Below are 57,671 nucleotides of genomic sequence, written 5' to 3'. Positions count from 1 at the left end.
CCCGGGCTGCCGCCGGGTAATCGCCGACGTCGGACGGCACATCGGCAGCGGCGTCGCCAACCTCTGCAACCTGCTCAACCCCAGCCGGGTCGTCCTCGGCGGCGACCTCGCCGAGGCCGGTGAACTGGTGCTCGGCCCGATCCGTGAATCCGTCGGGCGCTACGCCATTCCCAGCGCCGCCCGCCAACTCACCCTGCTCCCGGGCGCGCTCGGCGGCCGGGCGGAGGTGCTCGGCGCGCTCGCCCTCGCGCTCAGCGAGATGGGTGATTCGGCACTTTTGGACGGCACCCTCACGTCCGCCGCACCCGTCTTCACTTAGAGAACGTATGGCACCGTTGCCATCTCGTTAAGGATTTACTTCTTGACGTCGCACGTGTGGCCGAGTTGACTTCCAGCCACCTCGGCCGCAACGACGCGGCCTCGTCAGGGAGGTTTCTGAAGTGAACACGCGTATGCGTCGTGCCGCAGTAGCCGTCGCCGCAGGTGCGATGGCCGTCTCGCTCGCCGCCTGTGGCAGCGCCGAGGAAGCGGGAAGTGACAGCGCCGACACCAGCGGCTCCGCCGCCGCGAAGGGCAATGACATCAAGGTCGGCCTTCTCCTCCCGGAGAACAAGACCGCCCGCTACGAGAAGTTCGACCGCCCCCTGATCGAGAAGAAGATCAAGGAGCTGACGAACAACGAGGCGGAGATCCAGTACAACAACGCCCGCCAGGACGCCAACCTCCAGGCCCAGCAGGTCGACACGATGATCACCAACAAGGTGGACGTGCTGATCCTGGACGCCGTGGACGCGAAGGCGATCAAGAACTCCGTGCAGAAGGCCGTGGACGCCGGCATCGAGGTCGTCGCCTACGACCGGCTCGCCGAGGGCCCGATCAGCGCCTACACCTCCTTCGACAACGTCGAGGTCGGCAAGACCCAGGGCGAGGCACTCCTCGCGGAACTGGGCGACAAGGCCGGTGACGGCGAGATCGTCATGATGAACGGCTCCGTCACCGACCCCAACGCCGCCATGTTCAAGGAGGGCGCGCACTCCGTCCTCGACGGCAAGGTCACCGTCGGCAAGGAGTACGACACCAAGGAGTGGTCGCCGGACAACGCCAACGCCAACATGGAGGCGGCGATCTCGGCGATCGGCAAGGACAACATCGTCGGCGTCTACTCCGCCAACGACGGCATGGCCGGCGGCATCATCACCGCCCTGAAGGCCGCCGGAATCGACGTCCCGGTCACCGGCCAGGACGCGGAGCTGGCCGCGGTGCAGCGGATCGTCGCCGGTGAGCAGTTCATGAGCGTCTACAAGCCGTACGCCCCCGAGGCCGACGCCGCCGCCGAGATGGCCGTCGCGCTCGCCAAGGGTGAGCCGCTGGACGCCGTCGCCAAGGACAAGGTCTCCAGCGACAGCGCCACCGACGTCCCGTCCGTCCTGGTCCCGGTCACCTCGCTGACCCAGGACAACATCAACGACACCGTCATCAAGGACGGCGTCTACACGGCCGCCGAGATCTGCACGGACAAGTACAAGGCCGCGTGCGACGAGCTGGGCATCGGCTGAGCGGCGGCCCGGCAACGGCCGGGCTTCGGCTCGGCACCGGCTGATCACCGGCTCGGCTTCGGCTGAGCCTCGCTCGGCCCGTAGAACTCCTCCGGCGCCCCGTATCCCGCCCCGCTGAGCAGTGCGGGGCGCCGGACGGAATCTTCCTCCCCCCCACCAGTCCCCCCAGTCTTTGCAGAACCCTTCCGCCGGGTCAGGCGGCGAAGGAGATGGTTCACGTGTCCGCTACGCCCGTGCTGGCGTTGCGCGGGGTCTCCAAGCGGTTCGGTGCCGTCCAGGCGCTCACCGACGTAGAGCTTGAGGTCCACGCCGGTGAGGTGGTCGCCCTGGTGGGCGACAACGGCGCCGGAAAGTCCACGCTGGTCAAGACGATCGCCGGCGTGCACCCCATCGATGAGGGTGTCATCGAATGGGACGGCCGGGCCGTCTCGATCAACCGGCCGCACGACGCCCAGTCCCTGGGGGTCGCGACCGTCTACCAGGATCTCGCCCTGTGCGACAACATCGATGTCGTCGGCAACCTGTTCCTCGGCCGTGAGCTGAAGCGCTTCGGGGTGCTGGACGAGGTCGAGATGGAGCGCCGCTCGCGCGAGCTGCTCCAGACGCTGTCGATCCGTATCCCCAGCGTCCGGATCCCGATCGCCTCGCTCTCCGGCGGTCAGCGCCAGACCGTGGCCATCGCCCGCTCGATGCTCGGCGAGCCCAAGCTGGTCATCCTCGACGAGCCCACCGCGGCGCTCGGCGTCGAGCAGACCGCGCAGGTGCTCGACCTCGTGGAGCGGCTGCGCGAACGGGGCCTCGCGGTCCTGCTGATCAGCCACAACATGGCCGATGTCAAGGCCGTCGCCGACCAGGTGGCGGTGCTGCGGCTGGGCCGCAACAACGGCGTCTTCGAGGTCAGGACGACCTCCCAGGAGGAGATCATCTCCGCCATCACCGGCGCCACCGACAATGCCGTGACCCGCCGTGCGGCGCGCACGACCGGGGAGGTATCCCAGTGAGCAGCCTTGACAAGACCTCCCCGGCGGACGCCACGCCCGTGGGGAACCCCGAGGCCGCCGCGGCCGCGGTGACCGCCGTCGACCCGCGGCTGCTGGTCCGCGAGCAGGGCTTCGCCGGATACCTCGGCGAGTTCAAGCGCAAGATCCGCGCCGGTGAGCTGGGCTCGATACCGGTGATCATCGGCCTGATCGTGATCTGTGTCGTCTTCCAGAATATGAACTCGGCGTTCCTGTCCGCCCAGAACATCAGTGACATCACCGTCACCATGGTCGGCACCGGCATGATCTCCGTCGGCATCGTCTTCGTGCTGCTGCTCGGCGAGATCGACCTGTCCGTCGGCTCGGTCAGCGGCGCCGCCAGCGCCATCGCGGCCGTCCTCGCGGTCAATCAGGGCTGGCCCGAGTGGGTGGCGGTGCTCTTCGCGATCGGCGCGGGCGCGCTGATCGGCGCGGCGCACGGCTTCTTCTTCGCGGTGCTCGGCGCCCCCGCCTTCGCGGTCACCCTGGCCGGGCTGCTGTTCTGGCTCGGGTTCATGCTCCAGACGCTGGGCGAGAACGGCACGATCAACCTCGACAGCGACGGTCTGATCGGCAACCTCACGACGTACTTCTTCACGGACGTGGCCGCCGCGTACGGCCTCGCGGCCTTGGTGACCGGTGTGTTCCTCGTGACGTCGTTCCTCGGGAACCGGCGCCGCGAGGCCGCCGGGGTGCCGTCGCGGCCGATGAGCGACACGCTGCTGCGGACCGTGGTGCTCGGTGCCGTCTCCTTCGCCGCCGCCTTTATGTACAACCAGTACAAGGGGCTGCCGCTCGCGACGGTGATCTTCCTGGTGTTCCTGGTCGCGACGGACTTCGTGCTGCGGCGGACGTCGTACGGGCGCAAGGTGTTCGCGCTCGGCGGCAGCGTCGAGGCGTCCCGGCGGGCGGGTATCAATGTCACCGCCGTACGGATCTCCGTGTTCGCGATCTCCGGTGGGTTCGCGGCGATCGGCGGTCTGTTCCTGGCGTCGAAGATCGCGTCCGCGAACCAGAGCGCGGGCGCGGGGGATCTGCTGATGAACGCCATCGCCGCCGCCGTCATCGGGGGGACGTCGTTGTTCGGTGGGCGGGGGCGGACGTGGAACGCGCTGCTGGGTGTGCTGGTGATCGTCTCCATTCAGTACGGGTTGCAGCTTGAGTCGATCGCCGAGCCGGTGAAGTACATGATCACGGCCGGTGTGCTGTTGACCACGGTGGTGATCGACTCCGTCACCCGGCGTACGCAGAAGACTGCGGGGCGGGCTTGATCGGGGGATCGCCGTAGGGGTTCCGGTGGGTTGCCGGGTGCCGGGTGCCGGGTGCCGGTCGGCCGTGGCTGGTCGCGCAGTTCCCCGCGCCCCTTAGGGGGTGGTGGTTGCCCGGCGATCCAAGAAGAGGCCCTCCAGCTGGTTTCAGTGCCCCGGCATCGAACATGGTGTCGGGGTACTGGTATGTCATACGTAAGGGTGCTTGTGGGTAGAGCCGATCGCGTGATGTATGACGCACGGTCCGGGCATCGGGGCCCGGGGCGGAAGATTAGACTCGACGAGCCCGGCAACCGCTCGAACGGCTCTACTGCAAGGAGGCACGGGTGCCGCTGTTGACCCGCATCAGGGGACCGCGTGATCTGGACCGGCTCAGCCAGGAGGAGCTGGAGGAGCTGGCGGGGGAGATCCGCAGCTTCCTGGTCGACGCCGTGTCCAAGACCGGCGGCCACCTCGGCCCCAACCTCGGCGTGGTGGAGCTGACCCTCGCCCTGCACCGGGTGTTCGAATCGCCCAAGGACAAGGTGCTCTGGGACACCGGCCACCAGGCGTATGTGCACAAGCTGATCACCGGCCGGCGCGACTTCGGCCGGCTGCGCGCCAAGGGCGGCCTGTCCGGCTACCCCTCCCGCGCCGAGTCCGAGCACGACGTCATCGAGAACAGCCACGCCTCGACCGTCCTCGGCTGGGCCGACGGACTCGCCAAGGCCAACCAGTTGCTGAAGCGCGACGACCATGTCGTCGCCGTGATCGGCGACGGCGCCCTGACCGGCGGCATGGCCTGGGAGGCGCTCAACAACATCGCCGACGGCGACCGGCCGCTGGTGATCGTCGTCAACGACAACGAGCGGTCCTACGCGCCCACCATCGGCGGCCTCGCCAACCATCTCGCCACCCTGCGCACCACCGACGGCTACGAGCGTTTCCTGGCCCGCGGCAAGGACCTGCTGGAGCGCACGCCCGTCGTCGGACGGCCGCTGTACGGCACGCTGCACGGCGCCAAGAAGGGCCTCAAGGACTTCATCGCCCCGCAGGGCATGTTCGAGGACCTCGGCCTCAAGTACGTCGGCCCGATCGACGGGCATGACATCGAGGCCCTGGAATCCGCCCTGAACCGGGCCAAGCGGTTCAACGGGCCGGTCATCGTGCACTGCCTCACCGAGAAGGGGCGGGGTTACGAGCCCGCCGAGCAGGACGAGGCCGACCGCTTCCACGGCATCGGCCCGATCCACCCCGACACCGGGCTGCCCATCAAGACGTCCGCCGCGAGCTGGACCTCCGTCTTCGGCGACGAGATGGCCAAGCTGGGACGCGAGCGCGCGGACATCGTCGCCATCACCGCCGCGATGCTCCAGCCGGTCGGCCTGAAGAAGTTCGCCGAGGAATTCCCCGAGCGGATCTACGACGTCGGCATCGCCGAGCAGCACGCCGCCGTCTCCGCGGCCGGACTCGCCACCGGCGGGGCGCACCCCGTGTTCGCGGTGTACGCCACCTTCCTCAACCGTGCCTTCGACCAGGTGCTCATGGATGTCGCCCTGCACAAGTGCGGAGTGACGTTTGTGCTGGACCGGGCCGGGGTGACCGGCGACGACGGCGCCTCCCACAATGGCATGTGGGACATGTCGATGCTCCAGGTGGTACCGGGCCTCAGGATCGCCGCCCCCCGGGACGCCGAGCAGTTGCGCGCACAGTTGCGCGAGGCCGTGGTCGTCGAGGACGCGCCGACCGTGCTGCGCTACTCCAAGGGCGTCGTCGGTCCCGCCGTACCCGCCGTGGGACGCGTCGGCGGCATGGACGTACTGCGCCAGCCCGGCACCGACACCCCGGACGTGCTGCTGGTCTCCGTGGGCGCCCTCGCCCCCATGTGCCTGGACATCGCCCGGCTCCTCGACCAGCAGGGCATCTCCACCACCGTCGTGGACCCCCGCTGGGTCAAGCCGGTGGACGAGGCCATGGCCCCGCTCGCCGAACGGCACCGCGTCGTCGTCACCGTCGAGGACAACTCGCGGGTCGGCGGGGTCGGCTCCGCCGTCGCGCAGGCGCTGCGGGACGCGGGAGTCGACGTACCGCTGCGGGACTTCGGGATTCCGCCCCGGTTCCTGGACCATGCCTCGCGCGCCGAGGTGATGGCCGAGATCGGGCTGACCGCGCCGGACATCGCCCGGCAGGTCACCGGGCTGGTCGCCAAGCTGGACGGCAAGTACGGACAGGCCGCCGCCAGCGAGGTCGAGGCCGCGCGCGACTGACACGCACGGCTGTCGCACGGATGCCGAGGCGGCACGCCGCCGGGACACCCGAACGGGCCGGTTCCACCACCGAGACGGGTGATGGAACCGGCCCGTTCGCGTGACAGCGGCCGTGCCGGGGCATGCGCGGGCCACCCCCTCTCGATCATGTCGGGGACGACAAGCGTGGAGGTACCCCCGTGAGCAGCACCCTCTTCCGGACGAAGAAGGTCGAGCAGTCCATCCTCGACACCGAGGAGCCCGAGCACGCGCTCAGGAAATCCCTGTCCGCGCTGGATCTGACGGTCTTCGGCGTCGGTGTGATCATCGGCACCGGCATCTTCGTCCTCACCGGCACGGTCGCCAAGAACAACGCCGGGCCCGCGGTGGCGCTCGCGTTCGTGGTGGCCGGCGTCGTCTGCGCGCTCGCCGCGCTCTGCTACGCCGAGTTCGCCTCCACGGTCCCGGTGGCCGGGTCCGCCTACACCTTCTCCTACGCCTCGCTCGGCGAACTGCCCGCCTGGATCATCGGCTGGGACCTGGTGCTGGAGTTCGCGCTGGGCACGGCGGTGGTGGCCGTCGGCTGGTCCGGCTATGTCGCCTCGCTGCTCGGCAATGCGGGCTGGGAGCTGCCAGCGGTGCTCGGCAGCCGGGACGGGGCCGTGGGCTTCGGCTTCGACATCCTCGCCGCCGCGCTCGTCCTGGTGCTCACCGGGATCCTGGTGCTCGGCATGAAGCTGTCCGCGCGGATCACCTCCATCGTCGTCGCCATCAAGGTGGCGGTCGTGCTCATCGTGATCATCGCCGGGTCGTTCTTCATCACCAGCAGCAACTACGACCCGTTCATCCCCGAGTCCCAGCCGGTGCCGGCGGGCGGCGACCTCCGGGCGCCGCTGATCCAGCTGCTGGTGGGCTGGGCGCCCTCCAACTTCGGCGTCATGGGCATCTTCACCGCCGCGTCCGTCGTGTTCTTCGCGTTCATCGGCTTCGACGTCGTCGCCACCGCCGCCGAGGAGACCCGTAACCCGCAGCGCGACATGCCCCGCGGCATCATCGGCTCGCTGATCATCTGTACGGTCCTGTACGTCGCCGTGTCGATCGTGGTGACCGGCATGCAGCACTACAGCGAACTGTCCGTCACCGCACCGCTCGCCGACGCCTTCAAGGCCACCGGACACCCCTGGTACGCGGGCCTGATCAGCTTCGGCGCCGCCGTCGGTCTGACCACCGTCTGCATGATCCTGCTGCTCGGCCAGACCCGGGTGTTCTTCGCGATGAGCCGCGACGGACTGCTGCCGAGGTTCTTCTCCTACGTCCACCCCCGCTTCCGGACCCCGTACCGGCCGACCATCCTGCTCGGGGTGATCATCGCGATCGTCGCCGGATTCACCCCGCTCAGCGAGCTGGCCGAACTGGTCAACATCGGCACCCTGTTCGCCTTCGTGGTCGTCGCGATCGGTGTGATCGTGCTGCGCCGCACCCGCCCCGACCTGCCCCGCGCCTTCCGCACTCCGTGGGTGCCGGTGCTGCCGATCCTGTCGGTGTGCGCGTCGCTGTGGCTGATGCTGAACCTGCCGGCCGAGACCTGGCTGCGGTTCGCCGGCTGGATGATCCTCGGCGCCCTCGTCTACTTCCTCTACGGCCGTACCCACAGCCGCCTGGCACGCGGCGAGCAGGACGCCGTCCCGGCCTCCGGTGGTGACGTGGAGTAAGGCTCCCCGATCTTTTCGATGCCGTCCGGCCCCGTATGTCCCGCTCCGCCGGGGCGTGCGGGGCCGGATAGCGTACGGAGCGTGTGTGCCGCCTCCGTGATCCCCCGGACCCCGTCACCCGCCGAGTCCACCGCGCGGGCGGGCTACTGGACCCGGCTGCTGCCGCTGCTCACCGTACTGGCCTGCGTCACCCGCGTCCCGTCGTTCCGGCACCCGCTGTGGAGTCCCGACGAGGGCTATCTCGCCGTACAGGCCCGCATGCTGGCCCACGGCGGCACGCTGTACGAGACCGTCGTCGACCGCAAGCCCCCGCTGGTGCCCCTCCTCTACCAGGCGGCGTTCGCGCTGGACGGCTCCGACTCCCTGACCGTCGTCCGGGTGCTGGCCGTCCTCGCCCAGTTGCTCACCGCCGTCCTGCTGGCGTCGCTGGCCCGCCGCCGCTGGGGCGACCGGGCCGGGGGCACCGCCGGGGTGCTGTATCTGCTGGTGTCGATCGGGGTGAACCCCGAGGACGCGCAGGCGGCCGGGTTCGAGGTCTTCATGCTGCCCTGCACGGCCGCCGCCCTGTGGTGCGCCGACCGTCGCCGCTGGACCGCCGCCGGTCTCGCCGTCGCCGCCGCCTTCCTCGTCAAGCAGACCGGGGGAGCGGTGCTGCTGCCGGTGCTGTGGCTGTGGTACCGCGGCACGGGCACCGAGCGGAGGGGGGTGGTCGGGCGTGCTGGCGGTGCCGAGGGGAGGGGGGTGGTCGGGCGGGCTGGCGGTGCTGACGGGCGGCGGGTGGCTGGGCGGGCTGGCGGTGCCGAGGGGAGGAGGGTGGCTGGGAGTGCCGGCGGTGCCGACGGGTGGCGGTCGGGTGGGCCTGCTGTCGGGGTCGGTCGCTGGCGCCTCCTCGGGTTCGCCGCCGGGGTTGACCGCTGGCGGTTGGCCGGGTTCGCCGCCGGGGCCGATCGGCGGCGGTTGGCTGGGCTCGCCGGCGGTGCTGAGCGGCGGCGGTCGGTCGGGCTTGCTGGCGGTGCCGAGGGGCGGCGGTTGGGCGGGTCCGCTGTCGGGGCCGGTCGCCGGGGCCCCCTCGGGTTCGCCGCCCGGGCCGGTCGCAGGGGCCCCCTCGGGGGCGTGGCCGGTGCTGACCGATGGCCGTTGCTCGGGGTCGCCGCCGGCGCCGAGCGGCGGCGGTTGGCCGGGTGCGCCGCCGGCGCCGATCGCCGGAGCCTCCTCGGGCTCGTCGCCGGGGCCGTGCTGCCCGTGCTCGCCGCCGCGCTGCTCACCGACCCGGCCGGATTCCTGTTCTGGACGGTCACCGGATCCGGTGCCTACGCCTCCCTCACCGGCTCCGAACTCCATGTCCTGCTGCGCGGCCTGGGCAACGCGGCGATCCTGGCGGCGGCCTGCGCGGGACTGCTGCCGCTGCTCGCGCGCAAGACGGCCCGCACGCCGCGGCCCGGCGCCGAGCTGTGGCTGTGGCTCGCCGCCTCGGGCGCCGCGGTGTGCGCCGGGTTTCACTTTTTCGGCCACTACTATCTGCAACTCCTGCCCCCGCTGGCCCTGCTGGCCACCGCCGCGCTCCAGCACGCACCCCGCGAGCGCACCACCCGCACCCTGCTCGTCTCCGCCTGCTGCTGCGTCCTCTTCCTCACCTGGGGCCTGCTCGCCCCCCGCCCCGAACTCGCCCACGCCCAGCGCCTCGCCGACGCCACCGCCCGCCGCACCGACCCCGGCGAGAAGGTCCTGATCTGGGGCATGCACCCGGAGACGTACTGGCTCGCCGACCGCGCCCCCGCCAGCCGCTATCTCACCGCCGGCCTGCTCACCAACTACAGCGGCGGCCGGGACGGCCCTCAGGTCGGCGAGCGCTACGCCGTCCCCGGCACCCTCCCCGTCTTCCGCGCCGAACTCGCCGCCCACGCCCCCGCCCTGGTCGTCGACGACTCCCGGGGCCTGCCCTACACCCCCGACCGGATCCCCACCCTGCGCCGCCTGCTCACCGCCCGCTACGAGGAGGTCGAGCGCGTCGACGGAGCGGTCCTGTACGCCCGTACCCCCTGACCGCCACCCTCCACCGACACCTCAACTCCCCTACCGGAATGGGGCGTTACGTATCCCAACCTGGCTCGGAAGGACCGTGTGCGGCCCTTGTCACTCCCCGTCACTCGCCAGGATGATGGACACACAGAACCCGACGTGCTCCACTCATCGCCGACCCGAGGGAGACCCCCGATGTGGAAGACCCGTGAGACGTCCGGCTCGCACGGACCGGTGGCGGCGTCCGCGCCGGCGCTGACCACCCGTGTCCCCGACTCCGCCGCCGCCCCGCTGGACGGCAGCACGGTCGACCGGCAGGCGCTGAACCGGCTGCTGCCGTCCCGCCGGCTCGCCGGACCGAGTTTCAACTCCAGCATCTGAGCGGCCAGGACACCGTCGGCCGATGACCGCCGGGACACGCGCGTTCCGCCAGTTCGTCCTCAAGGTGCACAGCAGATGCGATCTGGCGTGCGACCACTGCTATGTCTACGAGCACGCGGACCAGAGCTGGCGGCGCAGGCCGCGGGTCATCCCGGACGAGGTGATCGAGGCGACGGTGTCCCGGATCGCCGAGCACGCCCGCGCCCACCCCGAACTCGGCCGCGTCCATGTCATCCTGCACGGCGGCGAGCCCCTGCTGGCCGGCCGCGAGCGGATCGCCCGGATCGCGACCGCGCTGCGCACCGCCCTGGACGGCGTGTGCGACCTCGATCTGCGGATGCAGACCAACGGGCTGCGCCTGGACGAGGAGTTCTGCCGCACCCTGGTCCGCGCGGGCATCACGGCCGGCATCTCCCTGGACGGCGACCGCGCCTCCCACGACCGCCACCGGGTCCACGCGAACGGCAAGGGCTCCTACGACGAGGTGGTGCGGGCCGTCCGCCTCATCGGCTCCCCGCCGCACCGCGCGGCCTTCGCCGGACTGCTGTGCACCATCGACGCCGAGAACGACCCGGTCGCCGTGTACGACGCGCTCGCCGCCCTCGGCCCGCCGAGGGTGGACTTCCTGCTGCCGCACGCCACCTGGGACCACCCACCGCCCCGCGACCCCGCCCGGCCCGCCGCCCACGCCCACTGGCTCACCACCGTCTACGACCGCTGGACGGCCGCCGGGCGCCCCTTCCCCGTGCGGGTGTTCGACTCCATCGAGGCCGGCCGCGACGGCGCCGAGTCCTTCACCGAGGCACTCGGCCTCGGCAGCCCCGACCTGGTGGTGATCGAGACCGACGGCGAGATCGAACAGGCCGACTGGCTCAAGACCGCCGCGCAGGACGCCCCCGGCACCGGCTTCCACGTCCTGCGCGACTCCTTCGACACGGCCGCCGCCCACCCCGGCTTCCTGGCCCAGCGCGGCGGCACCGAGACCCTCAGCCGCACCTGCCAGGACTGCGCCCTGGTCCGCGTCTGCGGCGGCGGGCTCTACGGCCACCGGCACCGCTCCGGCACGGGCTTCGACAACCCCTCGGTGTACTGCGCGGACCTGTTCGCCCTCATCGGCCATGTCCTCAGCGCCCCACGTCCCGCGCCGCCCGCCCGGCCGCACACCCTCACCGCCCACGGCTTCGACTCCCTCGCCGCCGGGGACGGCGACGACGAGACGCTCGACGCCCTGCTCGACGCCGAGGCCAGCATCCGCCGTCTGCTCATCGCCGCCGTCTGCGGCGCCCACCCCGGCCCCGAGGCGAGCGCCCTCGCCGAACTCGACCGGCAGTGGCCCGCCGCCACCGCCGACACCCTGCGCCACCCCTACCTCGGCACCTGGGCCGTACGCGCCCTCGAAGGCCGGCTGCCCGCCGACGCCGTACGCCACCGGCTCGCCGAGATCGCCCTCGCCGCCGCCCTGCGCACCGGCGGCGAACTGAGCCTGGGCCCGCCCCGCCGCCACGCCCAGCTGCCCGGCCACGGCGGGCTCACCCTGCCCGTCGGGCACGGCCCGCTCATCGCCCGGGACGGCGCCCTGCTGCGCGCCACCCGCCCCGGCGGACCCGAACTGCCCGTCACCCACGCCTGGCAGCCCGTACGCCGGATCACCACCCCCGAGTTCACGGTCCTCCTGGAGGACGGCGACCCGCACCGCGACGGCTTCGGCACCCCGCCCGCGCCCCGCCTCGGCCCGGCCGGGCTCGCCCGCTGGACCCGGCTGCTGACCGAGGCCGCCGAAGAACTCCGCACCCGGCACCGGCACCGGCTGCCCGGCATCCGCGCCCTGCTGTGGGCATGCACCCCGCTGGAGGGGGCACCCGAGGGACAGGTCGCCGCCGACCCGCAGGCGTTCGGCGCGCTCGGACTGGCCCCGCCGCCGGACGGCAGGACGCTGGCCGGGCTGCTCGTGGAGGGAGTGCAGCAGCTGAAGTTCAACGCGCTCACGGACCTGTTCGACCTCACCGCCACCGACGAGGCGGCCGACGCGCTCCGCGCCGCCTACCTCCACCGCGTGCCGCCGGGCACGGTCCCCGACGGCCACCTCACCGCGCACGGCCGCCGGATGGCCGCGGTCCTGCGAGGCTGACCCTGGTGCCCACCGCCCCGCCCCCACAAACCCACCCCACCCCTGCCCGGACCCTGACACCACCTCACCAACTGTCCTACGGTGAGCACATGAAGCCCTTCAGCGCGGCTTCCCCCACATCCACCGATGTACGCCGCCGACCCGGCCGGCAGTCGCGGGCCGCTCGGGCACGCCGGTGGCCGGACAGCCCCCCACGGCCCCTCACCCGGCCCCGCCCCCGCGCGGAGCGCCCCGGCCCCCCTGGAGGCCGGCCATGACGGAACAGCTCGCGCGGTCCCGGCCCCGGCGGGGCGTCCAGCACCCCTACGGGTTTCTCAGCTACGGGCGCACCCCGCACGTACCGGACAGTGACGGGCCCGCCGACAGCCGGCTGGTGCGGTTCCACGGGAAGCTCACCGAGGACGTCATGGCGCTGACCGACCTGGACGCCCACATCCCCGCCGTCTACCTCGACCGGCGCACCGCCCTCGGTGCCGGGTGGCAGGACGCCCTCAAGGAACACCTCGCCCGCTGCCAGGTGCTGGTGCCGGTGCTGTCGCCGAGGCTGTTCACCAGCGCCTGGTGCGCGGTGGAGTGGCAGTGCTTCCAGCTCCGCCAGCGGCTCCAGCGCGAACGCGGCACCTTCACCCGCAACGCCGTCGTCCCCGTGCTGTGGAACCCGCTGCGGCCCGAGGACGTCCCCAGCCCCTACGCCGACCTCCAGTACACCCACGAGGACCTCGGGGACGACTACGCCCGGGACGGGCTCCTCGGCCTGCTGACCGGCGGCCGGCACACCACCGCCAACCGGGTGGTCTACCAGCTCGCCCGGAAGATCGTCGAGGTGGCCGAGAGCGCCCGCCTCGAACCCTGCGACCCGGCCCTCTTCGACGCCCTCTTCGACGCCGTGCACCGCGCCGAGCCCCAGCCGTCGGGGACGGCACCCAGGGGGGAGCACCGATGACCGCGCCCTACTTCTTCCTCAGCTACGCCCCCGTACAGCCCCCCGGCGACCCCGGCGAACACAGCGACCACGCCAACCCCGGTGGAGCCGACCGCCCCGCCGCAGACAAGCACGTACGCGAGTTCTACTACGACCTGAGCGAGCAGGTCGTCCGGATGGCCGGCACCGGGACCCTCTCCCCGGGCGGCGCGGGCCATCTCGCCGACGACCGGGGCCGCCACCGCACCGCGCACGCCCTGTACGCCGCCCGCGGCTTCGTCCCGCTGATCTCCCGCCGCTACTTCACCGACCCCTCCTGCGGCCGGCAGTGGTACGCCTTCACCCACCGCGAGCCGCCCGGCGCCCTCATCCCGGTGCTGTGGGCGCCCGTCCCCACCACCGCCCGCCCGGTCGTCGTCGACCTCGCCCTGCCCGCGCCGAAGGGCCCCGCGACCCCCGTCCGGGTCGGCGCGCGGGCTATCGAGCGGTACGCCGCCGACGGGCTGTACGGGCTGCGCCGCGACCCCGAACTGCGCGAGGACTACGCCCAGTGCGTGCGCCGGATCGCCCAGTGCGTGGTCAGCGCCGCGAGCGGGGTCGCCGACCCGGCCCCCGGCTTCCGCGCCCCGCCCGACCTGGACGAGCTGCCCGACGCCTTCGCCGCCTCCTCCTGGCACCCCCTGGGCATCGCCGTGCTCGCCCCCGACCTCGACCACCTGCCACCCGACCGCCGCGACACCAAGTACGGCCCCGAACCGAGGGACTGGCAGCCCTTCAGCGACGGCTACGGCACCTCGCTCGCCGAACGCACCGCCGAACTCGCCCGCAACCTCGGCTTCGCCCCCGAGATCCGCACCTACGACGACGCCGAACCGGTGTTCCTCGGCGCGCGCGAGACCCGCAGCCCCTGGGTGCTCATCCTCGACCCGTGGATCCTGCACGACCCGCGCGCGATGGACCGGCTGCGCGCCTTCGACGCCCGCGACCTGCCCTGGGTCACCGTCCTCACCCCGCTCGCCGACGACGCCCAGACCCGCGCCGCCCACCGGGAACTGCGCGCCCTGCTGCACACCGCGCTGCCGCGCCGGCTCAGCCGCGGCCGGGCCATCCAGCGCGCCGCCGTCGAGGGCATCCCGCACTCCGAGGCGTTCAACTCCCGCTTCATGGAGCTGGCCGACAGCGCGGCCCAGCACTACCTCAACCGGGTTCCGCTACGATCCTCGACCAGATCCGCGGGGCAGCTCGTGCTGCGTTCCCGCCCCGCCCGGCTCGCCCGGGACCGGACCGACCCCCCGGGTGACACCCACCCCCCGGGTGACCAGGAGGCCCCCTCGTGACCGGCGTGCCCACCCGCCCCGACGGCGGCAAGATCGTCACGTTCTACAGCTACAAAGGCGGCACCGGCCGCACCATGGCCCTCGCCAATACCGCCTGGATCCTGGCCTCCCAGGGCAAACAGGTGCTGGTCGTCGACTGGGACCTGGAGGCCCCCGGCCTCGACCGCTTCCTGCGGCCCTTCCTGGAACCCGACGCGCTGCGCGACCGCCCCGGCGTCCTCGACCTGATCAACGACTACATGCTGCGCGTCGACGCACTGCTCGGCGGCACCCGCCAGCCCGCCGAGGAGGCCGCCCACCTCACCAGCTGGATCACCGGCCAGGCCGACATCACCAAGGCGCTCTCCCCGCTGCACCGGACCTTCGGCGACGGCCGCCTCGACTACATCTCGGCCGGCCGCCAGGACCGTAACTACTCCTCCATCTTCAGCCAGTTCAACTGGAACCGCTTCTACGACGAGCAGTTCGGCGGCCAGTTCCTGGACGCCCTGTGCGCCCAGTTCCGGCGCGGCTACGACTATGTCCTCATCGACAGCCGCACCGGGCTCAGCGACATCTCCGACATCTGCACGATCCACTTCCCCGATGTCCTGGTGAACTGCTTCACCCACAACGACCAGAGCATCGAGGGCGCCGCCGCCGTCGCCCGCCGCGTCGAGGACACCTACGGCGAGCGCCGGATCCGCATCCTGCCGGTCCCGATGCGGGTCGAGGACTCCGAGGCCGACCGCCTGGAGGCCGCCCGCGCCAAGGTCCGCCTCACCTTCGACCAGCTCCTCGTGCGCACCCCCGGCATCGACATCCGCCGCTACTGGGGCAATGTCGAGGTCCCCTACAAACCGACGTACGCCTACGAGGAGATCCTCGCCACCTTCCGCGACGAACCCGGCACCCCCGCCTCGCTGCTCGCCGCCTGCGAACGGCTCACCGAGGTCATCACCGAGGGCGAGGTCACCGCACTCGCCCCGATGACCGACGAGGACCGGCAGAACTACCTCAAGTCCGTGGTGCGGCGCCGCCCGCCGGACCCCACCCATGTCTTCCTCAGCTATGTGCCCGAGGACCAGATCTGGGCCGACTGGATCATCCGGGTCCTCGGCGACGCCGGGTTCACCGTCGGCGACGCCCGCTCCGAGGACGGCACCGGCGCCGGGATCCCGCTGCGCGACGACACCGACGCCAAGGTGCGCGGCGCCTCGCGCACCATCGCCGTACTCTCCGCCGCCTACCAGAAGTCCCCGCAGGCCAGAGCCGTCTGGGAGGCCGTCGCGGGCGCCGACCCGATGGGCTCGCGGCGCACCCTGGTCCCCGTGCGGGTCAGCGACGTACACCTGGGCCACCCGTTCTCCGACCGCACCCCCATCCACCTCAGCAACAAGACCGAGGCCCAGGCCCGCAGCGCCCTGCTGCGCGCCCTGGACGCCCGGACCGTGCAGGACGCGCACCCCGCCGACGCCTCCGGGACCGGCCCGCGCTTCCCCGGCGCCGAACCGCCCGTGTGGAACGTGCCGATGCGCAACGCGACCTTCACCGGCCGGGGCGAACTCCTCGAACACCTGCGCCACCGGCTCGCCGAGACCGGCACCGCCACCCTGCTGCACGGCATGGGCGGCGTGGGCAAGACCCAGCTCGCCACCGAGTACGGCTACCGCTACCGCGGCTACTACGACATCGTCTGGTGGATCGAGGCCGAGTTCGGCGACCTCGCGCTGCGCCAGTACTCCGAACTCGCCCCGCACCTCGGCCTGGAGGAGCGCGAGAGCATCAGCGCCACCGCCGACACCGTGCGCGACGCGCTGCGCCAGGGCGCCAAGCACCCGCGCTGGCTGCTGATCTTCGACAACGCCACCACCCCCGAATCCATCGAACGCCTGCTGGTCAACACCCCCGGCGGACATGTCCTGATCACCACCCGTAACGAGGGCTGGGCACAGATCGGCGAACGCGTCGAGGTCGATGTCTTCTCCCGCTCCGAGAGCGTCGAACACCTGCTGAACCGGGTGAAGGCGATCAGCACCGAGGACGCCGCCCGGGTCGCCGACGCCCTCGGTGATCTGCCGCTCGCGGTCGAACAGGCCGCCGCCTGGCTCAACGAGACCGGCCAGGACGCGGGCGAGTACCTCGTCCAGCTGGACTCCCAGCTCGCCTCCGCAGCCGACACCGACGCCTACCCGCTCGAGGTCGGCGCCACCTGGAACCTCTCCATCCAGCAGCTGAACTCCCCGGTCGCCCGCAGGCTGCTCCAGCTCTGCTCCTTCTTCGGCGCCGACCCCATTTCCCTGGACCTGGTCAACGGCAAGGAGATGGGCGAGATCCTCGGCGCCCTCCAGCCCGGCGCCGACGGCACCGCCATGGTCTCCCGCGCGATCCGCCAGCTGCACCGCTACGCCCTCGCCAAGGTCGACCGCAAGAGCCGCTCCATCCAGGTGCACCGGCTCGTCCAGGCCGCCGTACGGTCCTCGATGGCCGACGCCGAGCAGGAGGAGGCGATGGCCTGCGTCCGCAACGTCCTCAGCGGCGCCCGCCCCTCCGAGGGCGACGTGGAGAGCCCCGCCAACTGGTCCCGCTACAACACCATCTGGCCGCACCTGAAGACCCCCTGGACGAAATACTCCCTCGACGACCGCATCCGCCGTCTGATGACCGAGTGGCTGCGCTATCTGCGCGGTCGCGGCGAGTACATCGAGGCCCTCTCGCTCGGCGAGGAACTGATGGTCAGCTGGCAGAAGGAGGCCGGCCCCAGCGACCGCTGGACCCTCCATCTGCGCTTCGAGATCGCCAACGTGCTGCGCTCCCAGGGCTGGTACGACCAGGCCCTGGAGATCGACCAGGACGTGTACGAGCGGCAGCGCGAGGCCCTCGGCGACGACGACGCCCACACCCTGATGACGGCGGGCGGCCTCACCGCCGATCTGCGGGCCGTCGGCAACGTCCGCCGGGCCCTGGAGATCGACCGCGAGACCTACGAACGCTCCGTCGACCTGCTCGGCGACGACCACCCCCGCACCCTGTTCGCCGCCAACAACCTCGCCGTGTCGATGCGCATGGCCGGCGACTGCTTCGAGGCGCAGTCCGTCGACCGGACCAACCACGACTACCGCGCCCTCACCCTCGGCTCCCGGCACCCCTACACCCTGTACTCGATGATCAACCTCGGCCGCGATCTGCGCTCCTGCGGGGAGTACGAGTCGTCCGCCGAGACCCTTGAACGGGTGCACGGGACCGCCGTCGAGCTGGGCGCCGATTCACCGCCCGCCCTGGAGGCCGCCAAGGCCCTCGCCATCACCCTGCGCCGCCTGGACCGGCTGCCGCAGGCCATCGAGCTGAGCCGGAGCGTGCTGGAGAGTGTCCGCCGCCGGCTCGGCGACTCCTCGCCCGAGACCCTGGTGGTCCGGCTCGGCCTCGCCGGTCATCTCGCGGCGGCCGAACGCCACGAGGAGGCCTGCGAGGAGACCGGTGAACTGCTCGAACGGTTCCGCGCCGCGCTCGGCGAGGCCCACCCCAACACCCTGGCCTGCTCGGTGAACCACGGCATCAACCTGCTGTCCGTCGGCCGCGCCGCCGACGCCCGCGCCGAGTGCCTCAGGGCCGGTGCCGCACTGCGCTCCACACTGGGCGCCGACCACCCGTTCAGCATGAACTGCCGGCTGAACCTCGCCAACACCGAGGCCGCGCTGGGCGACGCGGAGAGCGCCGAGCACCACTACCGCGACGCCCACCGGGAACTCGGCGGCCGGCTCGGCCCCGACCACCCCTCCCCGCTGATCTGCCTCGGCAACCTGGCGATCCTGATGCGGGAGACCGGCCGCACCGCCGAGGCCGACCGGCAGGCCCGCGACAGCCTCGACGCCCTCACCGCGAAACTCGGCACCGGCCACTCCAGGGTGGTCCGGCTCCGGGCGGGCCGCCGGGTGGGCCTGGAACTGGACCCGCACCCGATCTGACCCGGCCTGCGCGGGCCCCGTGGATCACGCCGAGGTGGGTGTGGCGTCCGACCCGGCGTGCTCCCGCAGCCAGCCCAGCACCCTCGGCAGCACCGGCACCGCCGCCATATGGGCGGCCGACGGCTGGAGCACCACGGTGGCCCGGGGGATCCGCCGGGACAGCCAGTCGAAGTGACCGACCGGCGAGAAGGCGTCCTCCTCGCCGTGCCACAGCAGCGTGGGGACCTCGATGCCCGCCGGGTCGAAGCCCCACGGCACGCTGAAGGCGATCGCGTCGTCGATCCAGCCGTCCGCGCTCTCCTTCAGCCCGGCCCGGAAGTTGCGGTGCAGCATCTCGCGGATCCCGGCGTCCGCCACGACCCGCCGGTCCACCGTCGGCAGCTCGTCGTCCGGGTCGAACGGCAGCGCCATCGGGTCGGCCCGGATCGCGTCCGCGTTGCGCACCAGCGTGCTGCGCAACTGGCTCCGGTTCTCCCGCGCGGTCGTGTACTCCCGGACATTGGACTCCGTCATCCCCGCGAACCAGTCCAGCTCCGGCGCGTCCGGCGGCGCCAGGCTCACCAGCACCGCCGCGCTGGCCACCCGGTCGGTGCAGCGGGCCGCGCACGCCAGCGCGTGCGGACCGCCCCCGGACCGGCCGACCACCGAGAACCGCCCGAGCCCCAGCCGGTCGGCGATGGCCAGCACATCGTCCGCCGCGTCCACCACCCGCCGCTCCGGCCGGCGCGTGGAACCGCCGTAGCCGGGACGGTCGTAGGCGATGAGATGGATGCCGAGCTGATACAGCACCAGCGAGCGCGGGCGGGGCCCCTGATGCGAGCCGGGGGTGCCGTGCAGCAGGAAGACGGGGTGTCCCCGCGGATCCCCCCAGGAGTCGAACGCCAGCTCCCGCCCGTCAGCGCTGCGCGCGATACGCGCCACTCCTGCCTCCCGTCCACCGGTGTCAAGGGTGCCGGAATCTTCTCAGATCGACGGGCACCTTACGGGCATCATCCGCTCAGCATCTCGCGTCGGTGGCGACCCGTCACCGGCTTGACCGCAGAATATCGAGAACCGGGCCGAAGCCCTGCTCCGCCCCGGCCGCGCACCCCCCGAACGGCCCGCGAAACGAAGGGTTCCGACCCTTGTGGCCATGGCCCCTATCGCCGTACCGCACGCGGGCCCGTGACCTCCGCGCCCAGCTCCGCCACCCGGCGCCGCAGCTCCCGGTCAGCCGTCACCACCAGCGTCGGGCGGCCCGCCGCGCGGGCCACCAGCGCCACCATGTGGTCGTCCCCGCTGCCCGGCGCGTCCTCCACCCGCACCCCGGCCACCGAGTCCACGCCGCGCGCCGCGCCCTCCACCACCAGCACGATCTCCATCGGCCCGGCCCGGCCCGGCAGCCCGTCCGCCGCCAGCCGGTCGCGCAGCCGCTCGGCCGCCCCGCGCCGGTCCTTCCACCAGCCGTCGGGCACCGACCCGACCACGTTCGCGCCGTCCACGATCACCAGCAGGGCGTCACTCATGGGGCCAGGGTCGCACGGACCCGCGCGGGGGACGCTCCGGCACCCGATTAAAGTGGGCCCGTGTCAATGGTCCGTACAGTGAACGGCGACTGGCTCATACGTGGCCGCGACGGCCGGCTCGGCGTCTACCTCCCCTCGGACGACGCCGTCCGGTGCCGCGCCGAGAGCGTCCCCGGCGGCCCCTGGGGCCCGCCCCGCCGGGTCGGCGGCGAACAGCGCCTGCACGGCGGCTTCGCCCTCGCCCAGGGCGCCGACGGCTACTCCCATCTGGTGGCCTGGCGCCCGACCCGGGGCGCCGAGCACGGCCTGGTCCACTCCACCCACTTCCGCCCCCTGCTCGCCCCCCTGGACTGGCATCCCTTCGGCCACCCCAACAGACAGGGCGCGCGCACCGGCGGCCCCGCCGTGGCCGTCGACGAGGCGGGGCGGGCGTACGTCTTCGTCCGTAACCGGGGTCTCGGCGTGATGACCGTCAACCAGAAGTCGCGCGGCGGCTGGAACGCCTGGCACGACCTGCGCGGCTCCAAGGTGCACGAGGAACTCGCCGCCGTCACCGCCGAGTCGGGCCTCGTCGAGGTGTACGCCACCGACCCCGACGGCATCCTGCGCTGGCACCAGGAGGAGGCGGGCGCCCGCCCGGTCGCCGGGGAACCCCTGCGCGTCCCGGTCGAACCGGGCTCCCTCTCCGTCCTGCCCACCTCGAAGGAGCACACCACCCTCTACTACGCCGACCCCCAAGGCACCCTGCACGCCTGGCGTCCGGGCACCGACCCCGTCGCCCTGCTCCCGGCGGCGGGCCCCGGCCCGGTCGCCACCCTGCGCTGCGTCCTCGAGGGCCACGACTGCACGGTCCTGGCCCAGCACGCCACCTCCGGCCGCATCGCCTTCGCCGCCTACCCGACGGAACAGGAGTCCGCGGGCCTGTGGTGGACCGAGTCCGGCCCCCGACTCCCGCCGGGCAGCCGCGTATCCCTGGCGGAGGACGCGGAAGGCAGGGTGGTGGCGGCGAGCGTGACCCCGGAGGGGGTATTGAGGGTGTCCCGCCAGAAGGATGAACCGGGCTTGGCTCTGGCGGCGTGGCAGGAGATCCCGTGACCTGTCCATCGCCGGGGGACGGCAACGCCCTTTAGGGGCGCGGGGCTGCATCGATATGCGGCTCCGCCGCGTGGGCGCGACCAGCCCACCACGGTCCGCACTGTGAAGACAGCAGAACGCCGGCTCCCTTAGAACTCACGCACAGGGAACCGGCGTTCAAAGAACTAAACCGGCACGCTGGCCACCCCAGGCGCCAGGAACCGCCTCCCATTCACCCGCTCGGAAACCCCTTCACGGTCCAGATACGGCGTGATCCCCCCGAGATGGAACGGCCACCCCGCCCCCGTGATCAGACACAGATCGACATCCTGCGCCTCGGCGACAACCCCCTCGGCGAGCATCAGCCCGATCTCCTGAGCGACAGCGTCGAGCACACGCCCCCGCACCTGCTCCTCCGTCAGCACGGAGTCCCCCTGCCGCAGCAGCGCCACCACCTCGGGATCCAGCTCCGGCTTCCCACTGTCATAGACATAGAAGCCGCGCTTGCCGGCCGCCACGACCGCCTGGAGGCCGGGGGAGACCGTGAAGCGGTCCGGGAAGGCCCGGTGGAGGGTCTCGGAGACATGCAGCCCGATCGCGGGGCCGACCAGCTCCAGCAGCACCAGCGGGGACATCGGCAGGCCCAGCGGTTCGACCGCCTGCTCGGCGACGGCGACCGGTGTGCCCTCGTCGATGACGTTCTGGATCTCGCCCATGAACCGGGTCAGGACGCGGTTGACGACGAACGCGGGGGCGTCCTTCACCAGGACCGCCGTCTTGCGCAGCTTCCTGGCGACGGCGAACGCGGTGGCCAGGGACGCGTCGTCGGTCCGCTCGCCGCGCACGATCTCCAGCAGCGGCAGGATCGCGACGGGGTTGAAGAAGTGGAAGCCGACGACCCGCTCGGGGTGCTTGAGCTGCGAGGCCATCTCGGACACCGACAGCGAGGAGGTGTTGGTGGCGAGGATCGCGTGCGCCGGGACGACCGCCTCGACCTCGGCGAACACCTGCTGCTTGACGCCGATCTCCTCGAACACGGCCTCGATGACGAAGTCCGCGTCGGAGAATCCCGCCGCCTTGTCGAGTACGCCGGTGACCAGGCCCTTGAGGCGATTGGCCTGGTCCTGGTTGATCCGGCCCTTGCCGAGCAGCTTGTCGAGCTCGGCGTGGACATAGCCGACGCCCTTGTCGACCCGCTCCTGGTCGATGTCGGTCAGCACGACCGGCACCTCAAGACGGCGCAGGAACAGCAGCGCCAGCTGGGAGGCCATGAGACCGGCGCCGACCACCCCGACCTTGGTGACCGGACGGGCCAGGCTCTTGTCGGGGGCGCCCGCCGGACGCTTGCCGCGCTTCTGCACCAGGTTGAACGCGTAGATCCCGGCGCGCAGTTCCCCGCCCATGATCAGGTCGGCGAGCGCCCGGTCCTCGGCGTCGTACCCCTTCTGGAGGTCGCCGTCCTTGGCGGCGGCGATGATGTCCAGGGCGCGGTAGGCGGCCGGGGCGGCGCCGTGCACCTTGCTGTCGGCGAGAAGACGTCCCTTGGCGACGGCCCGGTCCCAGTCCTCTCCGCGATCGACGGCGGCCCGCTCGACCGTGATCTCACCCGTCAGCACCTGGGCCGTCCAGATCAGCGACCGCTCCAGGAAGTCGGCGCCCTCGAAGATCGCGTCCGCGATGCCGAGGCCGTGGACCTGCTGCCCCTTGAGCTGCCGGTTCTGGTTGAGGCTGTTCTCCACGATCACGGAGATCGCCTTCTCGGCGCCGATCAGATTCGGCAGCAGCGTGCAGCCGCCCCAGCCCGGGACCAGGCCCAGGAAGACCTCGGGGAGGGAGAAGGCGGGCACCGCCCGGGAGACGGTCCGGTAGGCGCAGTGCAGCCCGACCTCGACACCACCGCCCATGGCGGCGCCGTTGTAGTACGCGAACGTCGGCACGGCCAGCTCCGACAGCCGCTTGAAGACGTCGTGGCCGCCCTTGGCGATGGCCAGCGCGTCGGCGTGCTCCCTGACCTGCTCGACGCCCTTGAGGTCGGCGCCGACGGCGAAGATGAACGGCTTGCCGGTGATGCCGACGCCGACGATGTCCCCGGCGGCGGCCTCCTTCTCCACCTGGTCCAGCGCGAGGCTCAGGCGGGCCAGCGAGGCCGGGCCGAAGGTGGTCGGCCTGGTGTGGTCGAAGCCGTTGTCCAGCGTGATCAGGGCGAACCGCCCGGCGCCGGACGGCAGGTCCAGATGGCGTACGTGCGCCTCGGTGACGACCTCGTCCGGGAACAGCTCGGCCGCGCCCTTCAACAGTTCGGCGGTGGTGCTCACTTGTCCCCCTCGAAGTGCGGGTTCTCCCAGACGACGGTGGCGCCCATGCCGAAGCCGACGCACATGGTGGTCAGCCCGTAGCGGACCTCGGGCTGCTCCTCGAACTGCCGGGCCAGCTGGGTCATCAGCCGCACCCCCGAGGAGGCCAGCGGGTGGCCGTAGGCGATGGCGCCGCCGTACTGGTTGACGCGACTGTCGTCGTCGGCGATGCCGTAGTGCTCCAGGAAGGCCAGCACCTGTACGGCGAACGCCTCGTTGATCTCGAACAGCCCGATGTCGGAGATGGACAGCCCCGCCTGCGCGAGCGCCTTCTCCGTCGCCGGGATCGGCCCGTAGCCCATCACCTCGGGCTCGACGCCCGCGAAGGCGTACGACACCAGCCGCATCCGCACCGGCAGCCCGTGTGCGCGGGCGAACTCCTCGGCGGCGATGATCGAGGCGGTGGCGCCGTCGTTGAGCCCGGCCGCGTTGCCCGCGGTGACCCGCCCGTGCACCCGGAACGGCGTCTTGAGCCCGGCCAGGTTCTCCAGGGTGGTCCCGGGCCGCATCGGCTCGTCGGCGGTGACCAGGCCCCAGCCGGTCTCACCGACCTCCGCGTCGGTGTTGCGCACCGAGATCGGCACCAGGTCCTGCTGGATCTTCCCGTTCGCGTACGCCTTGGCGGCCTTCTCCTGCGAGCGCACGGCGTACTCGTCGGCGCGCAGCTTGGTGATGCCGGGGTAGCGGTCGTGCAGGTTCTCCGCGGTCATGCCCATGAACAGGGCCGACTCGTCCACCAGCTTCTCGCTGACGAACCGCGGGTTGGGGTCCACGCCCTCGCCCATCGGGTGCCGCCCCATGTGCTCGACACCACCGGCGATGACGGCGTCGTACGCGCCGAAGGCGATCGACCCGGCGGTGGTGGTCACGGCGGTCAGCGCGCCCGCGCACATCCGGTCGATGGAGTAGCCCGGCACGGACTGCGGCAGCCCGGCGAGGATGCCGGCCGTCCGGCCCAGGGTCAGTCCCTGGTCACCGATCTGCGTGGTCGCGGCGATGGCGACCTCGTCGATCCTCGCGGGGTCGAGGGCGGGGTTGCGGCGCAGCAGTTCCCGGATGGCCTTCACGACGAGGTCGTCGGCACGGGTCTCGTGGTAGACGCCCTTCGGGCCCGCCTTGCCGAACGGGGTACGGACGCCGTCGACGAAGACGACGTCCCTGACGGTACGAGGCACGATGGCTCTCCTCCAGGGTGCGGGACACTGAGCGCTTGCTCATCACCATGCTACTTATCGGTAACGTAGCTGCCCACCCCAACGCACGCCAGCGGCAAAGGTCACAGGGGGTTCACATGGCAGGGGGGGCACGGTCACGCCCGAGCGAGGCGCCGGGTCACTTCCTGACAGGGGCCAGGGACACGCCGAATAGGGGCGCGGGGCTGAATCGATGTGCGGCTCCGCCGTGGGCGCGACCAGCCACAGACCACCCGCACCCGCACGAACCACAGAAACCCCTACGCCGCTTTGGCGGAAAACGCACTCACCAGAACCGGCGCCACCAACTCAACCTGCCACTCCCGAGCCCCATACCCCAGCAGCGCCGCCCGCACAGCCTCGACATCGGCGGCAGCCGGCGGCTCCCAGCACACCCTCCGCACCGTGTCCGGCGTGATCAGATTCTCCTGCGGCAGCCCCAGCCGCTCGGCCAGCTCGCTGACCCCCGCGCGGGCCGCGGACAGCCGGGCCGCGGCCACCGGATCCTTGTCCGCCCAGGCCCGCGGCGGCGGCGGCCCCGTGACGGCCTGCCCCGGTTGCGGCAGCCGCGACTCGGGCAGCGCTCTCGCCCGGTCGACGGCGGCCTGCCACTGTTCCAGCTGCCGCCGCCCGGTCCGCTGCCCGAACCCGTTCAGCGCGCCGAGCGCCTGCACGGTGACCGGCACGGCCAGCGCGGCCTCGACGATGGCGGCGTCGGAGAGCACCTTGCCCGGCGAGATGTCCCGGCGCTGGGCGATCCGGTCCCGGGCCAGCCACAGCTCACGCACCACGGCCAGCTGCCGGCGCCGCCGCACCTTGTGCATCCCGGACGTCCGCCGCCAGGGGTCCTTGCGCGGCTCGGCGGGCGGCGCGGCGGCGATCGCGGCGAACTCCTGCCGGGCCCAGTCCAGCTTGCCCTGCCGGTCCAGCTCCTTCTCCAGCGCGTCGCGCAGATCGACCAGCAGCTCCACATCGAGCGCGGCGTAACGGAGCCAGGGCTCGGGCAGCGGACGGGTGGACCAGTCGACCGCGGAGTGTCCTTTCTCCAGGACGAAGCCGAGAACGCTCTCGACCATCGCGCCGAGCCCCACCCGGGGGAACCCGGCGAGCCGCCCGGCCAGCTCGGTGTCGAAGAGCCCGCTGGGCACCATGCCTATCTCACGCAGACAGGGCAGATCCTGGGTGGCGGCGTGCAGCACCCACTCGACGCCGGACAGCGCTTCGCCCAGCCCCGACAGATCCGGACAGGCGACGGGGTCGATCAGCGCGGTGCCGGCGCCCTGGCGGCGCAGTTGCACGAGGTACGCCCGCTGTCCGTAGCGATAGCCGGAGGCGCGCTCGGCGTCCACGGCGACGGGGCCGGAGCCGGCGGCGAAGGCGGCGATCGTGGCGGCGAGGGAATCGGCGTCCGCGATCACCGGCGGAATGCCCTCACGCGGTTCGAGCAGCGGTGTCGGCGCCCCGGGAGCAGCAGTGTCGCCGTCGTCCGGAGGGGCGCCCCCGGTGGTTCGCAGTGAACTGGCTGCTGCGGTGTCTTGGGCGTCGGTCACCTGTCAAGGGTATCCGTGTACGGACGGCGCCCGCCGACGGAACGTTCCGTCGACGGGCGCATGGGGGTCGTAAATCAGTCATGTCGGTGAAAGGGCTCGTTCACCGAGGTCGGGGACGGGCGGGGGTGGTGCGGGGAGGTGCGGCGGGCCGGGATGAGGGCCGGGATGAGGGCCTCAGGACGGGACCGGAGGGGAGGACCGTGGGGTGGGAGGGGGGATCGGTGAGGGTGTCGGGTCAGTGGATGATGCCGGTCCGCAGGGCCACGGCCACCATGCCGGCGCGGTCGCCGGTGCCGAGCTTGCGGGCGATGCGGGCGAGGTGGCTCTTGACGGTCAGGGCGGACAGGCCCATGGAGACGCCGATCGCCTTGTTCGACTGGCCCTCCGCGACCAGTCGCAGCACCTCGACCTCGCGGCCGGACAGTTCGCGGTAGCCGCCCGGGTGGCTCGGGGCGCCCGGGTGGCGGCGGTGCAGACGGGCGGCGGCGGAGCCGATGGGGGCGGCGCCGGGGCGGGTGGGGAGCCCGACGTTGGTGCGGGTGCCGGTGACGACATAGCCCTTCACACCGCCCGCGAGGGCGTTGCGCACCGCGCCGATGTCGTCGGCGGCGGAGAGGGCGAGGCCGTTGGGCCAGCCCGCGGCGCGGGTCTCCGACAGGAGCGTGAGGCCGGAACCGTCCGGCAGGTGGACGTCCGCGACGCAGATGTCACGCGGGTTGCCGATCCGCGGACGGGCCTCGGCTACCGACGACGCCTCGATGACATCGCGTACGCCGAGCGCCCACAGATGCCGGGTGACGGTGGAGCGGACGCGCGGATCGGCCACGACCACCATCGCGGTGGGCTTGTTCGGACGGTAGGCGACCAGGCTTGCGGGCTGCTCAAGAAGAACGGACACCAGGCCTCCTGGGGTGCGGGACGGGGCCGGCTCGTGGGGATGAAGCCGGTACGAACCGTGCTTTCAAGGTCACAGTCGTCTTCGGCAGTAAACCCGTCGTCCTTTAGAGAATGATCACGATCCAGTGAGTAACAATCCGTGCAATTCGGACACGCGATCGATCGTCCGAAGATCGAATCGGATCGGTCGGGGCCAATTGAGTGGCAGAAAGTGGCCGAATCGACAAAGTGACGGCATGGAAACCCGGCGTTCGGGCGAACACGAGTGAGGGGCACGTCCGGTGGACGTGCCCCTCGGTCTCACGCCCCGTCAGCGACGGCCGGAGAGCTGGTTGGAGAGGTGGGTGGAGAGGTGGGTGGAGAGGTGGAGAGAGCAGGAGTGCTGGGGGTGGAGGGGCGGAAGGGGCCGGGTGGATGGTCAGCGCGACTGTGACTGCGGCCCCCGCCGCTGCGGCAGCGTCACCACCGACGCGTCGCCCGGCCCGGCCGGCGGCAGCCCCGCGACCTGCGCCAGCAGATCGCACCAGGCCGCCAGGTGCGCCGCCGTCTCCGGTACGCCGCCCAGCCCCTCGCGCGGTGTCCAGGACGCGCGGATCTCGATGTGGGAGACGGCGGGGCGCGCGGAGAGCCCACCGAAGTAGTGCGAACCGGCGCGCGTGACCGTGCCGCTCGGTTCGCCGTACGTCAGCCCGCGGGCCTGGAGCGCGCCGGTGAGCCATGACCAGCACACGTCCGGCAGCAGTGGATCGACCGCCATCTCGGGTTCCAGTTCGGCCCGGACCAGCGTCACCAGCCGGAAGGCCCCGCGCCAGGCGTCGTGCCCGTCGGGGTCGTGCAGCAGCACCAGCCGTCCGTCGGCGAGATCCTGCTCGCCGTCCACGACGGTCGCCTCCAGCGCGTACGCGAAGGGCGCCAGCCGCTTCGGCGCGGGCACCGCCTCGATCTCCACCTGCGGGCGCACCCGCGCCGGCCGCAGCCCCTCCACCGCCGCCCGGAAGGCCGGCGGGGCCGTACCGTCCGGAAGCAGTGAACTTTCCCCCGTCTCCTTCGCCTCGTCCATTCCGCCAGCGCCGTCCGACAGTCGTCCCTGAGCCGCCATGCGGGGAAGATTAAGCGGAACGGGGCCCCGGCGCAGGGCAAGACACCCCGTCCACCACGCCCCACCGGCACGGACGACCCCCCGGACAGCACGGAAGCGACGGCGCGACGCTGTCCGGGGCGGGTTTTTGCGGGGGTTGGCCCCGCTCCGCCCCATCCCGACGACCTGGGGCCCGACGATCCCCGGAGAGACGCGCCGGACCAGTGCCCTCCGGGCAGGTCTGGTGGCCGTCGGTAGGGGCGTTGCCCGGTCCTCTCCGCATGGCTCTGGAAGGGCGGTGCCCGCCGGACAGACCGCGTGACCGCTGCCCGGCGCTCGTGCGGGCGCGTGACGCCCGTCACCAGCCCGGCGCCTCCCCTCCCACCCCCTCCCACCCCCTCCCACCCCCTCCCACCCCCACCCCACCCCCTGCCGAACTCCCTGCCGAACGGGCAACCGGGGCATGGGAGACTGGCGGGGTGAGTGCCAACGGACGTCCCACGGGCCAGCCCCCTACAGCCACCTACGACTCGGCCTTTCTCAAGGCGTGCAGGCGGGAGGCGGTACCGCATACGCCGGTGTGGTTCATGCGGCAGGCGGGGCGGTCGCTGCCGGAGTACCGGAAGATCCGCGAAGGCGTGGCGATGCTGGAGTCGTGCATGCGCCCGGACCTGGTCACGGAGATCACGCTTCAGCCGGTGCGCCGGCATGACGTGGACGCGGCGATCTACTTCAGTGACATCGTCGTACCGCTGAAGGCCATCGGTGTCGATCTCGACATCAAGCCCGGCGTCGGCCCGGTCGTGGAGAAGCCCATCCGGTCGCGGGCCGATCTCGCGCAGCTGCGGGATCTGACCCCCGAGGACGTCTCCTACGTGACGGAGGCCATCGGGCTGCTCACCGCCGAGTTGGGGCAGACCCCGCTGATCGGGTTCGCCGGGGCCCCGTTCACCCTCGCGAGCTATCTCGTGGAGGGCGGCCCCTCGCGGACGTACGAGAACGCCAAGGCGATGATGTACGGCGACCCGGAGCTGTGGGCGGATCTGCTGGACCGGCTGGCCGACATCACGGCCGCGTTCCTGAAGGTACAGATCGAGGCCGGCGCGAGCGCGGTGCAGCTCTTCGACTCGTGGGCCGGTGCCCTCGCGCCGACCGACTACCGGCGTTCCGTGCTGCCCCACTCCGCCAAGGTGTTCCGGGCCGTCGAGTCGTACGGCGTCCCGCGCATCCACTTCGGTGTCGGTACGGGCGAGCTGCTCGGCCTGATGGGCGAGGCCGGGGCGGATGTCGTGGGCGTCGACTGGCGGGTGCCCCTGGACGAGGCCGCGCGCCGGGTCGGGCCCGGCAAGGCGCTCCAGGGGAACCTCGACCCGACCCTGCTGTTCGCCCCGCAGGCGGCCGTGGAGGCCAAGACGCGCGAGATCCTCGACGCGGCGGCGGGCCTGGAGGGCCACGTCTTCAACCTGGGACACGGCGTGATGCCGTCGACAGACCCGGACGCACTGACCCGCCTGGTGGACTACGTCCACACCCGCACCACCACCTGACCCGGCCACCAGGACCCCACGGCCCCACTGACAGACGCCGGGCCACCCCCACGCCCTCAGGGGCGCGGGGAACTGCCCCCACTCAAAACCCCACCCCGACCCGGGCGCCGGAGACGCACCGAGCCACCCCCGCTGACGGATCGTTCCCCGCGCCACGGCGAACCCGCTGGACGCCGGGCCACCCCGACGCCCCCAGGGGCGCGGGGAACTGCGCGACCAGCCACAACCGGCCCGCACCCAACAAACAACCCCACCCCTCAAGAAGCGCCCCGCACCTTCCGAACCGCCCGCCGCGCAGCGACCAGCACCGGATCCCACACCGGCGAGAACGGCGGCGCGTACCCCAGGTCGAGCATCGTCAGCTGCTCCACCGTCATCCCGGCCGTCAGGGCCACCGCCGCCACATCCACCCGCTTCGCCGCCCCCTCGCGCCCCACGATCTGCACCCCCAGCAACCGCCCGGTCCGCCGCTCGGCGAGCATCTTCACCGTCATCGGCGAGGCGCCCGGGTAGTACCCGGCCCGGCTGGTCGACTCGATCACCACCGACTCGAACTCCAGCCCCACCCGCCGCGCGTCCTTCTCCCGCAACCCCGTCCGCGCGATCTCCAGATCGCAGACCTTGCTCACCGCGGTCCCCACGACCCCCGGGAACGTGGCGTAACCGCCCCCCACATTCGCCCCGATGACCTGCCCGTGCTTGTTGGCATGCGTCCCGAGCGCGATGTGCCGCTCCTGCCCCGAGACAAGGTCGAGCACCTCCACACAGTCCCCGCCCGCCCAGATGTTCTCGTGCCCGCGCACCCGCATCGCCAGATCGGTCAGCAGCCCGCCGTGCGTCCCGAGCGGCAGACCGGCCGCCAGCGCGAGCGTGGTCTCGGGGCGGACCCCGATCCCCAGGACGACCACGTCCGCCGGATACGCGGCGGCCCCGGTGGCCACCCCCCGCACCCGCCCGTCGTCCCCGGTCAGGATCTCGGTGACCTCGGCGTCGTCGACCATGGTGATACCGAGGCCCTCCATGGCCTTGTGCACCAGCCGCCCCATGTCGGGATCGAGCGTCGACATCGGCTCGGCGCCACGATTGACGACCGTCACCGCATACCCGCGGTTGATCAGCGCCTCGGCCATCTCCACGCCGATGTACCCGGCCCCGACGACCACCGCGCGGCGGCCCCGCGTCGCCCCGAGCGTGTCGAGCAGCGCCTGCCCGTCGTCCAGGGTCTGTACCCCGTGCACACCGGGCGCGTCCATGCCCGGCAGATCCGGCCGGATCGGCCGCGCCCCGGTGGCGATCACGAGTTTGTCGTACGACGTCCAGGACTCGGCCCCGGAATCGACGTCCCGCGCGCGTACCCGCCCGCCCGGCACGTCGATCTCCGTCACCTCGGTGCGCATCCGCAGATCGATGGCACGCGCGCGATGCTCCTCCGGCGTACGGGCGATCAGATCGTCCCGCGCCGGTACGTCGCCGCCGACCCAGTACGGGATCCCGCACGCCGAGTAGGAGGTGAAGTGGCCGCGCTCGAACGCCACGATCTCCAGTTCGTCGGGGCCCTGCTGCCGACGGGCCTGCGACGCCGCGGACATGCCCGCGGCGTCACCGCCGATCACGACCAGTCGTTCCCGTTCCCGTTCCGGCTTCGGATTCCGTGCGTCCCGCGTCCCGCTCATGCTCATGGGCCCACGCTACGGGCCCACGCGAGGCCGGTCCCGGCCGCCCCGCTGCGGGGTCAGTCCTTCCCGGACTCCGTGCCCTCGCTCTCCCGCGACGCGCCGTCCTCCGACACCGGCCGGGCCGACGGCAGGGGGCCCAGGGCCGTCATCGCGGGCACCGACTCCGCCCGGCGCGGCAGCCGGGGCCGTACGACCCGCAGCCACACCAGCAGCAGCAGCGCCACCGCCGCCACGAACGGCAGCACCGCGCCGATCACCACCAGCAGCCAGCGCAGCATCGCCACGAACGCGTCCCAGCCGCCCGAGAGGGCGTCCACGAAGCCGGGGTCGTCGTCCTTGGTGTCCCGGTCGACGGGCGTCTCGGTCAGGGTGAGGGTGATGGTCGCCAGCGTGGTCCGGTCCTCAAGGGAGGTCTGGCGGGCGAGCAGGGCCTCCAGATCGGTCTGACGTCTGCTCAGCTCGCCCTCCAGGGTGACCACATCGCTGAGTTTCTCGGCCTGGTCCATCAGCTCGCGGACCCGGTCCACGCTGGCCCGCTGGGACTTGATCCGGCTCTCGACGTCCACCACCTGGTCGGTGACGTCCTCGGCCTTGGTGGCGCGTTCGAGCAGCTTGCCGGAGCCGACACCCTCCAGCTCGCCCAGGACACCGTCGTAACGCTCGACGGGCACACGCAGGGTGACATCGGTGTACTCGGCGTCGTCCTCGTCGCGCGTGGTGTGCTCCTCGCCCACGTAACCGCCCGCCCCCTCGACGGCCGTACGCGCCTCCCGCAGCGCCTTGGGCACGTCCTTGACCTGCACGGTCAGGGACGCCGTCCGGATGATGTGGCTCGCGGGGAGGTCGTCCTGCTCGGTGGACACCTCGGCGGCCTCGTCCTCGGCGGCGCCCTCCTGCGCCCCGGCCGCCGCTTCGGCCACCGCCTTGTCGTCGCCCGCCGCGGCGTCGCTGGAGGAGGCGCCCGAGTCGCCGCCGCCGGTGCAGCCGGTGAGCGCCAGGGCCCCGGCGAGCAGCAGGCCCGCGAGCACCTGGACCGGGCGTCGGACGGGCGTCCGTACGGACGGATGCATGGGCGGATGTATGGGCGGTCGTACCGACGGTCGTACGGATCGATGTGCGCGCATCTGCGCCTACCCCCGAGGGTCTTGACGATTGTGGCGTTCCTACGTTCTGACGCTCCTTCGACGCCGGAGCCGGGCCGGACGTTGGACCTCACGGGTCCCGATGCGGTCACGGTCGGGACTCGGGGCGGGCACGGGGGAGTGGGGTACGGGGGAGTGGGCCCACTGTCAGTGGCGTCTGAGAAGGTGGACGCATGAGCGCTGCTGCTACGGACACCAGGCATGTCGTCGTCATCGGGGCCGGGATCGCCGGGCTCGCCGCCGCGCACCGGCTGCTGGGGCGCGGGGCCGCGGTGACCGTCCTGGAGGCGGCGGACAGAGTGGGCGGCAAGCTGCTGCCGGGGCGGATCGCCGGGGTCCGGGTCGACCTGGGCGCCGAGTCACTGCTCGCCCGGCGCCCCGAGGCGATCGGGCTTGCCCGCGAGGTGGGCCTCGCCGACCGGCTCCGGCCGCCCGCCACGGCCTCGGCGTCGCTGTGGACGCGCGGCGCGCTCCGCCCGATGCCCAAGGGGCATGTCATGGGCGTACCGGGGACGGCCGACGCGCTCACCGGGGTGCTCTCGGCGGACGGCGTCCGGCGGATCGCCGAGGACGCCGAGCTGCCGCGCACGGAGATCGGCGACGACGTGGCGGTGGGGGAGTTCGTGGCCGCCCGGGTCGGGCGCGAGGTCGTCGACCGGCTGGTGGAGCCGCTGCTGGGCGGGGTCTACGCCGGGGACGCGTACCGCATCTCGCTGCGCTCCGCCGTGCCCCAGCTGTTCGAGGCCGCCAGGACGCACACCTCGCTGACGGAGGCGGTCCGCGAGATCCAGGCCAGGGCGGCCCGCGCGGCGGCGGCCGGTCCGGTGTTCATGGGCATCGAGGGCGGCGTCGGCACCCTGCCGCTCGCGGTGGCGGACGCGGTACGCGCGCGGGGCGGCGAGATCGTCACCGGGGCCGCCGTGACCGCGCTGCGGCGCGAGGGCACCGGCTGGCGGATCGACGCCGGTGACCGGACCGCGCACGCCGACGCCGTGGTCGTCGCCCTGCCCGCGCCCGCCGCGGCCACCCTCCTGCGCGCCGAGGCCCCGGCCGCCGCGGCCGAGCTGACGGCCGTGGAGTACGCGTCGATGGCCCTGATCACCCTGGCCTACCGCCGCGCCGACGTCCGGCTCCCCGACGGCAGCGGCTTCCTGGTCCCGCCGGTCGACGGCCGCGGCATCAAGGCGTCGACGTTCGCCTCCCAGAAGTGGGGCTGGATCGCCGACGAGGACCCGGACACCCTCGTCCTGCGCACCTCGGTCGGGCGGTACGGCGAGACGGAGATCCTGGACCGCCCCGACGCCGACCTGGTGGCCGTCTCCCGGGACGACCTGCGCGAGGCGCTCGGGCTGGCCGCCGCGCCGGTCGAGACCCGGGTGACCCGCTGGGCGGACGGCCTGCCCCAGTACCCGGTGGGCCACCACGCGCGCGTGGCCCGCATCCGCGAGCACGTGGGCAAGCTCCCCGGGCTCGTGGTGTGCGGCGCGGTCTACGACGGGGTGGGCGTCCCGGCCTGCATCGCGAGCGCGTACGCCGCCGTCGACCGGCTCGACGGCGACCTCGCGGCCGTGCGGCAGCTCACCTCGGCCCCGGTGCGGAGCCTGCACGGCGGAGCGGGAGAATAGCCGCATGAGTGACGACGCCCCCACCACCGACCGGATTCCGAACAAGGGCAAGCTGGCGAAGGACCTCAACGAGGTCATCCGCTACACGCTGTGGTCCGTCTTCAAGCTGAAGGACGTGCTGCCCGAGAACCGCGCGGGGTACGCAGAAGAGGTCCAGGAGCTGTTCGACCAGCTCGCCGCCAAGGACGTCACCGTCCGGGGCACCTACGACGTCTCCGGCCTGCGCGCGGACGCCGACCTGATGATCTGGTGGCACGCCGAGACCAGCGACCAGCTCCAGGAGGCCTACAACCTCTTCCGCCGCACCCGGCTCGGCCGCGCGCTGGAGCCGGTGTGGTCGAACATGGCGCTGCACCGCCCCGCCGAGTTCAACCGCTCGCACATCCCGGCCTTCCTCGCCGACGAGACGCCCCGCGACTACATCAGCGTGTACCCGTTCGTGCGCTCCTACGAGTGGTACCTGCTGCCGGACGAGGACCGCCGCCGGATGCTCGCCGACCACGGCAAGATGGCCCGTGGCTACCCCGACGTGCGCGCCAACACGGTCGCCTCGTTCTCCCTCGGCGACTACGAGTGGGTCCTGGCCTTCGAGGCCGACGACCTCGCCCGCATCGTCGACCTCATGCGCCACCTGCGCGCCTCGGAGGCCCGCCGCCACGTCCGCGAGGAAGTCCCGTTCTACACGGGCCGCCGCAAGGACGTGGCGGATCTTGTCGCGGGCCTGGCGTAGCGCAGCTGGGGCGCGGGGCTGTAGCGACCTGCGGCCCCGCCGCGCGGGCGCGACCAGCCACAGCCGGCCCGCGGATTCACGACGACGCTAGGGCCCACGATCCGGCTCCGGCTCAGGGCGCGGCGCGCACGAAGCGTGCCGCGCCGGAATCCTTCCCTCCAGCAGATACGCGTCCACATACCCGTTCACACAGGCGTTGGGCCCACCCACCACCCCATGGGACCCGGCATCCCGCTCCGTCACCAGCACCGCCCCCGACAGCCGCCGCTGCAACGCCACCGCCCCCCGGTACGGCGCGGCGGCGTCCCGCTCGGCGGCCACGATCAGCGTCGGCGGCAGCTCACCGACCCCGGTCCGCACGTCGAGAGGCCGCTGACGCGGCACGGCCCAGTACGCGCACGGCAGATTCATCCACACGTTGTCCCACGTCTCGAACGGCGCCACCCGCGCGAGCCGCGTGTTGTCCCGGTCCCACACCGCGAAATCCGTCGGCCAGGGCGCGTCGTTGCACTCGACGGCCGTGTACACCGCACTGGCGTTCTCCGCCTCCTTCGCCGCCTCCTCGACCGGCGCCGCGATGTCGATCAGCGGCTGCGGATCACCCTTGAGGTACGCCGACAGCGCGTGCGCGCGATACGGCCAGTGGTCGTCGTAGTACCCGGCCTCCAGGAACGTCCCTTGCAGCTGTCCGGGCCCGACCTTCCCGCCCGCCGGTTCGGCGGCGAGCCGCGCCCGTACCGTCTCGTAGCTGCGCAGCACCGCGTCCGGCGTGGCGCCGAGGCCGTACACGTCGTCGTGGCGGGCGGCCCACGCCCGGAAGTCCGCCCAGCGGCCCTCGAACGCGGCGGACTGGGCGAGGTTGCTGTGGTACCAGATCCGCGCCGGGTCGGGATCGACGGCCGAGTCGAACACCATCCGCCGTACGTGCGAGGGGAACAGCTCGGCGTACAGCGCCCCGAAGTAGGTGCCGTACGACGACCCCATGAAGGTCAGTTTCGGCTCGCCCAGCGCGGCCCGCAGCACATCGAGGTCACGGGCGTTGTTGAGCGAGTGGTAGTGCCGCAGCTCCTCGCCCGACCGCTCGGCGCACCCGCGCGCGTACGCCTTCGCCTGGGCAATCCGCTCCTTCTTGTACGACGGTGAGGGGTGCGTCGGGGACTGGCTGGGGCCCTTGAAGAACCGTGCGGGGTCCTGGCAGGACAGCGGCGCCGAACCGCCGACGCCCCTCGGGTCGTAGCCGACCAGGTCGTACGCGGCGGCGAGGCGTTTCCACTCGGGGAGCATGCCGATGAGCGGGAAGTAGCGGCCGGAACCGCCGGGTCCGCCCGGGTTGTAGACCAGGGCGCCTTGTCGGGGGACCTTGCGTTTGCTGTTGCCGGGGTCGGTGTGGGTGGCGCTGACCCGGCTGACGGCGAGCTTGATCTGCTTGCCGCCGGGGTGCGCGTAGTCGACCGGGACCGAGACGGTGCCGCACTCCATGACGCCGGGCAGCTCCTCGCCGTCGGCGCAGGAGCCGAAGGCGATACCGGCCACGCGGGCGCGCTCGGCGGCGATCTGCGTGCCGCGCGCCTCGGCGGCGCCCACCAGCGCGGGGGCACCGCCCGCCGGGGTCGCGGTCAGGGCGGTCAGCAGCAAGGACCCGGCGGCCGTGTACAGGGCGGCGGCTCGCATAGGAGGTATCCCTTCGGTGCACGGGTGTGACAAAAGGGATGTTTGGTTCGGGGGTGGGGGAAGGCAAGCACCGGTGGCCGGTGTCGCGCGCCCAATATGGCGATAAGCACCCCTTTGCGGTGCCGTCGCTCCCTCACACGCGGGACGGCTCGAACTGCCGTAGGGCGGGACCGTACGGCCGCTTCTCTACAGGTCCCGCTCCCGGGGCCGCTCCCGGTGCGCGAACGCCGCCCGCAGATCCGGTTCGCCCACCGCGTGCACGCCCAGCACGGCCACCGACGTCAGGAACGCGCTGTCGTCGCCGGAGGTGGGCCCGGAGGCGGGGCCGGAGGCGGCGCTGTGGCCGGTGCGCCGGGCTAGGGTGCCGATCAGCCGCTGGCCCGCGGGCGAGGCCCAGGGCGAGCAGGGGTGGACCTCTATCCGGGCGAGGACCAGACAGCTCAGGGTGAGGGCCAGCGGCAGCGCGAACCACAGGGCGACCAGATGCCGCGGCAACTCCGTCGGGACCGGCACCAGCAGCGCGACGGCACCGAGGGCGAGGACGATCGCGGCCGCCGCGCGGACCTGCCGTACCCCGGACGCCACCGTCGGACCGGCGCCGTCCGGCACCGCGAGCCCCGCCCGCACCAGCCCGTCGGCGAGACCGCGCACCGGGTCGGCGGCGGCCGTCGCGCTCCGCACCGGCGCTATCGGCGACTGCCCCTGCGGCCCGATCGCCCCGATCACCGTGCGCTCCATCTCGTCGCGCCCGCGCGGATCGACGACCGTCGCCCAGCCGGTGTGGGCCAGCAGCAGCCTGCGCTGCCGGGCCATCGACACCAGGGTCAGCTCCGCGACCCGCGCGGGACCGCCGGACAGGAACGCCGCCTCGTACAGCGTCAGATCGCGCCCCCGCCCGGTGTCCGTGTCCACGGTGTCCACATCCGCCGCGCGTACGGCGGCCAGACACAGCCGGATGCACGCGACACCGGCGACGGCCCAGGCCAGGAGCAGGAGAAGTACCCACAACATGCCGCGTTTCTATGCGAAGGGGGCAGGAAACGCCATGCCTTGTTCATGATCCGGACGGAGCGTTGCGGGTATGTGACGTTCCGGTCGGGAGGGCGAGGTGAGGGGGGAAACGGGGGAGGCGGGAGGGGCTCAGGAGCCGCCGGAGTCAGACCCTGCCCCGGCGTCGCCGCGCGGCCGGCGTGGCGACCAGGCAGAGCACGATGCCGCTCCCGCCGGCCCGGCGGCCCGGCGGCCCAGCCGTCCACCGGCCCGTCCACCGGCCCGTCCTGCGTCAGCCGCGCAGCAGCCCCCACCCCCGCCGGGCCGCCCGCGTGAGCCGTGCGCCGGGCCGGGTGGGGCGTGGGGACGGGCCGGAACGGTCGAGCCACCACTCCCGCAACTCCCGGCGGGCGCGCGGGTCCTGCGGCTGTTCGGCGTTCAGGAGGTGGCGGACGAAGTCCAGGGCGTCCTGCCGGTACCCGCCCGCCATCGGACGGCGGTGGGCGTACGTCAGGAACGCCGGCCGGTAGCCGTCGCCGAGTATGTCCGCCACCTCGGGCGCCACCTTCGCCACCACGTCCGCCCGCTTCCCGGTGAGCGCCCGCGACTGCACCCGCAGCCGGGCCCGGTCGAACCCCTCGGGCGCGGGGGTGTCGGCGACGAGGGCCGAGAGCAGCGCGGTCTGGGCCAGGCCGAGCCGCTGCCGGGCGGGCGCGGCGAGGCCCTCGTCCGGCGCCCCGCCGCCACCCGCCCCCCACACCCCGCCCGGCCCGCTCCCACCGCACCCGGCACGCCCCTTGCGCCGTCCCTCCGCCACGGCCTCCCGGACGCGCCCCACCTCGCGCTCCAGCTCGCCCGGTCCGGGGAAGTTCTCGTCGCGCTCCAGGAGCACGCCCGGCGGGGCCACCCGGGAGGCGAGGTCGGTGAGGATGTCCAGGACCGGCTCCGGCACCGGGTGCGCGTGGCTGTCGTGCCAGACGCCGTCCCGCTCGAAGCCGCCCGCGACATGGACGTACGCGAGGGCCTCCAGGGGCAGTTCGGCGAGCGCCTCGGCCGGGTCGTCACCGCTGTTGACGTGGTTGGTGTGCAGATTGGCGACGTCGACGAGGAGCCGTACGCCGGTCCGGTCGGCGAGTTCGTACAGGAACTGTCCCTCGGTCAGTTCGTCGCCGGGCCAGGACAGCAGGGCGGCGATGTTCTCGACGGCGAGCGGTACGGGCAGCGCGTCCTGCGCGATGCGGATGTTGGCGCAGAGCACGTCGAGGGCGTCGCGGGTGCGCGGCACGGGCAGCAGATGACCGGCTTCGAGCCGTGGCGACGCGGTGAGCGTGCCGCCCGCCCGGACGAACGCGATGTGCTCCGTGACCAGCGGCGCCCCCAGTGCCTCCGCCCGCTCGGCGAGCGCCGCGAGCCGCCCGGCATCGGGCCGCTCGGCCCCGCCGAGCCCGAGCGACACGCCGTGCGGTACGACGGTCAGCCCGCGCTCGCGCAGCCGCACCAGCGCCTCCGGCAGATGCCCGGGGCAGACGTTCTCGGCGACGACCTCCACCCAGTCGATGCCCGGCATCCGCTCCACCGCGTCGGCGATCTCCGGCCGCCACCCGATCCCCGTCCCCAGCACGATCCCCGTCCCCGTCCCCGGCGCCTGTGCGGTCGATGCTGTCCGTGCTGTCCGTGCCGTCCCCCATGCCTGTGCTGTCCCCATGTCCCCTCCTCCTACGGCACCCACGGTCCCGGTGTGACGGGGGTATGGCCCCGGCCCGTCCCGCCGAACCCTGCCGGGCCGCCCTTCTGAGCAACATTTGAGGTTCGGCCGGGTGCGGGGGGCCCGACGGCGGCCCGGCCGGATCAGCTTCCCGCCGGATCAGCCGTCCCCCGGGCCGCCGTCTCGATCAGCCGCCGGATGTCCGCCAGATCGGCGTCGAACTCGGCGGTGAGGTCGAGCGGCAGCTCCAGCCAGGGGCCGAGCCTGCGGTGGCCGGGAAGCCCGCCCTCCGGCGACCGGCCGCGGCGGTGGCCGGGAGCGAACCGGCCCGACGCCTCGGAGGCCGCGAACCCGATCACGAACCTGACCGGCCTGTTCGACCGCATCCTCGCGGAGAGCACCGCCCCGCGCCCCGACGACCGTACGCGTCTGCTCGCGCTCCGGCCCCGGGTGGCCCGGTGGTGCGCCGAACTCGCCGCCGTCGGCATCGCGGACACCCTCGACCACGCCGATCTGTACGAGGGCCAGCTGTTCCGCCCGCATCCCGGCCGCTTCACCTTCTTCGAGTGGGGCGACGCCCTGGTCTCCCGCCCGTCAGGCGGTGCGGGCCCATGGCTCCGGCGTACTGCCCCGGCTGCGGGACGCCTACCTGGAACCCTGGACGGGCGACGGGCACACCGCCGCCGAACTCCGGCAGGCCCTCCGGCCAGCGGGCCGCCTCGCCGCCCTCGGCCGCGTTGGCGCCTGGGGCCGCCTCTTCTCCGGCGCCTACGCCTCCCCGACCGCGACCGGCCCGGCGGAGAGCGCCAGTTCCCTGCTCGCCATCCTCGACGAGCCGCCGGTCTAGGAGCGGCCCGCGCTCCGGCTAGCGTGCGCCCCCGCGCAGCGCCGGGTGGTCCGCCGCCACCGTGCAGGAACCCGGCGCGATCTCCGTGTAGCCCGCATCCCTGACGACCGGCAGGCCGCTCGTGGTCAGGGTCCGCCACTCGGCCGGGTCCGCCGTGCGGACGGAGAGCGGGAAACCGGCGTCGTGCCAGGCCGCGCGCTCCTCGTCGGGCAGTTCCCACCAGGCGAGCTGGGCGCCGTGACCGGCCTGGGCCATCGCCTTGCCCGCCGACATGTCGACGTCGGGGCTCAGCCACAGCACGGGTGCGCCGCGCTCCGGGGCCGCCGGGGGTTCCGGGTCGTCCAGATCGGTGCCGGAGACCTGGAGCCGGGCGAGATCCTTGGGCCAGCCGTCCAGCGGAACGGGCGGGAAGACCCGTACCTCCGCCGCCTTCCCGGCCACCGTGATGCCGGGCAGGGCCTCCGCGCGCCGCCACTCCGCGCCGCGCGCCCGCCGCACCACCTTGCGGATCCGGGCGTCCTGCCAGTCCCGCACGGCCCGCGCCCACTCCCCGTCGCCCAGCGAGCGCGGGTCGGTGAGCATCACCAGCACCGCGCGGGCCGCCGTCTCCAGCGCGTCCGTGCGGGGCGGCGGGGCGCCGCGCTCGATCCGCACGACCAGCGGCAGCACGAACTGCCGTGCCGTGTCACGCTCACCGGTCTCGGGCTGGAAAGGGCTGTCGTCGCTCACGGTCCGCAGGGTACTGGACGGGTCCCGGGGCATGTCAGGGCCCGGACGCCGGTCCGCGCGATCACCCCGAGCACGCCGTCCGCTGCGCCTCCTGCCACTCGCACACCGGGCACAGCGTGATGCCCTTGTACGTCTCCGGGTACTCCGTCGGCTCCCGGCACAGCACACACTCCGCGTACGGCGGTCCCGCGGCCGTCGGCGGCCCGGTCGCGTCGATGAGGCAGTGGTCGCGGTCCTCGTTCATGTGTCCAGCGTAGGCAGGGGCGGGCAGGGGCGGGCAGGGGCGGTACGGGCACGGCGGTCGTGCCGGTCAGGGCCGGCCCGCGCCGGACCCGATCAGCTCCGACACCTTCACGAACCGGAAGCCCCGCTCGCGCAGTTCCGGCACGATCGCCCGGATCGCCTCCTCGGTCACCGGCGCCGCGCTGCGCGTGCAGTGCATCACCACCACCGACCCGGGCCGTACGCCGTCCAGCACCTGCCGGGCCACCGCGTCCGCGTCCGTCGCGAACGCGTCGCCGCTCACCACGTCCCACTGCACCGCCGTCACCCCGGCGGCGCTGAGCGCGCGCAGCGCCCGCTGGTCGTAGCAGCCGCCCGGGAAGCGGAAGTACGGCATCGCGTCCGGCACCCCCGCCGCGCGGAACGCGGTGTACGCCCGCTGAACATCGGCCCTCATCCGCTCGGCGGGCACGGTCGGCAGGCCGTAGCAGTCGTCGGTGAAGGCGTAGTGGCTGTACGAGTGGTTCGCGACCTCGAAGAGCGGGTCCCGGCCGATGGCACGCGCCTGCGCCGGGTACTCCTCCGCCCAGCGGCCGGTCATGAACACCGTCGAGGGGACCTTGAGCTTGCGCAGGGTCGCGATCAGTTCCGGGTTGTCGAACCGCTCGCCCGCCGCCGCCCGCTCCCCCTGATCCGCGGTCATGTCCGCGTCGAAGGTGAGGGCCACGGTCTTGTCCCGGGTCCGGACGCCGTTGCTGAAGACGGGGGCCAGTGCGGAGGGGCCGGGGGCGAGCGTGGGGGGACGGGAGGCGGGGGCGGAGGACGCCGGGTGCGCCTTCGCGGTGCGCGCGGGGTCGCCACCGCAGGCGGTGAGGGGGACGAGGGCGGCGGCGAGGGCGCAGGCCGCGGTGAGACGTCGTACGCGTCGAACGGGGAGGATCACCGGACGAACGTAACTGTGCAAATACGACTAAATGTGTATTGCGGGGGTGTGGGGGTGGGGGTGCGGTCCGATCGGACCAACGGCCCCTCGGGGGCGGGGCCGCCCTCACGCCCTTCCGGTGGGTCGTGCTCATGCCTCCAGTGGCTTGTGCGGTTGCTCCGGCTGCTGCTGGGACCTCTCCAGGAAGCGCAGCAGCTCCACCGGGAAGGGCAGCACCAGCGTGGAGTTCTTCTCCGCGGCGACCGCGACGATCGTCTGGAGCAGCCGGAGCTGGAGCGCGGACGGCGTGGCCTCCATCTGCTTCGCGGCCTCGGCGAGCTTCTTGGACGCCTGGAGTTCGGCGTCGGCGTTGATGACCCGGGCGCGGCGCTCACGGTCGGCCTCGGCCTGGCGGGCCATGGACCGCTTCATGGTCTCCGGCAGCGACACATCCTTGATCTCGACCCGGTCGATCTGCACACCCCAGCCGACCGCCGGGCTGTCGATCATCAGTTCAAGCCCCTGATTGAGCTTCTCGCGGTCGGAGAGCATGTCGTCCAGCTCGCTCTTGCCGATGATCGAGCGCAGCGAGGTCTGCGCCATCTGCGAGACCGCGAACCGGTAGTCCTCGACCTTGATGAGCGCGCTCGCCGGGTCGACCACCCGGAAGTACACGACCGCGTCCACGCGCACCGTGACGTTGTCCCGGGTGATGCCTTCCTGGGCCGGCACCGGCATGGTGACGATCTGCATGTTGACCCGGGTCAGGTGGTCCACGAAGGGCACGATCATCGTCAGCCCCGGGGGCCGGACATTGCCCCGGAGCCGGCCCAGCCGCAGGATCACACCGCGTTCGTACTGCTTGACGACCCGGGCCGCCGCGGCGAGATACACCAGACCCACCCCACCGACCGTCGCGATGGTCACCAGGAGCGCTTCGAGCATGTCGACCTCCTCGCACAGAGGCCCGTAGGTGCTGGTCCCTTATTCGGCATTCGTATGTCATTTAACGATATGCCCGAAAGGTGAATTCGTATGCCGGTGTCCGGCCGGGAGGCCGGGAGGCCCCCTGACCGGACACCGGGACTGTCAGCGCGGGGTCACCGGGCCGTCACCGCCGCCGTAACCTTCACCGGATCCGTGCCCACCGCGCTGTGCCGCTCCGCCCAGCTCTCCAGGGCCGTACGGCACGCGTGGTCCAGGTGGTGCAGGCCGGAGAGGTCCAGCTCGACCGGACGGTCCTTGGGAAGCGACTCCAGGCTGTCGAGTATTTTCGGCAGCCGCAGGAAGGTCGCGTTGCCCGACAGATAGGCCCGGACCGGTCCGGCGCCCTTGTCGATGACGTCCATCCTGAGGTGCGAAGCCTCCCAGGCGGCCTTGGCGACGGACAGGGCGAGCCCGATCAGGACGCCCTCGAACATGTTCACGGCGACGATCGCCACGGCGGTGACCACCAGGATCAGCGCCTCGCCCCGGTGCTCCCGCCACAGCGGGCCGAACTGCCGGAACGGGATCAGCTTCCAGCCCGCGTAAACCAGGATGCCCGCCAGCGCCGGTATCGGGATCAGGGCCAGCGCCTGGGGCAGCAGCGCCGCGAACAGCAGCAGCCATACGCCGTGCAGCACCCGGGACGCCTTGGTGCGGGCGCCCGCCTGCACATTGGCCGAGCTGCGCACGATGACGGCCGTCATGGGCAGCGCGCCCAGCGCCCCGCACACGGCGTTACCCGCGCCCTGGGCCATCAGCTCCTTGTCGTACTGGGTGCGCGGCCCGTCGTGCAGCCGGTCCACCGCCGCCGCGCTGAACAGGCTCTCGGCGGAGGCGATCAGGGTGAAGGCGAGGACCGTGCCCAGCACGGCCGGGGTGGCCAGCGCGCCCAGCGCGTCCGGGCCGGGCGGCTGGATCGCGTCCAGCAGGCCCCGGACCTCGACCGTGGCCACGGGCAGGTCGAACGCCAGTGTGACCAGGGTCGCCAGTGCGACGGCCACGAGCGCCCCCGGCACGGCTCTGGCCCGCGCGGGCAGCCGTGGCCACAGCGCCAGTACGGCCATGGTGCCCGCGCCGATCGCGAGCGAGGTCAGGGCGGTGCCGCTGCCCAGCGCCTCGACGGCCGCGCCCGGCAGCCCGGTGAGCTTGTCCAGGCCGGACACGGGGGCGGCCAGGCCCGCCGCCGTGTAGAGCTGCCCGGCGATGATCACCAGGCCGATGCCGGCCAGCATGCCTTCCACGACGGAGACGGAGATGGCCCGGAACCAGCGCCCCAGGCGCAGGGCGCCCATCAGGAGCTGGAGCGCGCCCGCCACGAGCACGATCGCGCCGAGCACGGGCAGCCCGAACTCCTGGACGGCCTCGAAGACCAGCACGGTCAGGCCCGCCGCCGGGCCCGACACCTGGAGACTGCTGCCCCGCATCATGCCGGTGACGATGCCGCCCACGATGCCGGTGACCAGGCCGAGTTCGGCCGGCACACCGGAGGCGACGGCCACGCCGACGCACAGCGGCAGCGCGACCAGGAACACGACCAGCGAGGCCGCGAAGTCCTGCTTGAGAAAGGGGTACCTGGGAGGAACCTGGGTCGGGTGAGGGTGGTGGTTCATGGCAGGACTCACAGAGCTTCGAAGCGATCGGTGTCGGCGCGGTGCGCGCGGACACCACCGGTGTGCACCTCGTAGTACCAGCCGTGCAGGGTCAGCCGGCCGGCGGCCAGACCGCGCTCCACACAGGGGTACGAGCGCAGCCGCAGCAGCTGGGCCAGCACATGGTGCTGCACGGCGCCCTCGACCGTGGGATCGGCCGGGTCGTCGGACGGTGGCTCGTCGGCGGCGTGGCCCAGCCAGTCGCGCACGGCGGGCACGGCGTCGAGGTCGTCGCCGCGCACCAGCGCGCCGACCGCGCCGCAATGGGAGTGGCCGCACACCACGAGGTCGCGGACGCCGAGCACCTCCACCGCGTACTCGATGGTGGCCGCCTCGCCCGTGGGCTGCTGCGAGGCGTAGGGCGGGACGATGTTGCCCGCGGTGCGCAGCTCGAAGAGCTGGCCGGGGCGGGCGCCCGTGATCAGGGCCGGGACGACCCGGGAGTCGGAGCAGGTGATGAAGAGCACCTGGGGGGACTGGCCGGCGGCCAGCTGGGCGAACTCCTCAGGGCGCTGTCCGAACGTGCGGGCGTTGTCGATGAGGGGCTGCATGTGTCGTGTTTCCTCCTGGCGCGCTGTGGGGTGCGCGTCGGCGGGCTTGCGGGACGGTGAGAGGGGGGCCGCCCGCCCGCCGTCGCGACGCGGGAGAGCGGGTTCGTCCCTCTCGGCGGCCGAGCGTGGGGGAGACCCCGCTCGGCGGCTGAGCACCGGGGTGGCGGCCGTTGTCCGGCCACCGGGCTGCTCGGCTGCTCGACTGTTCGGCTAGTCGGCTATTCGATGCCCCGAGACGTGCGGCCGGCCCGGTGGTCTTGATGCGTACGACGGTCTCGACGGACCGTCGGGTCCGGCGGTGGACGCCGGTGCGGTGCGGATGCCCCGGGGGTGGAGCGTGACGTCGATGTCACGCGCGGCGCCCCGGGAGCACGGGGATACCGGCCAAGCCTTGGCCGTGGGTTGACGGATCGTATGCACGGTCGCGAAGAGCGCCGCGAACACGGCGAGCGGGAGCCCCCGGGGCGCGACGGCGTACGGCGGCTGCGCCGCGCGTACCGTCGTACCTCGCATCTTGTGCTCCTCACACGTCTCATACACATACCAACAGTTGGTCAACAGCTGGTCAAGAAACACGTTAACCCTGCAATGTTGTTTGCAGGGTTAACTCGACGTTTCGCGGGGGAGAGAGCCTCAAAAATGCGGGTCCGATGGCGTGAACCCGCCCATGATCCCGGCGTGTCGGGCGGGTCAGCCGGCCTCGGTGAGCCGCTGCGCGTCGCGGGCCAGCGCGGTCAGCCGGGAGATCGCGCGGAAATACTTCTTGCGGTAGCCACCGGCCAGCATGTCCGCGCTGAACAGCTGATCGAACGGAATTCCCGCCGCCAGCACGGGCACCTCGCGGTCGTACAACCGGTCCGCGAGCACGACGAGACGCAGTGCGGTCGACTGGTCGGGCACCGGCCCGACATCCGTCAGGCACACCGCTTTCAGGCCGTCGGTCAGCGCGCCGTACCGGCTCGGGTGCACCTGGGCCAGATGCTCCAGCAACCGGGGGAAAACGTCGAGCGAGGCGCCGGGCGTGGCATACGCCGTCCGGGTGACCACCTCGTCGGGGAAGGGCGCCGGTGCCTGCGGCAGACCGCGGTGGCGATAGTCGTCGCCGTCGATGCGCACGGCGTGGAAGTGGGCGGACAGCCCCTGGATCTCACGCAGGAAGTCCGCCGCGGCGAACCGGCCCTCACCGAGCTTGCCCGGCAGCGTGTTGGAGGTGGCGGCGAGCGCCACGCCCGCGTCGACCAGCTTGCCCAGCAGTGTGGAGACCAGCACGGTGTCGCCCGGGTCGTCCAGCTCGAACTCGTCGATGCACAGCAGCCGGTGGCCGGAGAGCGTGCTCACGGTCTGCTGGAAGCCCAGCGCGCCGACGAGGTTGGTCAGCTCCACGAAGGTGCCGAACGCCTTGCGGGCGGGCTCCGCCGGGGTGGCGTGCCACAGGGAGGCCAGCAGATGGGTCTTGCCGACGCCGTAGCCGCCGTCCAGATAGACACCGCGCGGGCCGGCCGGCCGGCTGGGGGCCTTCGCCCGGCCGAAGCCCAGGAAGCCGCGCCTGCCACCGCCGCGCGCGGGCGCCCCGTCGAGCCCCGCCGCGAAGCCCTCCAGCACCCGGACGGCCTCGGTCTGGCTGGGCTGTCCCGGATCCGGCAGATACGTGCTGAAGCGCACCGAGTCGAACCGGGGCGGCGGCACCATCTCGGCGACCAGCCGGTCCGCCGGGACACGCGGCTCGCGGGCGCACAGGGAGAGCGGGGCCGCGCCGGATATCGGACCGGAGGCGGGGCCGGGGGCGGCGGCGGGGGAGGAGGACACGGTTCACCATGGTAGGCGGCGTGGAACACTGCACGACATGCGACGCCTGTTCCCTGTGACCGATGAGACAACGACTGCCACGGGGGGTGGTGGGAGTGGCGGTGGGGGTGGGGGTGCGACGGGGGGCGAGTGGAGTCTCGACGCGCTCGCCGACGCGTACGCCTATCCGTCGGCGGCCGGGGAGTCCGGGGGTGGCCGGGATTCCGGGGGCGCCAGGGGTGCCGCCGGTACCGGGGGTGCCGGAGCGGGGTCCGGAGCGTGGCTGCGGGCCAACATGGTGTCCACTCTCGACGGGGCCGCTCAGCACGACGGGCGGTCGCAGCCGATCTCCTGTGCGGCGGACATGCGGCTCTTCGGCGTCCTGCGGGCGCTGGCCGATGTCGTGGTCGTTGGCGCAGAAACGGTACGCCAGGAGCAGTACCGGCCGGCCCGCGCCCGAAGTGAGTTCGCCGCGCGACGGGCGGCGGCCGGGCAGGCGCAAGCTCCCGCGATCGCGGTGATCTCAGCCGGTCTCGACCTGGACTTCTCGCTGCCCCTGTTCACCGAGCCGCTGGTGCCCACGCTGGTGCTCACCGGGTCCACGGCCCCGCCCGAACGGGTCGCGGCGGCGGAACGGGCCGGGGTCCGGGTGGTGGTCGCCGGGGACGGCCCCCGGGTGGAGCCCGCCCAGGTCGCGGCGGCCCTGGCCGGTCAGGGCCACCGTCGGCTGCTCACCGAGGGCGGACCGCGGCTGCTGGGGCAGTTCGTGGCCGCCGGGGTGCTGGACGAGCTGTGTCTGACCCTCGCGCCGATGCTCACCGCGGGGGACGCGCAGCGGATCGCGGGCGGGCCCCGGGTGATCGTGCCCGAGCGTTTCGAACTAGTGTCTTTGCTGGAAGAGGCCGGGTTTTTGTTCGGGCGCTACCGTCGGCCGTAAATCAGCGGAATCTATCGTTCCGTTTAGCTTTCGGTGGGCACACTAGACACGCAGTGCCCGTGCGATCACGGGGCAGGATGGTTTCAGCAGGGCCTGGAACGGCCCACGCAGGACGGAGGGCCCGAGGGCCCTCGAAGAGAAGGGGCGTCTGGTGTTCACAAGCGTTTTGATGATCGAGAAGGCCCTGACGTCCGCCGACGTGGAGTTCGTCACGACCTTGCACGGGGATGAGTCGGTCGCCTTCCACGTGCTGCTCCAGCCGCGGGGGGATCAGGCGGACCGCTTGCTGCGGGCCATCGACGATCTCGCCCTCGGTGAACTCGACGAGGCGGCGCGCGAGCGGGAGACCCCGGAGGGGGATGCCGCCCGGGGTGAGGGGCGGCAGGCGCTGGACGTGTCCTTGCAGGCGTTGCGCTCCGCGGGGAGCCGGGCGGAGGGGCGGCTGATCGAGGATCATCCGCTGGACTCGCTGAGGGGGTTGGTGGAGGAGGCCGGCGCGGATGAGGTGATCGTGCTGACGGATCCCCACTACGTGGAGGAGTTCTTTCACCGGGACTGGGCGTCTCGTGCGCGGCACAAGGTGGGGGTGCCGGTGTTGAAGTTGTTCTCGCACAGCAAGGTGTAGTCGGGGGGCGCGGTCGGGGGTGGGGGGCTGGTGTCGCCGGGCGGGTGCGGGTTCGTGGGGGCTGGTCGCGCCCCGCGGCGGAGCCGCAGATCGATGCAGCCCCGCGCCCCTTGGCGGCGATGGTGTTGGCGTTGGATGTCAGGCGGCCCGTGCCGCCCTTCGGCGGCGTTGGTGTCGGGGTCGGGTGTCAGGGTGGCAATAGGCTGAGGGCGGTTTCGGATCTCGGTACGGCAATAGGAGAGCGCGCATGGCATCCGGTATTCCTCCCGCCATGGAACGGCCCCACTTCATCGGGATCGGGGGGGCCGGGATGTCGGGGATCGCGAAGATCCTGGCCCAGCGGGGGGCCCGGGTCGCCGGGAGCGATGCCAAGGAGTCGGCCACCGCCGGGGCGTTGCGCGGGCTCGGGGCCACGGTGCACATCGGGCACGCGGCCGGGCATCTCGCGGACGACGCCAGCAGTGTCGTCGTGTCGTCGGCGATCCGGGACGACAACCCGGAGCTGGTGCGCGCCGCCGAACTGGGCGTGCCCGTGGTGCACCGGTCCGACGCGCTGGCCGCGCTGATGGACGGGCTGCGGCCGATCGCCGTCGCCGGTACCCACGGCAAGACCACCACCACGTCGATGCTGGCGGTCTCCCTGACCGAACTGGGACTGCACCCGTCGTACGCCATCGGCGGCGACCTGGACGCGCCCGGCTCCAACGCCCTGCACGGCCCCGGCGAGATCTTCGTGGCCGAGGCGGATGAAAGCGACCGCAGCTTCCACAAGTACGCGCCCGAGGTCGCCGTCGTCCTCAATGTGGAGCTGGACCACCACGCGAACTACGCCTCGATGGAGGAGATCCACGAGTCCTTCGTGACCTTCGTGGACCGGATCACCGAGGGCGGCACGCTGGTGATCGCCGCCGACCAGGAGGGCGCCCGGGAACTGACCCGGCGGGTCGCCGGGCGGGGCGTGCGGGTGGTGACGTACGGGGAGTCCGCCGAGGCCGGGGTGCGGATCACCTCGATCGTGCCGCAGGGCCTGAAGAGCGAGGTCACCGTCCTGCTCGACGGGACCGAGCTGACCTTCGCCGTGTCCGTGCCCGGCCGGCACTACGCGCACAACGCCGTCGCCGCGCTCGCCGCGGGTGTGGCCCTCGGGGTGCCCGCCGCCGAGCTGGCGTCCGCGCTGGGCGCGTACACGGGCGTCAAGCGGCGGCTCCAGCTCAAGGGCGAGGTCCAGGGCGTCCAGGTGATCGACTCCTACGCGCATCACCCCACCGAGATGACGGCCGATCTGGAGGCCATGCGGTCGGCGGCCGGGGGCGGCCGGATCCTGGTCCTCTTCCAGCCGCATCTGTTCTCCCGCACCCAGGAGCTGGGCAAGGAGATGGGCGCGGCCCTCGCGCTCGCCGACGCCTCCGTCGTGCTGGACATCTATCCGGCCCGCGAGGACCCCGTCCCCGGCGTCACCAGCGAGCTGATCATCGAGGCGGCCCGCGCGGCGGGCGCCGATGTGACCGCCGTCCACGACCAGGGCGAGGCCCCGGCCGCGATCGCGGGAATGGCGAAGCCGGGTGATCTCGTTCTCACCATGGGCGCGGGAGATGTCACCGACCTGGGCCCGCACATCCTGGACCGCCTGTCGAACTAAGGGGCTGAAGGCCATGTCGTACGACGTCGAGAAGCCGGACGAGCAGTGGCGCGCGGAGCTGAGCCCGGCGGAGTACGCCGTACTGCGCCAGGCCGGCACCGAGCCCGCGTTCGTGGGGGAGTACACCGACACCAAGACCACGGGTGTCTACTCCTGCCGCGCCTGTGGCGCCGAACTGTTCACCTCGGACACCAAGTTCGAGTCGCACTGCGGCTGGCCGAGTTTCTTCGATCCGAAGGACACCGACGCCGTGGAGCTGATCGAGGACCGCTCGCACGGGATGGTGCGCACGGAGGTGCGGTGCGCGCGCTGCGGCTCGCACCTCGGGCATGTGTTCGAGGGGGAGGGGTATCCGACCCCGACCGATCAGCGGTACTGCATCAACAGCATCTCGCTGCGGCTGGCGCCGACGGAGGCGTGAGCCGGGCGGGTCCCCCCCCGGGCCCGAACCGACCCGGGGGGACCCGCTGATGTCTCAGAGCACCTTGCGCTGGACGAGTGCCGACAGAACCAGTGCGCCCGGGATCAGCGGGATCCAGACCGTCATCACGCGGTAGCCGATGACCGTGGCGGTGGCGAGGCCGACGGGGGCGCCGAAGGCGCTCATCGTGAAGACCATCGCCGCGTCGACCGGGCCGATGCCGCCCGGGGCGGGCACCGCGCCCACCGCCGTGCTGGCGATCAGCAGCGCGAAGATCACCTGCGCCCAGGACAGCGGCAGGCCCAGCGCGTAGCCGACCGCGGCGATCACACTGCCCTGGAGGAGTGGGGTGGCGGCGGCGCCGAGCCACAGCGGCAGATAGCGGCCGGGGCGGGTGTGCAGCACGCGCGCGTCGGTCAGCGCCGTGCGCAGCAGACCGGTCACCGGGCGGCGCAGCGCCGGTACGACGGTCATGACCACGCCCGTGGCCGTGAGGGCCGCGGCGGCGCCGCCCGCCATCAGCAGCAGGGTCCAGGAATCGGGCATCAGGTCCCCGAAGCGCAGCATGCCGGGGAAGGCCACCAGGAACACCAGCAGTACGACGGTCTTCGCCACCGGCTTGACCACCGAGTACAGGGCGAGAGACGCGGTGCCGCGGGCCAGCGGGATGCCCTGGCCCTGGAGGAAGCGCAGGGTCACGGCGTGGGCGCCGATACTGGCGGGCAGGACGTGGTTCGCGGCGCCCGCGGCGACCTGCGAGGCCAGCAGCAGCCCCGGCGGCAGCCGCTCGGGGATCGCGCCCTGCCGGACACAGGCGGCGGCCACCCAGCCCAGGCAGGTGAAGACGCCCGCGACCAGCAGCCAACCGGGGTCGGCGGAGGCGAGGCGGGCGACACCGTCGTACAGGGAACGCCAGTCGAGCACGGCCCAGGCGGCGATCAGCAGCAACGGCAGCAGGCTGACGGCCAGCCGGACGGCTCGCGCGTGGGCGGGCGCGGCCGGGGGAGCGGGGTCCGGGGCGGGACCGGGCAGGCCGTCGAGCGGCGTGAGCGTCACGGCGTACGTCGTCCTTTCGCATCGCGTCCGGTGGTGAGGGGTGCGGACGGATGCCGTTCGCATCGCCCGGTGATGAGGGTGCGGACGGATGCAAGGCGAGCGGGGAGGGGACGGGGCGGCACCCGGCTGGGGAAACCGGGTGAGGAACCTAGGGAAAGGTCCCCGCTCGGTGTGACGGACGGGTGTCCAGGAGCCGACGAAGTGCGGGCGGACGGGCGACGCCGCCTCCGGCACCGCACCGGGCGGCTGCCCGGCGCCGGCTTCGGGCCACCACGGAGGTCATCCCCGTCCCCACCCCGTGCCACACCCATCCACCCCCCGGACCGCCCGACGGTGGGACAAAACCCGCAGGCCGAAGCCACGCGGTGTGGCGGATGCCACGTGGCTCCGGCCCTCGCGCCCTTCCCGTTCGCCCCGGACCGACGCCCCATCGACCCGCCGCGGCCCGCCCGCCGGGCCACCCGGAGGCTCGGCCGCGCCGCCGCCCGCCCGCTCGGCCGCGCCGCCGCCCGCCCGCTCGGCCGCGCCGCCCGATCGGACGCGCCGTCTGCGTGCTCGGACGCGCGCCGGCTGCTTGCCCGGTGGGCCACCTGCCGGCTTGGGCGGGTCACCTTCCGGCCAGGATGCGGCGCCTGTTGGCTGGTGGGGGCCGTCTGCTCGCTGGGGTGGGTCACTCTGCGGCTCGGACGTGCCGTCCGTCGGCGCGGGCGTGCTGCCTGGTGGCTGAGTCGGGTTTCCTGCTTGCTTGAACGCGGCGCCTGTTGGCTTGTGTGGGCCACCTGCTCGCTGGGGTGGGGTCACCACCCTCCGGCTCGGCGACGTGCGGTCCGCTGGCGCGGGCGCGCTGCCCGCCAGCTCAGCCAGGCCCCCTGCTCGCCAGCGGGCAGCGCCGCCCGCCGGATGGCGCGGGTCGCCCGCTCGCTCGGCCGGGTCACCCTGCGGCTTGGAGATGGCGCCCGCCGGCTCGGATACGCCACCTGCCCACCCAGACCGGCCACCTGCTCGCGCCGCCCGCTCGTTCGGCCGGGTCGCCCGCTCGCTCGGCCGGACTCTCGCATGCTCAAGCGGGCCGCCCGCCCGCTCGGTGGCACGGGGCATCACCGTGCCGCCTCCCGCCCGCTCGGCGGCACGCGGCATCACCGTGCCGTAAGGGCACACGGTGTCACCGCGCCCCAGAAGCACGGGCGTCACGGCCGTACGGGCGTGGGGCATGAGGGCGTCACGGCACCACGGCGGGGTCGCTTCGGTGGGGGTGTGGGTGGGGTGGTCGGGTGGCGGGGTGCAGGGGGAGGTGGATGGTGAAGGTCGTGTGGGGCGGGGTGCTGGTCAGGGTGATCGTGCCGCCGTGGGCGTGGATCAGGGACGCTGCCACCGCCAGGCCCAGGCCGCTGCCGCCGCGGTCGCGGGTGCGGGCCTTGTCCACGCGGTAGAAGCGGTCGAAGACCCGCTCCTGGTCGGCGGGCGGGATGCCGGGCCCGGCGTCGGTCACCCGCACCTGCACCTCGTCGCCCGTCAGCGTCGCCGACACCGACACCTGCGTGCCGGGCGGGGTGTGGACCGCCGCGTTGGCCAGCAGATTGTCCAGGACCTGGCGCAGTCGCTGGGCGTCCACCGGCAGGCGGAGGGGGGCCGGGGCGGTCGTCACGGTGAGCGGGTGGTCCGGGCGGGTCGCCTCGAACGCGTCCGCCGCCTGCCGCACCAGCTCCCTCAGATCCGTCTCCGCCAGCCGCAACGGCGCCTCCACCTCCGCCGCGTCCAGCCGCGCCAGCAGCAGCAGATCGTCCAGCAGAACACCCATCCGGGCCGCCTCCGCGCGCAGCCGGGACAGATGCCGGTCGCGCTCCGCCGGCTCGTTCGCCGCCGCGTACTGGAAGAGGTCCGCATAGCCCCGTACCGACATCAGCGGGGTGCGCAGCTCGTGCGAGGCGTCCGCGACGAACCGGCGCAGCCGCTGCTCGGCCTCCGCGCGCACCGCGAGCGAGTCGTCGATGTGCTCCAGCATCGTGTTGAACGCCGTGCGCAGCTCCTCCACCTCCGGCCCGCCGCCCCGCCGGTCCGCGCGCAGCGGCAGCCGGGCCGCCGACTCGGTCAGATCGTGCGAGGCGATGCCGTGCGCGGTGTGCGCCATGTCGCTGAGCGGCTTCAGCCCGCGCCGCAGCGTGCGCCGCCCGAAGACGACCAGCGCCAGCAGCGCCAGCGCGAACGCGATCACCTGGACCGTGATCAGCTGGGTGACGGTGTTCTCGATGTCCGTCGTCGGCGCCGCCGTCACCAGCACCACCCCGGGCTCCACCTCACAGGCCCGCAGTTGGTAGGTGCCCTCCCCGTCGACGTACCGGGTCGCGGACACATCGCTGACCCGCGTCTCGGCCAGCTGCGCGGCCAGCGCGGCGAACGCGCTGCTGTCGGCCGGCAGCGCGGCCGGGGACCGTACCCGCGGCTCACCGCCGGAGACGTCGTACACCGCCTGGTACCAGCCGATGTACGTCTCCCGCTTGAGGGTGCCGTGCTCGATGGCGTCCTTCGCCTGGACCACCTGCGCCGAGCGCATCTGCTCGGCGAGCTGCGCCTCCAGATAGTCCCGCATGTACGTGGTCATCGCGGTGCCGACGATCGCGAACACCAGCAGCGACAGCACCCCCAGGCCCAGCGCCAGCCGGGTGCCCAGACGCAGCCTGCCGTACGTGTGCCGCAGCCGGGCCGCCGCCCGCCTCACCCGGCGGCCTGTCTGATGACGTACCCGAAGCCGCGCACGGTGTGGATCAGCGGGTCACCCGTGTCGTCCAGCTTGCGGCGCAGTCTGCTGACCACCAGCTCCACCACGTTCGAGCGGCCCCCGAAGCCGTACTCCCACACATGGTCGAGGATCTGCGCCTTGGTGAGGACGGTCGGGGAGCGGCGCATCAGATAGCGCAGCACCTCGTACTCGGTCGGGGTGAGGGTGAGCACCCGCTCGGCGCGGCGCACCTCCCGGGTGTCCTCGTCCATCGTCAGATCCCCCACCCGCAGCACCGAGCGCTGGAAACCGGGCCCCGCGCTGCGCCGCAGCACGGTCCGCAGCCGGGCCATCAGCTCCTCCACCGCGAACGGCTTGACCAGATAGTCGTCCCCGCCCCGGGTCAGCCCCGCCACCCGGTCCGCGACCCCGTCCCGGGCGGTGAGGAACACCACCGGCACCATCGTCCCGGAGCGCCGCAGCCGGTCCAGCACCCCGAAGCCGTCCACGTCCGGCAGCATCAGATCGAGCACCACGATGTCCGGCCGGAACTCCCCGGCGAGCCGTAGCGCGTCCTCACCGGAGTTCGCCGTCACCGCGTCCCAGCCCTCGTAGCGGGCGACGGTCGCCACGAGGTCGGCGATGGGCGGGTCGTCATCCACGACCAGCACTCGAACTTTGTCCACCCGCCCATACTGCGGCACCTGGACGCCCGCGCCAGACCCCCGTCATGATCAGGTGGCGATCGATAAAGACTTGAAAGTCGTCCGACAGGGGTTCGACAGCTTCCGGCCGTCAAGCTCGGTGGTACCGAGACCCGATCGAGGAGTTGCCGTCCGTGACGACCGTAGAATCGCGTCCCACCCCCACCACGGGCATACGGCCGAAAGCAGTGGCCCGCACCGGCCTCTACGCCGCCCTCGCCGCCAACGCGGCGATCGTGACGTACTTCTTCGTCCAGGCCGGATTCGCCTCCAACGCACTGATCGTGCTGGGCCGTCTGGCCGGTCTGTACGCCGGACTGCTGATGGCCTTCCAACTGCTGCTCGTGGCCCGGCTGCCCTGGCTGGACCGCCGCATCGGCATGGACCGGCTCACCTCCTGGCACCGCTGGACCGGCTTCACCCTGCTGTGGCTGCTGCTCGGCCACGCCGTCTTCATCGTCCTCGGGTACGCCGAGCCCACCGGCATGGACCCGGTCAACCAGCTCGTCGACCTCGCCGAGACCGTCGAGGGCGTGCTCCGCGCGATCGTCGCCCTGGCCCTGATCCTGCTGGTCGGCGCGGTCTCCGCCCGCTTCGCCCGGCGCCGGCTCGCCTACGAGACCTGGCACTTCATCCACCTCTACACCTACCTCGCGGTGGTGCTGGCCTTCACCCACCAGGTCGCGGCCGGTACGACCTTCGTCTCCTCGTCCCTCGCCACCGGGTACTGGTACCTGCTGTGGGGCGGCGCGCTCGGCGCGGTGGTCACCGGCCGGGTGGTGCTGCCCCTGTGGCGCAACTGGCGGCACCGGCTGGTCGTCACCGCCGTCGTCCCCGAGTCCGCCGACGTCGTCTCCGTCTATATGACCGGCCGTGACCTGGACCGGCTGCCCGCCCGCGCCGGGCAGTTCTTCCTGTGGCGGTTCCTCACCCGGGACCGCTGGTGGCAGGCCAACCCCTTCTCCCTGTCGGCCGCGCCCGACGGCCGCACGCTCCGGCTCACCGCCAAGGCCGCCGGGGCCGGCAGCGCCGCGCTGCGCCAGCTCAAGCCCGGCACCCGCGTCTTCGCCGAGGGCCCCTACGGCGCCTTCACCACCCTGCACCGCACCCGCCCGGACGCCGTGCTGATCGCCGGCGGCGTCGGCGTCACCCCCATCCGCGCCCTCCTGGAGGAACTGCACGGCCACGCCGTCGTCCTCTACCGCGTCGGCAGCGACCGGGACGCCGTCCTCTACGACGAGCTGCGCGGCCTCGCCCTGGACCGCGGCGCCCGACTGCACCTGGTCACCGGCCCGATCGCGCCGGACCCGCTGGCCCCCGGCGCGCTGTTCCGGCTGGTGCCGGACATCGCCGGACGGGATGTGTACGTCTGCGGGCCGCCCGGGATGACCACCGCCGTCCTCGGCCACCTGCGGGAACTGGGCGTGCCGAAGCAGCAGATCCATTTCGAGCGGTTCAGCCTGGCGGGCTGACTGCCTCTGACTGTCCGACCGACAGGTGTGACGACAAGGAAGCGATCGTGAAGCGAGTACTGCCCGTTCTGGCCCTGACCGTCGCGGGTCTGATCCCGCTGTGGCGCTACGCGCCCTCCCACGACAGCGGCACGACCGTCCAGGCGGCCCCCGCCCCCGCGCCCTCCACGACCGGCGGCTCCACGGGCGGCTCGACCGGAGACGGCGGCGGGGGCGGCGGCACGAGCGTGATCGCCGGGCCCGTCATCGACACCGATCAGGGCCCCGTGCAGGTGGAGGTGACCTTCGACGGGGACCGGATCACCTCCGTACGGATGCTTCAGCAGCCGAACCATCCGCAGAGCGCCTACGCCACTCCGCAGTTGATCGAGGAGACCCTCCAGGCGCAGAGCGCGGACATCGACACGGTGTCCGGCGCGACGAGCACCAGCGACGGGTACAAGGAGTCCCTCCAGGCCGCGCTCGACGCGCAGGGCGTCTGACGTGCACCGGGTCGAGCAGGTGATGGGGTTCCCCGTCTCGCTGCGGATCGACGACGCCCGGGTGCCGGACGGGCTCGGGGACGCCGTGTTCGGCGGGCTGCGGGAGGTCGACGAACGGTTCAGCCCGTTCCGGGCGGACAGCGAGGTGTGCCGGCTCGATCGGGGGGAGATCGGGCCGGACGACATCAGCGCGGACCTGGCGGAGGTGCTGCTCCTCGCCGAGCGGTACCGGGTGGCGACCGGGGGCGCGTTCGATGTGCGGCTGCCGGGGCGGGGGCTCGATCCCTGTGCGGTGGTGAAGGGGTGGTCCGTGCAGCGTGCGGCGGAGTTGCTGCGGGGGGCCGGGGTGCGGCGGTTCTGCCTCAACGCCGGGGGCGATGTGGTCGCGAGTGGGGGGTCGTGGAGGGTGGGGGTGCGGCATCCCGAGTTCGCGGATCAGGTGTGTGTGGTGCTGGAGATCGGGGACGGGGCGGTGGCGACGTCGGCGCGGTACGAGCGGGGGGATCACATCCTCGACGGGCGTACGGGGCGGGCGGCGACGGGGTTGCTGAGTCTGACGGTCGTCGCTCCCACGCTGACGGAGGCGGACGTGACCGCGACGGCCGCGTTCGCGCTCGGCGCGCAGGGGGTGGGGTGGGCTGCCGCCCGGGAGGGGTGTGAGGTGTTCGCCGTGGATGGG

At 72.7% G+C, this 57,671-nt stretch carries 48 protein-coding genes (1 of these 48 running past the window's edge); 24 read left to right on the top strand and 24 right to left on the bottom strand.

The genetic code is table 11. The annotated features are described in order from the left end of the window. The 12 genes from ACFRFC_RS19475 to fxsT form a co-directional block, all read left to right on the top strand. Positions 1 to 319 carry the final stretch of an ROK family protein gene (locus tag ACFRFC_RS19475; protein WP_382690273.1) on the top strand. The gene continues 881 nt to the left of window position 1, outside the view, so the window shows 319 of its 1,200 coding nt (coding positions 882–1,200); the start codon falls outside the window, past its left edge; the stop codon is at positions 317 to 319. Positions 320 to 452: 133 nt separating this feature from the next. Continuing rightward, on the top strand, positions 453 to 1,556 hold the full coding sequence (locus ACFRFC_RS19470) for a sugar ABC transporter substrate-binding protein (protein ID WP_382690371.1): 1,104 nt from the start codon (positions 453 to 455) through the stop codon (positions 1,554 to 1,556). A 209-nt stretch (positions 1,557 to 1,765) separates the two neighbouring features. Next, positions 1,766 to 2,557, top strand: a complete 792-nt coding sequence (locus tag ACFRFC_RS19465) for an ATP-binding cassette domain-containing protein (RefSeq protein WP_382690275.1) — start codon at positions 1,766 to 1,768, stop codon at positions 2,555 to 2,557. Continuing rightward, on the top strand, positions 2,554 to 3,846 hold the full coding sequence (locus tag ACFRFC_RS19460; RefSeq protein ID WP_382690277.1) for a sugar ABC transporter permease: 1,293 nt from the start codon (positions 2,554 to 2,556) through the stop codon (positions 3,844 to 3,846). The genes ACFRFC_RS19465 and ACFRFC_RS19460 overlap by 4 nt, the downstream gene beginning before the upstream one ends. Before the next feature lie 323 nt (positions 3,847 to 4,169). Next, positions 4,170 to 6,089 carry a 1-deoxy-D-xylulose-5-phosphate synthase gene (gene dxs, locus ACFRFC_RS19455; protein WP_382690279.1) on the top strand — a complete coding sequence of 640 codons (1,920 nt, stop codon included), beginning with the start codon at positions 4,170 to 4,172 and terminating at the stop codon, positions 6,087 to 6,089. Between the two features lie 179 nt (positions 6,090 to 6,268). After that, complete coding sequence (locus ACFRFC_RS19450) at positions 6,269 to 7,780, top strand: amino acid permease (protein WP_382690281.1); 1,512 nt, start codon at positions 6,269 to 6,271, stop codon at positions 7,778 to 7,780. An 81-nt stretch (positions 7,781 to 7,861) separates the two neighbouring features. Continuing rightward, a complete protein-coding gene (locus ACFRFC_RS19445) occupies positions 7,862 to 9,823 on the top strand; it encodes a glycosyltransferase family 39 protein (RefSeq protein WP_383112633.1) in 1,962 nt (653 codons plus the stop codon). 171 nt (positions 9,824 to 9,994) lie between these two features. After that, positions 9,995 to 10,180, top strand: a complete 186-nt coding sequence (locus tag ACFRFC_RS19440) for a hypothetical protein (RefSeq protein ID WP_382690284.1) — start codon at positions 9,995 to 9,997, stop codon at positions 10,178 to 10,180. A 22-nt stretch (positions 10,181 to 10,202) separates the two neighbouring features. Continuing rightward, positions 10,203 to 12,308, top strand: a complete 2,106-nt coding sequence (locus ACFRFC_RS19435; RefSeq protein ID WP_382690286.1) for an FxsB family cyclophane-forming radical SAM/SPASM peptide maturase — start codon at positions 10,203 to 10,205, stop codon at positions 12,306 to 12,308. A gap of 253 nt (positions 12,309 to 12,561) precedes the next feature. Continuing rightward, on the top strand, positions 12,562 to 13,251 hold the full coding sequence (locus tag ACFRFC_RS19430; RefSeq protein WP_382690288.1) for a TIR-like protein FxsC: 690 nt from the start codon (positions 12,562 to 12,564) through the stop codon (positions 13,249 to 13,251). After that, complete coding sequence (fsxC, locus tag ACFRFC_RS19425; RefSeq protein WP_382690290.1) at positions 13,248 to 14,567, top strand: FxsC protein; 1,320 nt, start codon at positions 13,248 to 13,250, stop codon at positions 14,565 to 14,567. Before ACFRFC_RS19430 ends, fsxC begins: the two co-directional genes overlap by 4 nt. After that, the gene (fxsT, locus tag ACFRFC_RS19420; protein WP_382690292.1) at positions 14,564 to 18,511 is read left to right on the top strand and encodes an FxSxx-COOH system tetratricopeptide repeat protein; all 3,948 of its coding nucleotides are present in this window, start codon (positions 14,564 to 14,566) and stop codon (positions 18,509 to 18,511) included. Before fsxC ends, fxsT begins: the two co-directional genes overlap by 4 nt. A gap of 24 nt (positions 18,512 to 18,535) precedes the next feature. Here the strand turns inward: fxsT and ACFRFC_RS19415 are convergent, their stop codons facing one another. Both ACFRFC_RS19415 and ACFRFC_RS19410 read right to left on the bottom strand, forming a co-directional pair. Beyond that, on the bottom strand, positions 18,536 to 19,432 hold the full coding sequence (locus ACFRFC_RS19415) for an alpha/beta fold hydrolase (RefSeq protein WP_382690294.1): 897 nt from the start codon (positions 19,430 to 19,432) through the stop codon (positions 18,536 to 18,538). 218 nt (positions 19,433 to 19,650) lie between these two features. Next, positions 19,651 to 20,016: an NTP pyrophosphohydrolase gene (locus ACFRFC_RS19410; protein WP_382690296.1), complete on the bottom strand. Its 366-nt coding sequence runs from the start codon at positions 20,014 to 20,016 to the stop codon at positions 19,651 to 19,653. 66 nt (positions 20,017 to 20,082) lie between these two features. Between ACFRFC_RS19410 and ACFRFC_RS19405 the strand changes: the two genes are divergently transcribed. Further along, positions 20,083 to 21,111, top strand: coding sequence for a hypothetical protein (locus ACFRFC_RS19405; protein WP_382690298.1), 1,029 nt, complete (start codon positions 20,083 to 20,085; stop codon positions 21,109 to 21,111). Positions 21,112 to 21,275: 164 nt separating this feature from the next. Here the strand turns inward: ACFRFC_RS19405 and ACFRFC_RS19400 are convergent, their stop codons facing one another. The 5 genes from ACFRFC_RS19400 to ACFRFC_RS19380 form a co-directional block, all read right to left on the bottom strand. Continuing rightward, positions 21,276 to 23,405, bottom strand: a complete 2,130-nt coding sequence (locus ACFRFC_RS19400) for a 3-hydroxyacyl-CoA dehydrogenase NAD-binding domain-containing protein (RefSeq protein ID WP_382690300.1) — start codon at positions 23,403 to 23,405, stop codon at positions 21,276 to 21,278. Continuing rightward, positions 23,402 to 24,619, bottom strand: a complete 1,218-nt coding sequence (locus ACFRFC_RS19395) for a thiolase family protein (protein ID WP_382690302.1) — start codon at positions 24,617 to 24,619, stop codon at positions 23,402 to 23,404. Before ACFRFC_RS19395 ends, ACFRFC_RS19400 begins: the two co-directional genes overlap by 4 nt. Before the next feature lie 278 nt (positions 24,620 to 24,897). Next, complete coding sequence (locus ACFRFC_RS19390; RefSeq protein WP_382690303.1) at positions 24,898 to 26,187, bottom strand: HRDC domain-containing protein; 1,290 nt, start codon at positions 26,185 to 26,187, stop codon at positions 24,898 to 24,900. Between the two features lie 235 nt (positions 26,188 to 26,422). Continuing rightward, complete coding sequence (locus ACFRFC_RS19385; protein ID WP_382690305.1) at positions 26,423 to 27,085, bottom strand: LuxR C-terminal-related transcriptional regulator; 663 nt, start codon at positions 27,083 to 27,085, stop codon at positions 26,423 to 26,425. A 417-nt stretch (positions 27,086 to 27,502) separates the two neighbouring features. After that, positions 27,503 to 28,144, bottom strand: a complete 642-nt coding sequence (locus ACFRFC_RS19380; RefSeq protein ID WP_382690373.1) for a DUF3000 domain-containing protein — start codon at positions 28,142 to 28,144, stop codon at positions 27,503 to 27,505. Positions 28,145 to 28,641: 497 nt separating this feature from the next. Between ACFRFC_RS19380 and hemE the strand changes: the two genes are divergently transcribed. Next, on the top strand, positions 28,642 to 29,709 hold the full coding sequence (gene hemE, locus ACFRFC_RS19375) for a uroporphyrinogen decarboxylase (protein ID WP_382690307.1): 1,068 nt from the start codon (positions 28,642 to 28,644) through the stop codon (positions 29,707 to 29,709). A 257-nt stretch (positions 29,710 to 29,966) separates the two neighbouring features. Here the strand turns inward: hemE and ACFRFC_RS19370 are convergent, their stop codons facing one another. Together ACFRFC_RS19370 and ACFRFC_RS19365 are read right to left on the bottom strand one after the other, a co-directional pair. Further along, positions 29,967 to 31,388: an FAD-dependent oxidoreductase gene (locus ACFRFC_RS19370; RefSeq protein WP_382690309.1), complete on the bottom strand. Its 1,422-nt coding sequence runs from the start codon at positions 31,386 to 31,388 to the stop codon at positions 29,967 to 29,969. Between the two features lie 53 nt (positions 31,389 to 31,441). Next, positions 31,442 to 32,455, bottom strand: coding sequence for a DUF4349 domain-containing protein (locus ACFRFC_RS19365; protein WP_382690311.1), 1,014 nt, complete (start codon positions 32,453 to 32,455; stop codon positions 31,442 to 31,444). Positions 32,456 to 32,700: 245 nt separating this feature from the next. On the opposite strand from ACFRFC_RS19365, the gene hemG reads away from it, so the two are divergent. After that, complete coding sequence (gene hemG / locus ACFRFC_RS19360; protein ID WP_382690313.1) at positions 32,701 to 34,152, top strand: protoporphyrinogen oxidase; 1,452 nt, start codon at positions 32,701 to 32,703, stop codon at positions 34,150 to 34,152. 4 nt (positions 34,153 to 34,156) lie between these two features. After that, positions 34,157 to 34,882, top strand: a complete 726-nt coding sequence (gene hemQ, locus ACFRFC_RS19355) for a hydrogen peroxide-dependent heme synthase (RefSeq protein WP_382690315.1) — start codon at positions 34,157 to 34,159, stop codon at positions 34,880 to 34,882. A gap of 87 nt (positions 34,883 to 34,969) precedes the next feature. Here hemQ and ACFRFC_RS19350 read toward each other — a convergent pair whose 3' ends face one another. From ACFRFC_RS19350 to ACFRFC_RS19335, 4 genes are all read right to left on the bottom strand, one after another. After that, positions 34,970 to 36,553 carry an alpha/beta hydrolase gene (locus tag ACFRFC_RS19350; protein WP_382690317.1) on the bottom strand — a complete coding sequence of 528 codons (1,584 nt, stop codon included), beginning with the start codon at positions 36,551 to 36,553 and terminating at the stop codon, positions 34,970 to 34,972. A 186-nt stretch (positions 36,554 to 36,739) separates the two neighbouring features. Further along, the gene (locus tag ACFRFC_RS19345; protein WP_382690319.1) at positions 36,740 to 37,564 is read right to left on the bottom strand and encodes a TIGR04222 domain-containing membrane protein; all 825 of its coding nucleotides are present in this window, start codon (positions 37,562 to 37,564) and stop codon (positions 36,740 to 36,742) included. Positions 37,565 to 37,835: 271 nt separating this feature from the next. Continuing rightward, positions 37,836 to 39,110, bottom strand: coding sequence for a DUF692 domain-containing protein (locus tag ACFRFC_RS19340; RefSeq protein ID WP_382690375.1), 1,275 nt, complete (start codon positions 39,108 to 39,110; stop codon positions 37,836 to 37,838). A 281-nt stretch (positions 39,111 to 39,391) separates the two neighbouring features. Then, positions 39,392 to 39,634, bottom strand: coding sequence for a hypothetical protein (locus tag ACFRFC_RS19335; protein ID WP_382690321.1), 243 nt, complete (start codon positions 39,632 to 39,634; stop codon positions 39,392 to 39,394). 215 nt (positions 39,635 to 39,849) lie between these two features. Here ACFRFC_RS19335 and ACFRFC_RS19330 point away from each other — a divergent pair, with 215 nt between their 5' ends. After that, a complete protein-coding gene (locus ACFRFC_RS19330; protein ID WP_382690323.1) occupies positions 39,850 to 40,095 on the top strand; it encodes a hypothetical protein in 246 nt (81 codons plus the stop codon). 18 nt (positions 40,096 to 40,113) lie between these two features. On the opposite strand, the gene ACFRFC_RS19325 is transcribed toward ACFRFC_RS19330, so the two are convergent. The 8 genes from ACFRFC_RS19325 to zapE form a co-directional block, all read right to left on the bottom strand. Beyond that, positions 40,114 to 40,857, bottom strand: a complete 744-nt coding sequence (locus ACFRFC_RS19325) for a peptidyl-tRNA hydrolase (protein ID WP_382690325.1) — start codon at positions 40,855 to 40,857, stop codon at positions 40,114 to 40,116. A gap of 28 nt (positions 40,858 to 40,885) precedes the next feature. Beyond that, positions 40,886 to 41,068 carry a hypothetical protein gene (locus ACFRFC_RS19320; RefSeq protein ID WP_382690327.1) on the bottom strand — a complete coding sequence of 61 codons (183 nt, stop codon included), beginning with the start codon at positions 41,066 to 41,068 and terminating at the stop codon, positions 40,886 to 40,888. A gap of 66 nt (positions 41,069 to 41,134) precedes the next feature. Then, the gene (locus ACFRFC_RS19315; RefSeq protein ID WP_382690329.1) at positions 41,135 to 41,989 is read right to left on the bottom strand and encodes a polysaccharide deacetylase family protein; all 855 of its coding nucleotides are present in this window, start codon (positions 41,987 to 41,989) and stop codon (positions 41,135 to 41,137) included. 129 nt (positions 41,990 to 42,118) lie between these two features. Continuing rightward, positions 42,119 to 42,913 carry a slipin family protein gene (locus ACFRFC_RS19310; protein WP_382690331.1) on the bottom strand — a complete coding sequence of 265 codons (795 nt, stop codon included), beginning with the start codon at positions 42,911 to 42,913 and terminating at the stop codon, positions 42,119 to 42,121. Between the two features lie 155 nt (positions 42,914 to 43,068). Further along, positions 43,069 to 44,565: a SulP family inorganic anion transporter gene (locus ACFRFC_RS19305; RefSeq protein ID WP_382690333.1), complete on the bottom strand. Its 1,497-nt coding sequence runs from the start codon at positions 44,563 to 44,565 to the stop codon at positions 43,069 to 43,071. A gap of 8 nt (positions 44,566 to 44,573) precedes the next feature. Beyond that, on the bottom strand, positions 44,574 to 45,155 hold the full coding sequence (locus tag ACFRFC_RS19300; protein ID WP_382690335.1) for a carbonic anhydrase: 582 nt from the start codon (positions 45,153 to 45,155) through the stop codon (positions 44,574 to 44,576). Between the two features lie 210 nt (positions 45,156 to 45,365). Beyond that, a complete protein-coding gene (locus ACFRFC_RS19295) occupies positions 45,366 to 45,668 on the bottom strand; it encodes a hypothetical protein (protein ID WP_383112632.1) in 303 nt (100 codons plus the stop codon). A gap of 177 nt (positions 45,669 to 45,845) precedes the next feature. Continuing rightward, positions 45,846 to 46,961, bottom strand: a complete 1,116-nt coding sequence (gene zapE, locus ACFRFC_RS19290) for a cell division protein ZapE (RefSeq protein WP_382690338.1) — start codon at positions 46,959 to 46,961, stop codon at positions 45,846 to 45,848. Positions 46,962 to 46,998: 37 nt separating this feature from the next. Here zapE and ACFRFC_RS19285 point away from each other — a divergent pair, with 37 nt between their 5' ends. The 4 genes from ACFRFC_RS19285 (at position 46,999) to msrB (ending at position 50,562) form a co-directional block, all read left to right on the top strand. Continuing rightward, entirely contained in the window at positions 46,999 to 47,877 is an 879-nt protein-coding gene (locus tag ACFRFC_RS19285) for a pyrimidine reductase family protein (protein WP_382690340.1), read from the top strand. Between the two features lie 151 nt (positions 47,878 to 48,028). Further along, entirely contained in the window at positions 48,029 to 48,502 is a 474-nt protein-coding gene (locus ACFRFC_RS19280; RefSeq protein ID WP_382690341.1) for an indole-3-glycerol phosphate synthase, read from the top strand. Between the two features lie 247 nt (positions 48,503 to 48,749). Next, positions 48,750 to 50,141: a UDP-N-acetylmuramate--L-alanine ligase gene (gene murC / locus ACFRFC_RS19275; RefSeq protein WP_382690343.1), complete on the top strand. Its 1,392-nt coding sequence runs from the start codon at positions 48,750 to 48,752 to the stop codon at positions 50,139 to 50,141. A gap of 13 nt (positions 50,142 to 50,154) precedes the next feature. Further along, positions 50,155 to 50,562: a peptide-methionine (R)-S-oxide reductase MsrB gene (msrB, locus tag ACFRFC_RS19270; protein ID WP_382690345.1), complete on the top strand. Its 408-nt coding sequence runs from the start codon at positions 50,155 to 50,157 to the stop codon at positions 50,560 to 50,562. A 54-nt stretch (positions 50,563 to 50,616) separates the two neighbouring features. On the opposite strand, the gene ACFRFC_RS19265 is transcribed toward msrB, so the two are convergent. The 3 genes from ACFRFC_RS19265 to ACFRFC_RS19255 form a co-directional block, all read right to left on the bottom strand. Beyond that, positions 50,617 to 51,618: a YbhN family protein gene (locus ACFRFC_RS19265; RefSeq protein ID WP_382690347.1), complete on the bottom strand. Its 1,002-nt coding sequence runs from the start codon at positions 51,616 to 51,618 to the stop codon at positions 50,617 to 50,619. A 1,219-nt stretch (positions 51,619 to 52,837) separates the two neighbouring features. Further along, positions 52,838 to 54,334, bottom strand: a complete 1,497-nt coding sequence (locus ACFRFC_RS19260; RefSeq protein WP_382690349.1) for a sensor histidine kinase — start codon at positions 54,332 to 54,334, stop codon at positions 52,838 to 52,840. Then, positions 54,331 to 55,020, bottom strand: a complete 690-nt coding sequence (locus ACFRFC_RS19255) for a response regulator transcription factor (RefSeq protein ID WP_382690351.1) — start codon at positions 55,018 to 55,020, stop codon at positions 54,331 to 54,333. Before ACFRFC_RS19255 ends, ACFRFC_RS19260 begins: the two co-directional genes overlap by 4 nt. A 152-nt stretch (positions 55,021 to 55,172) precedes the next feature. Here ACFRFC_RS19255 and ACFRFC_RS19250 point away from each other — a divergent pair, with 152 nt between their 5' ends. The 3 genes from ACFRFC_RS19250 to ACFRFC_RS19240 form a co-directional block, all read left to right on the top strand. Then, positions 55,173 to 56,510, top strand: coding sequence for a ferric reductase-like transmembrane domain-containing protein (locus tag ACFRFC_RS19250; protein WP_382690353.1), 1,338 nt, complete (start codon positions 55,173 to 55,175; stop codon positions 56,508 to 56,510). A 47-nt stretch (positions 56,511 to 56,557) separates the two neighbouring features. Beyond that, positions 56,558 to 56,992, top strand: a complete 435-nt coding sequence (locus ACFRFC_RS19245; protein WP_382690355.1) for an FMN-binding protein — start codon at positions 56,558 to 56,560, stop codon at positions 56,990 to 56,992. A gap of 1 nt (position 56,993) precedes the next feature. Further along, the coding region (locus ACFRFC_RS19240) for an FAD:protein FMN transferase (protein WP_383112631.1) at positions 56,994 to 57,671 on the top strand (678 nt) is incomplete at its 3' end.

This window comes from Streptomyces sp. NPDC056734, assembly GCF_042790455.1.
Taxonomy (GTDB): Bacteria; Actinomycetota; Actinomycetes; order Streptomycetales; family Streptomycetaceae; genus Streptomyces.
Note: the sequence above shows the minus strand (reverse complement) of the source record. Positions and strands in the feature narration are given on the sequence as shown.

Excerpts from the sequence above, each read along its gene's own strand:
- ACFRFC_RS19470 (WP_382690371.1), top strand. The coding sequence starts at position 453 with ATGCGTCGTGCCGCAGTAGCCGTCGCCGCAGGTGCGATGGCCGTCTCG.
- ACFRFC_RS19465 (WP_382690275.1), top strand. The coding sequence starts at position 1,766 with ATGGTTCACGTGTCCGCTACGCCCGTGCTGGCGTTGCGCGGGGTCTCC.
- ACFRFC_RS19440 (WP_382690284.1), top strand. The coding sequence starts at position 9,995 with ATGTGGAAGACCCGTGAGACGTCCGGCTCGCACGGACCGGTGGCGGCG.
- ACFRFC_RS19435 (WP_382690286.1), top strand. The coding sequence starts at position 10,203 with ATGACCGCCGGGACACGCGCGTTCCGCCAGTTCGTCCTCAAGGTGCAC.
- ACFRFC_RS19430 (WP_382690288.1), top strand. The coding sequence starts at position 12,562 with ATGACGGAACAGCTCGCGCGGTCCCGGCCCCGGCGGGGCGTCCAGCAC.
- fsxC (WP_382690290.1), top strand. The coding sequence starts at position 13,248 with ATGACCGCGCCCTACTTCTTCCTCAGCTACGCCCCCGTACAGCCCCCC.
- ACFRFC_RS19410 (WP_382690296.1), bottom strand. The coding sequence starts at position 20,016 with ATGAGTGACGCCCTGCTGGTGATCGTGGACGGCGCGAACGTGGTCGGG.
- ACFRFC_RS19405 (WP_382690298.1), top strand. The coding sequence starts at position 20,083 with ATGGTCCGTACAGTGAACGGCGACTGGCTCATACGTGGCCGCGACGGC.
- ACFRFC_RS19380 (WP_382690373.1), bottom strand. The coding sequence starts at position 28,144 with ATGGACGAGGCGAAGGAGACGGGGGAAAGTTCACTGCTTCCGGACGGT.
- ACFRFC_RS19370 (WP_382690309.1), bottom strand. The coding sequence starts at position 31,388 with ATGAGCATGAGCGGGACGCGGGACGCACGGAATCCGAAGCCGGAACGG.
- ACFRFC_RS19365 (WP_382690311.1), bottom strand. The coding sequence starts at position 32,455 with ATGCATCCGTCCGTACGGACGCCCGTCCGACGCCCGGTCCAGGTGCTC.
- hemG (WP_382690313.1), top strand. The coding sequence starts at position 32,701 with ATGAGCGCTGCTGCTACGGACACCAGGCATGTCGTCGTCATCGGGGCC.
- hemQ (WP_382690315.1), top strand. The coding sequence starts at position 34,157 with ATGAGTGACGACGCCCCCACCACCGACCGGATTCCGAACAAGGGCAAG.
- ACFRFC_RS19350 (WP_382690317.1), bottom strand. The coding sequence starts at position 36,553 with ATGCGAGCCGCCGCCCTGTACACGGCCGCCGGGTCCTTGCTGCTGACC.
- ACFRFC_RS19345 (WP_382690319.1), bottom strand. The coding sequence starts at position 37,564 with ATGTTGTGGGTACTTCTCCTGCTCCTGGCCTGGGCCGTCGCCGGTGTC.
- ACFRFC_RS19340 (WP_382690375.1), bottom strand. The coding sequence starts at position 39,110 with ATGCCGGGCATCGACTGGGTGGAGGTCGTCGCCGAGAACGTCTGCCCC.
- ACFRFC_RS19335 (WP_382690321.1), bottom strand. The coding sequence starts at position 39,634 with ATGCGGTCGAACAGGCCGGTCAGGTTCGTGATCGGGTTCGCGGCCTCC.
- ACFRFC_RS19325 (WP_382690325.1), bottom strand. The coding sequence starts at position 40,857 with ATGCCCCGGGACCCGTCCAGTACCCTGCGGACCGTGAGCGACGACAGC.
- ACFRFC_RS19320 (WP_382690327.1), bottom strand. The coding sequence starts at position 41,068 with ATGAACGAGGACCGCGACCACTGCCTCATCGACGCGACCGGGCCGCCG.
- ACFRFC_RS19310 (WP_382690331.1), bottom strand. The coding sequence starts at position 42,913 with ATGCTCGAAGCGCTCCTGGTGACCATCGCGACGGTCGGTGGGGTGGGT.
- ACFRFC_RS19305 (WP_382690333.1), bottom strand. The coding sequence starts at position 44,565 with ATGAACCACCACCCTCACCCGACCCAGGTTCCTCCCAGGTACCCCTTT.
- ACFRFC_RS19300 (WP_382690335.1), bottom strand. The coding sequence starts at position 45,155 with ATGCAGCCCCTCATCGACAACGCCCGCACGTTCGGACAGCGCCCTGAG.
- ACFRFC_RS19295 (WP_383112632.1), bottom strand. The coding sequence starts at position 45,668 with ATGCGAGGTACGACGGTACGCGCGGCGCAGCCGCCGTACGCCGTCGCG.
- ACFRFC_RS19285 (WP_382690340.1), top strand. The coding sequence starts at position 46,999 with ATGCGACGCCTGTTCCCTGTGACCGATGAGACAACGACTGCCACGGGG.
- murC (WP_382690343.1), top strand. The coding sequence starts at position 48,750 with ATGGCATCCGGTATTCCTCCCGCCATGGAACGGCCCCACTTCATCGGG.
- msrB (WP_382690345.1), top strand. The coding sequence starts at position 50,155 with ATGTCGTACGACGTCGAGAAGCCGGACGAGCAGTGGCGCGCGGAGCTG.